Consider the following 50866-nt stretch of genomic DNA (forward strand, 5'->3'; position numbering starts at 1 on the left):
ACCACGTGCAGAACCAGATGGGCACGCTGGCCGGCACCCGGGACGGAGGGCAGGGCGCGGGCTCCCACTCGGTACGGGTCGAGCTGCAGGCGGACTGCTACGCCGGGGTCTGGGCGCGGCACGCGACGACCACCCCGGACGAGAAGACGGGGCGGCCGGTGCTGACCCGGCTGACGGACGAGGACATCCGGGACGGGCTCGACGCGGCGGCCGCAGTGGGCGACGACCGGATCCAGGAGCGGCTCCAGGGCCGGGTGACCCCGGAGAGCTGGACCCACGGTTCGGCGGCGCAGCGGCAGCAGTGGTTCTCCACCGGCTACCGGACCGGCGACATGGCGCGGTGCGACACCTTCCGCTGATTGTCGGCGACGGCTGGGAGACTGAGACCCAGGTCACATTCCGACGGACGATCGAGAAGGAGTGATCGGAATGGCTGAGGCACCCCATATTTGTCCGACCCTGGCGTACCAGGACGCCAAGGGCGCGATCAAGCTGCTCACGGAGGCGTTCGGCTTCACCGACACCGCGGTGTACGAGGGCGAGGACGGCAAGGTCATGCACGCCGAGCTGTCGTACGGCAACGGCATGGTGATGCTCGGCAGCAAGGGCACCGGGAGCGAGTTCGACAAGCTGATGGCCGACGCGGGGCCGGTCGGGGTGTTCGTCCACGTGGACGACGTGGACGAACACCACGCGAGGGCCGTGCGGCACGGGGTCGAGATCCTGATGCCGCCGACGGACCAGGACTACGGCTCGCGGGACTACATGGCCCGGGACGCGGAGGGCAACGTCTGGAGCTTCGGGACGTACACCCCGGGGGCGGCCGCCGCGGGCTAGGGACGGCGGCCGGTCGGACGTCGTACGTCGTACGTCGGGGTGACGGAGCGGAGCCGTGCGTCCGGGTCAGGAGCCGCCCGTGTGGACCTGGAAGGCCGCGCGGCGGACCGCCTTGGCCAGGGCCGGGTCGGGGTGGGCGGCGGCGAGAGCGACCAGGACCTGGACGGTGCGGGGGTGGCCGACGGCCCGGACCTCGTCGAGCAGGGCCGGCACGGTCCCCTGGACGGCGGAGTCGAGGTGGCGGACGAGCAGCGCGCTCTCGCCGTGGTCGGCGACGGCGGCGGCGGTGTCCACCCAGAGCCAGGTCGCCTCCTCGCGGGTGAGCACGTCCGGGGCGTCGTCGGGGTCGGCGCCGTCGTACTCCGCGAGCCAGAGCAGGGCGTACGGGCGGAGCGAGGCCTCCTGGACGGCGGCGCGGACCTCGGCCTCGGCGGGAGCCCCCACGACGCGGAGCGCCTCGAAGGCGAGACCGCGCAGCAGGGCGTCCTCGCCGCGGGCCACGGCCAGCAGTTCGGTGACGGCGCTGGAGAGGGTGCGGGCGGCGAGCCAGGCGCGGTATTCGTCGCGGGCCGGGCCGGGGGTGAGGCGGGCACAGCCGCGCAGCATGTCCTCGGCGGACTGCTCGATGTTGCCGGCCGGGCTCTGGGCGGCGACGCAGATCTGCTCCAGCTTGACCCAGACCGCCCAGTTGCCGAGGGGTGTCAGGGTCGCCTGGCCGGCGCCGAGGGTGAGGGCGCCGACGGCGGCGAGGCCGTCCAGGGCCCAGTCGAGCAGGGCGGAGAGGCCGTCGGCGCCGCACTCCGCGTCGTCGTCGGCCGCGCCGCCGGGCGCGTCGGTGAGGTCGGCCGCGCCGCCGACCGGGTCGGGGGCGCCCTGGGCGGGGACCTCGCAGCGCTCCTCGCGCAGCTCCTCGACGCGCTGCCGCAGCAGGTCGAGGAGGGCGGGCACGAGCACGGGTCCGGCCGAGAGCTGGAGGAGGGAGAGCACCTGGGGCAGGGCCTCGACGACCTCGGCGACGGCGCTGGGCGGCACGTCCTCGGGGGCGGGGTGGACCAGGGACCAGGCGTCGAAGAGGGCGACCCAGCCGCGGAGCACGGCGGAGTCGTCGCGGTCCCAGGCGTGCAGCCGCCAGCCGGGGCGGGCGGTGGCGCCGTGGAGTTCGACGAGTCCGGCGAGCCGGGCGCGGTCCCACCCGGCGCGCACCTGCCCGGGCGTCAGGTGGAGGGCCGCGGCCGCGCGTTCCTGCGCGGTGGGGGCTTCGAGGCCGGCCGGAGGGGTGCCGGTGCCGCGGTCGACGGCCGCCCAGCGGGCGATCCGTACGGCGTCGGCCAGGACGATCCGGGCCTGGCGGGCCAGTTCCGCGCGGGGCGGAGTGCCCTCGGGCGGCCGGGGCGCCGGTCGGGTGCGCCGCGTCGTCACGGCCCGTCGGGCGGTGGCCAGGGCCCGCGGACGGACGAGTCGGAGTCTGGAGTTGCGCGCCAATTGCTCATCAGGCTTTCGAGACGTCACGGGGGCAGTCTTCCCGCTGACGGCCCGAAAGCCCAATCGGACGGCCCATCACCGTCAAACACGGTGGTGCGGAGTGCCGGGGAGCGGCGATGCGGGGTGCCGGAGCGACCCCTGGGGGCTTCAGGGAGTGTCCGGAAAGCGCCGGTGCGCGGCGCGGGCCCGGCGGTGCGCGGCGGGGGTCAGAGCAGCGGGGTGAGGAACCGCCGCAGGGCCTCTTCGTAGCGGACCGGGTCGGCGTTCCACATGGCGGCGTGGGGGGCCTGGCGGACGGTCTGAAGGGAGACCAGTTCGGGGCGCCGGGCGGCCAGTTCGAGGGAGGGTTCCCAGGGCGCGAGGGTGTCGTCGGGCCCGTGGAAGATCAGGGTCGGCACGCGGAGGGAGGCCGGTTCCGGGGGTTCGGGCAGCCGGTCGACGCGGGTCCCGGACCTGCTCTGGGCGGCGTGGACGGCGAACGGCAGCAGCGGGCCGGGGATCCGGCGGGCCGCGGCGAGGTGGCGCAGCGTGGCCTGCGGGTCGAGGACCGGGGAGTCGAGGACGAGGCCGCGGACCCGGTCCCGCAGCCCCGAGTCGGCGGCGGCGCGCAGGGCCATGGTGGCGCCGGTCCCCCAGCCGTGCAGCACGACCTCGGCGGCGCCCCTGCGGACGGCGTAGCGGATGGCCGCGTCGACGTCCCGCCAGGCGGAGTGGCCGAGGTGGGCGAGGCCGTCGGGGGAGGCCGGCGCGCCCTCGTCGCCCCGGTGGGCGACGCACAGGACGGGGATCTGCCGGTGCGTGAGGAAGGGGACGAGGTTGAGGGGGTGCCGCCGGGTGGTGCCGAGGCCGTGCACGGCGATCACCCAGGTGGGGCGGGGGCCGGGGACGAGCCAGCCGGGCAGGCTGCCCAGTTCGCCGGGGATCTCGATGTCCTCGTAGCGGACGCCGAGGGCGGTGCGGGGGGTTCCGGCGTGCAGTTCGGGGGTGAGCCGGACGCGGGCGCCGGGTTCGAGGGTGCCGAGTTCGACGCGTTCGAGCCGGCGGACGACGGTGTCGGGGGTGTGCGGGACCCGGTCGAGGACGGGGCCGACGAAACCGTGGAAGTCGGTGCCCTCGATGCCGTACGTGCCGGGGCGCAGGGAGGCGAGGCTGCGGGTGAGGGTGACCCTGCCGGGTCCCGTGGCGTGCACGGTGAGGCGTGGATCGCCGGGCAGGGGCCGTCCGGACGCCGCCTTCAGGGCGGCGTCGCCCGCGTAGCGGCCGACCGCCACCGCGGCCGCGCCGACACCGATCAGAGTGGTGACGGCCGCTGCCGTCGCTGTAGCCGGGCGCACGGTCTCAGTGTCGGTACGGGGGCGACGGGCTGCCACCCGGGAGGTCCGCGGGCCGGCGAGGACCGGCGAGATCCGGCCGCGCCCGGGGCGCCCGCACGACCACGGACGAGTGACATGGATCACTTCGGGGGGTCCCTCGTACGGCTGACATCGCGCACCCGCGGTCCACGGGCTGACACGGGGCGTAGGGGACGGAAGGGAAGGAAGTCGCGTGTGCCCGGTAAGCGCCCGGATTACCCGGGGTTGCGGGGCGACCGCATCGTGGACCCGCGCTCCGCCCGAGCCGTAAGCGGAATCCCTTGACCCCGGATGGGGTCACCACAGCGCCCGACCCAGTTCATCTTCCGTTCACTCAGGTTGCTTACGTTCGACGCGCCACTGACGTCAAACGATTGCCTGGGTAAATGGAACACATCACGCTGCTGCTCGCCATTGTGGTCGTGACAGCTCTCGTGTTCGATTTCACGAACGGTTTCCACGACACCGCCAACGCGATGGCGACGACCATCTCGACCGGTGCCCTCAAACCCAAGACGGCGGTGGCCATGTCCGCCGTGCTCAACCTGATCGGCGCGTTCCTGTCCGTGGAGGTCGCCAAGACGATCTCCGGCGGGATCATCAATGAACAGGGCATTCGTACCGAAGTGATCTTCGCGGCGCTCGTCGGCGCCATCCTGTGGAACCTGCTGACCTGGCTGCTCGGCCTCCCGTCCAGCTCGTCCCACGCCCTCTTCGGCGGACTCATCGGCGCGGCCGTGATGTCGGCAGGCTGGTCGGCCGTGAACGGCTCGACCATCGTCACCAAGGTCCTCATCCCCGCGATCGCCGCGCCGCTCGTCGCCGGTCTCGCCGCGATGGTGGCGACCCGCCTGACGTACCGGATCGGCGCCAAGACCGACGAGAAGCACACGGCCAAGGGCTACCGCGCCGGCCAGATCGCCTCCGCCGGTCTCGTCTCCCTCGCCCACGGCACCAACGACGCGCAGAAGACGATGGGTGTCATCACCCTGGCGCTGGTCACCGGTGGCGTCCTCGTCCCCGGCTCCAACCCCCCGATGTGGGTCGTCGTCTCCGCCGGTGTCGCCATCGCCCTCGGCACCTACCTCGGCGGCTGGCGCATCATCCGCACCATGGGCAAGGGCCTCACCGACCTCCGGCCGCAGCAGGGCTTCGCCGCCCAGACCAGCGCCGCCACGGTCATCCTGGCCTCCTCGAACCTCGGCTTCTCCCTCTCGACCACCCAGTCCTGCTCGGGTGCCGTGATGGGCGCGGGCCTCGGCCGCAAGGGCGGTGTCGTCCGCTGGTCGACCGCGACCCGGATGTTCGTCGCCTGGGGTCTGACCCTTCCGGCGGCGGGCCTGGTCGCCGCCGGCGCCGAATTCCTCACCCAGCAGGGCACCTGGGGCATCGCCGTCGTCGCGCTCCTGCTGATCGCCGGCTCCGCCGTCATCTGGGCGCTCTCGCGCCGCAAGCCGGTCGACCACCACAACGTCACCGACGACGACCTGGCCGACGAGCCCGCGGGCGTCGTGACCACCGCCATCGCGGCCGTCACCCCGCCGCCGGCCGGCTCCGTCGCCGCCTTCGCGGACGAGGACCTCAAGACCACCATCCCCTCGCCGGCCCCCACGGACCCGGCAGCCCCCGCGGCCTCCGCCGCGGTGTAAGGACGAACGACATGAAGATCGACTGGGCAGCTCTCGGCTCCGTCTTCGGGGTCAGCCTCGTGGCGACCGTCGCCCTCGTGGGCCTGTTCACCCTCGGCATCATCGGCCTCTCCAAGCAGGAGCAGGCCGCCGCCCAGGGCGGCTCCGCCGCCCTCGCGCGCACCGGCGCGTACGCCTGCTTCGCACTCTGCGCGGCGGCCGTCACGTACGGCATCTATCTGATCGTCGTCTGACGCCTCACCACACCACCGCCGGGCGGGTCGCACCGAAGGGTGCGGCCCGCCCGGTCATCGTCGCTGTGGGGCTTCGCACACTCTCCTGTCGCAGGTCAAGGGTGAGTTGACGGCCGTTCGCGCCCCGTGGTGGACTCTCGGGGCCAATACGGCGGCAGAAGAGGAAGTCCGGTGCGAATCCGGCGCGGTCCCGCCACTGTGACCGGGGGTGAAACCCCGGGAGCCAGGAACTCTCACCGCCGGTCACGTCGAGCCAGGGCGCGGACCCTGAGTGAGGACACAGCGCCATGCCTGGCCGCAGAGCCACCGGTGTATCCGCGCCCCCGGGCGCCTTCGCGTACGGCGCCGCCGCCGGTCTGGCCGCGGACCTGCTCCTCGGCGACCCCCGCCGCGGCCACCCCGTCGCCGCCTTCGGCCGGGCCGCCGGCGCCGTCGAAAGCCTTCTGCGCCGCGACCACCGCGGCTGGGGCGCGTTGCACACCGCCGTCTGCGTGGGCGGTACGGCCGTGCTCGGCGCCCTCGCCGCCCGTACGGTCCGCGACCGGCCCGCCGCGTCCGCCGCCCTGACCGCCGCCTCCGTCTGGGCCGTCGTCGGCGGTACGACCCTGGGCCGGGAGGCCCGCGCCGTCGGCGGGGCGCTGGCCGCCGGGGACCTGGACGTGGCCCGCGAGCGGCTGCCGCATCTGTGCGGCCGCGATCCGCAGGCCCTGGACGGCCCCGCGATGGCCCGCGCGGTCGTGGAGTCCGTCGCCGAGAACACCTCCGACGCCGTCGTCGGCGCCCTGGTCTGGGGCGCGGTCGCGGGCGTGCCGGGGCTGGTCGGCTTCCGGGCCGTCAACACCCTGGACGCGATGGTGGGCCACAAGTCCCCGACGTACCGCCGCTTCGGCTGGGCCTCGGCCCGGCTCGACGACCTCGCCGGCTGGCCGGGGGCGCGGCTGACGGCCCTGCTCGCGACGGTCGCCGGCGGCGACCCCCGGGGCGCGGTGCGGGCCTGGCGCTCCGACGCGGCCGCCCACCCGAGCCCCAACGCGGGCCCGGTGGAGGCGGCGTTCGCCGGCGCGCTCGGCGTACGGCTGGGCGGGACGCTGTCGTACGGCGGGCGGGTGGAGCACCGGCCCGTGCTCAACGGCGAGGGCCGGGCGGTGGAGGTGGCGGACATCGAGCGTGCGGTACGGCTGTCGCGCCGGGTGACCTGGCTGACGCTGGCGGTCTGTGTGGCGGGACGGGCCCTGGCGGGCGCGCGGCAGAGGAAGCGGAGGCACGGATGACGGGCGGGGGGCTGCTGGTCGCCGGGACCACGTCCGACGCGGGCAAGAGCGTCGTCACGGCGGGGATATGCCGCTGGCTGGTGCGTCAGGGGGTGAAGGTCGCGCCGTTCAAGGGCCAGAACATGTCCCTGAACTCCTTCGTGACGAGGGAGGGCGCGGAGATCGGCCGCGCGCAGGCCATGCAGGCTCAGGCCGCCCGGGTGGAGCCCACCGCGCTGATGAACCCGGTACTGCTCAAGCCGGGCAGCGACCGCTCCAGCCAGGTCGTGCTCATGGGGAAGCCGGTCGGCGAGCTGAGCGCGCGCGGCTACCACGGGGGACGGCAGAAGGAGCTCTTCGAGCCGGTCCTCGCGTGCCTGGAGGAGCTGCGGGGCACATATGACGCCGTGATCTGCGAGGGGGCGGGCAGTCCGGCCGAGATCAACCTGCGGCGCACGGACATCGTGAACATGGGCATCGCGCGGGCCGCGCGGCTGCCGGTCCTGGTGGTCGGCGACATCGACCGGGGCGGAGTGTTCGCCCAGTTCTTCGGGACCACGGCGCTCCTCGCGCCCGAGGACCAGGAGCTGATCGCGGGCTTTCTCGTGAACAAGTTCCGCGGCGACGTCTCGCTCCTCGAACCCGGCCTCGACATGCTGCTCGGTCTCACCGGACGGCGGACCTTCGGCGTCCTGCCCTACGCCCACGGCCTCGGCATCGACGAGGAGGACGGGCTGCGGGTCTCGCTGCGCGGCGCGGTCAGGGAGTCGGTCGTGGCGCCGCCGGTCGGCGAGGACGTGCTGCGGGTGGCGGTGTGCGCCGTGCCGCTGATGTCCAACTTCACGGACGTGGACGCGCTGGCGGCCGAACCGGGCGTGGTCGTGCGGTTCGTGGACCGCGCCGAGGAACTGGCCGACGCCGATCTCGTCGTCGTGCCGGGCACGCGCGGGACCGTCCGGGCGCTGGCCTGGCTCCGGGAGCGCGGCCTGGCCGACGCGCTGGCGCGGCGCGCCGCCGAGGGCCGGCCGGTGCTCGGCATCTGTGGCGGCTTCCAGGCCCTCGGCGCCCGCATCGAGGACGAGGTCGAGTCGAGGGCGGGCGTCGTCGACGGGCTCGGACTGCTGCCCGTCCACGTCCGGTTCGCCCCGGAGAAGACCCTGGCCCGGCCGGTCGGCGAGGCGCTCGGCGAGCGGGTGGAGGGGTACGAGATCCACCACGGCGTCGCCCGGGTGGAGGGTGGCGAGCCGTTCCTGGACGGCTGCCGGGTCGGCTCCGTCTGGGGCACCCACTGGCACGGCTCGCTGGAGAGCGACGGCTTCCGCCGGGCGTTCCTGCGCGAGGTCGCGGCCGCGGCCGGCCGCCGCTTCGTCCCCGCCCCCGACACCTGCTTCCACGCCCTGCGCGAGGAGCAGCTCGACCGGCTCGGCGACCTGATCGAGGAACACGCGGACACGGACGCGCTGCTGCGGCTCATCGAGAACGGCCCGCCACCCGGCCTGCCGTTCATTCCGCCGGGCGCGCCGTGACCCCCCGGCCGCCCGCGGACGCCCGGCCCGCCGTGGCCACCCTTCCGTCCGCGACCGGAGGGCCGGTCCCGGACCCGTGGGCCGTCATGACCGCCTGGCCGTCCGCGACAGCCCGTTGGTCCGTGACCGCCCGGCCGTCCGCGACCGCCCGTTGGTCCGCGACCGCCCGGCCGTCCGTGACCGCCCCACCCGCCGTATCCCCACGAGTTGAAGGAGTGACCGCCCGATGAGCACCCGGTATCCGTTCACCGCCGTCGTCGGCATGGACGACCTGCGGCTGGCGTTGCTGCTGAACGCCGTCAGCCCGGCGGTGGGCGGTGTCCTCGTACGCGGCGAGAAGGGCACCGCCAAGAGCACGGCCGTCCGTGCGCTGGCGGACCTGCTGCCCGAGGTGCCGGTCGTCGCGGGCTGCCGCTTCAGCTGCGACCCGGCCTCCCCCGACCCGGGGTGCCCGGACGGGCCGCACGAGACCGCGCCCGCCGCGGCCAGGGCCGCCCGGATGGTCGAACTGCCCGTCGGCGCCTCCGAGGACCGGCTGGTGGGCGCGCTGGACATCGAACGGGCCCTCGCCGAGGGCGTGAAGGCCTTCGAGCCGGGGCTCCTCGCGGACGCCCACCGCGGGATCCTCTACGTCGACGAGGTCAACCTCCTCCACGACCACCTGATCGACCTGCTGCTCGACGCCGCCGCCATGGGCTCGTCGTACGTGGAGCGCGAAGGCGTCTCCGTGCGGCACGCGGCCCGTTTCCTCCTCGTCGGCACCATGAACCCCGAAGAGGGTGAGCTGCGGCCGCAGTTGCTGGACCGCTTCGGGCTGACCGTGGAGGTCGCCGCCTCCCGCGAGCCGGAGCAGCGGGTCGAGGTCGTGCGCCGCCGGCTCGCCTTCGACGACGACCCGGCCGCCTTCGCCGCCCGCTGGGACCACGAGGAGAGCGCGCTGCGGGACCGGATCACCGCCGCGCGGGCGCTCCTCCCCCAGGTACGGCTCGGCGACGGGGCGCTGCTGCGGATCGCCGCCACCTGCGCGGCGTTCGAGGTCGACGGCATGCGCGCCGACATCGTCATGGCCCGCACGGCGACCGCGCTCGCCGCGTGGGCGGGCCGGACCGACGTCACCTCCGACGACGTACGGCAGGCAGCGCTGCTCGCCCTCCCCCACCGCCGCCGGCGCAACCCCTTCGACGCGCCCGGCCTCGACGAGGACAAGCTGGACGAGACGCTGGAGCGGTTCGCGGACGAGGACGAGGACCCGGACCCGCAGGGCCCGGGCCCCGACGGCCAAGGCCCGGACGACGGGCCCGACGGGGGCGGTGGCGGGGTGCCGCCGCAGGCCGGAGGGCCCGAGGGCACGGGACCGGACGAGCGGACTCCGGCGAGCGAGCCCGAGCGGAGCCCCGAGCCCGGCACGTCCCCCGCACCCGAACCGGCGGCCGAGCACGAGCCGGCGGCGCAGCCCGCGCCCGCGCCCGGCGGGGGCGCCGGCGAGCGCGGCGCCGTCCGGGCCGCCGAGCCGTTCCGTACGAAGATGCTCAGCGTGCCCGGACTCGGCGAGGGCGCGGCCGGGCGCCGCTCCCGGGCCCGTACCGAACACGGCAGGACGACCGGCTCCGTACGCCCCCAGGGCGCGCTGACCAAGCTGCACCTGACCGCGACCGTGCACGCCGCCGCCCCGCACCAGAAGGCGCGCGGCCGCTCGGGCCCCGGTCTGGTGGTGCGGCGGGACGACCTGCGACAGGCCACCCGGGAGGGCCGCGAGGGCAATCTGGTGCTCTTCGCCGTGGACGCGTCCGGGTCGATGGCGGCCCGGCAGCGGATGAGCGCCGTCAAGGGGGCCGTGCTCTCCCTCCTCCTCGACGCCTACCAGCGCCGCGACAAGGTCGGCCTGGTCACCTTCCGGGGCCGGGACGCCGAGGTGGCACTACCGCCGACCTCGTCGGTCGACGCGGCCGCGGCCCGGCTCGAACTGCTTCCGACGGGGGGCCGTACGCCCCTTTCGGCCGGTCTGCTGAAGGCTCACGACGTGCTGCGCGTCGAGCGGCTGCGCGACCCCTCGCGCCGCCCCCTGCTCGTCGTGGTGACCGACGGCCGGGCGACCGGCGGCGGCCGGGACCCGGTGGCGCTGGCCGCCCGCGCCGCGCGTCTGCACGCCGCCGACGGCACCGCCTCCGTCGTCGTGGACTGCGAGAGCGGGCCGGTGCGGCTCGGGCTCGCCGGGGACCTCGCCCGCGCCCTGGGCGGAACCGCCGTGACCTTGGACGAGCTGCGGGCGGACGCGATCGCCGGTCTTGTCAGGGACGTACAAGTCAGCCGCTCTACGAGAAAGGCCGCCTAATGCCGCAGGGACAGCCGACCGTCGTTCCCGACGACGGTCTCACGACCCGTCAGCGCCGCAACCGCGCGCTGGTGATGGTGCACACCGGCGTCGGCAAGGGGAAGTCGACCGCCGCCTTCGGGATGGCGCTGCGCGCGTGGAACCAGGGCTGGCCGGTCGGGGTGTTCCAGTTCGTCAAGTCCGCCAAGTGGAAGGTCGGCGAGGAGAACGCCCTCAAGGCGCTCGGCGAGACCGGCAAGGGCGGCCCCGTCACCTGGAACAAGATGGGCGAGGGCTGGTCCTGGATCCAGCGCGAGGTCGCCGAGGGCGAGCAGTCGCACGAGGACAAGGCGCGCGAGGGCTGGGAGCAGGTCAAGCGGGACCTCGCCGAGGAGACGTACAAGTTCTACGTCCTCGACGAGTTCGCGTACCTGTTGCACTGGGGCTGGATCGACACCAAGGAGGTCGTCGAGGTGCTGCGCGACCGGCCGGGGCAGCAGCACGTCGTGATCACCGGGCGCAACGCGCCGCAGGAGCTGGTGGACTTCGCGGACCTCGTCACCGACATGTCGAAGGTGAAGCACCCGATGGACGCCGGTCAGAAGGGCCAGCGGGGCATCGAGTGGTAGCACGTCTCGTCATCGCCGCGCCGTCCTCCGGCGCGGGCAAGACCACGGTCGCGACCGGTCTGATGGCCGCCTTCGCCGGCCGTGGTCTGGCCGTCTCCCCGCACAAGGTCGGCCCCGACTACATCGACCCCGGCTACCACGCGCTGGCCACGGGCCGCCCGGGCCGCAACCTCGACGCGTACATGTGCGGTACGGGCCTCGTCGCGCCGCTCTTCGCGCAAGGGGCGCGCGGCTGCGACCTGGCGGTCGTCGAGGGAGTCATGGGCCTGTACGACGGGGCCGCCGACCAGGGTGAGCTGGCGTCGACCGCGCAGGTCGCGAAGTTGCTGAAGGCGCCGGTGGTGCTGGTCGTGGACGCCTCGTCGCAGTCCCGGTCGGTGGCGGCGCTGGTCCACGGGTTCGCGTCGTGGGACCCGGAGGTGCGGATCGGCGGGGTGATCCTGAACAAGGTCGCGACCGACCGGCACGAGCACCTCCTGCGCGAGGCGCTCGGGGAGTCGGGCGTGCCGGTGCTGGGCGTGCTGCGCCGGGCGCCCGCCGTCGCGACCCCCTCGCGCCACCTGGGCCTGGTGCCGGTGGCCGAGCGACAGGCGCAGGCCGTGGAGGCGGTCGCGGCGCAGGCGGAGCAGGTCCGCCTGGGGTGTGACCTGGAGGCGCTGCTGGCTCTCGCGCGCAGCGCCCCGGAGCTGCGGGCCGAGGTGTGGAGCCCCGAGGGGGCGGTGCGGTCGGCCGCCGCGGGGAGCGGAGAGGGCGCGGTGGGTCCGGCGTCCGCCGGGAGCGGTGGAGGCGCGCTCGGTCCGGCGGGCAGCGGCGGGGAGGCGGCACGGCCCTCCTTCGGGGCGGCGCGCCCGCGCGTCGCGGTGGCCGGGGGCGCCGCCTTCACGTTCTCGTACGCCGAGCACGCCGAACTCCTCCGGGCGGCCGGGGCGGAGGTCGTCACCTTCGACCCGCTCCGGGACGAAGCGCTGCCCGAGGGGACCTCGGGCCTGGTGATCGGGGGCGGATTCCCCGAGATGTACGGCGCCGAGCTGTCCGCCAACGAGCCGCTGCGCGCGGCCGTCGCCGAGCTGGCACGTTCCGGTGCGCCGGTCGCCGCCGAGTGCGCCGGGCTGCTGTACCTCGCGCGGTCGCTCGACGGGAAGCCGATGTGCGGGGTGCTCGACGCGGACGCGCGGATGTCGGAGCGGCTGACGCTCGGCTACCGCGACGCGGTCGCGATCAGCGACAGCCCGCTGGCGGCGAACGGGGCGCGGATGCGGGGGCACGAGTTCCACCGGACGGTGATCGAGCCGGGGGCGGGCGAGCGGCCCGCCTGGGGGCTGCGGCAGCCGGAGCGGCGGGTGGAGGGGTTCGTCCGGGGCGGCGTGCACGCGAGCTATGTGCACACCCACTGGGCGGGCGCTCCCGCGGCGGCCGTGCGGTTCGTGGAGCACTGCGCGAACGGCCCCGTGGCATGAGGTCAGCCGGAGACGCCCACCACGAGCCAGATGAAGGCCACGCCCCCGACCGTGCAGAGCAGGGTGGAGAGGGCGGGGTGGTCGTGGTGGGCCTCGGGAAGGATCTCGGCGGCCGCGAGGTAGAGCAGGGCGCCGCCGAAGAAGCCGAGGTAGCTGCCGAGAAGTTCCTCCGGAAGGGTGAACAGCAGGGTGGACGCGGCTCCCACGATCGGTGCGCACGCGTCGGCGACGAGCATCAGGACCGCCTTGCGGCGGGCGTTCCCGTACAGGCTGGTGATCGTGTACGTGTTGAACCCGTCGGCGAAGTCGTGGGTGATGACGGCGAGCGCGACGGTGGCACCCATGCCGCCTCCGACCTGGAAGGCGGCGCCGAGCGCGATGCCGTCCATGAGACTGTGGGCGACCATCGCGGCGGCCGCGGTGAGTCCCACCTGCGGGACGCGTTCCCCGGGGGCGACCCCGTGTGCCGCCTGGCGGACGGCGAGAAGACGTTCCACCACATGGGCGAAGAGGAAACCGCCGACGAAGAGGAGCAGGGCCTGCGGTACGCCGAAGACCTCGGTCCCGGCGGCGGCGAGGGCTTCGGGCAGGAGGTCGAGTCCGACCACGCCGAGCATCAGTCCGCCGGCGAGGCCGAGGACCAGGTGACGCCGGTCGGTGACGCGGCCGGCCGTCCATCCGCCGAACAGCGTCATCAGGAACGCGCCGAGCGCGACGAGAACGGCCATGGGCCCTTGCTATCGGATCGCGCGGCGTCCGCGCACCTCCGTACCGGCGCGGTCGTGGTGGGCGTGGGGGCCCGCTCGGGGGTCTCGGTGGACGAGGTGCTGGCCCTGCTGGACGCGGCCCTGCGGGAGGCCGGCCTGACGGTCGCCGACGTGGTGGCGCTGGCGACGCTGGACGCGCGGGCCGGGGAGCCGGGGATCGCGGGCGCGGCGGAGCGGTGGGGCGTGCCGGTGCGGGCGTTCGGGGCCGAGACGCTGGCGTCCGTACCGGTACCGCATCCGTCGTCGGTGGCGAGGGCGGCGACGGGGACGGCGTCCGTGGCGGAGGCGGCGGCTCTGGCGGGTGCCCGGGCCGAGGGAGCCCACGGGGTCCTTCGAGACGGCGGGGCCCGGGGAGGCGGCGGGGGCGCGGGAGACGGCGGGGGCCGGGGAGGCGGCGGGGTCGCGGCAGACGGCGGGGCCGCGGGAGACGGTGGGGTCGCGGGGGCCGAACTCGTGGTGCCGAAGCGGAAGTCGCGGGGCGTTACGTGTGCGATCGCCCGTTCCCTCCCGTTCGTGGCGAACGAAGAGTCCACCGCCGCACGGTTGTTGCCCCGGGGTCACGGGTACACCGCTGGGAAGGCGGCGTTCGACCCGGTCCCCGAGCTCCGCACTCCCCCCACTCACCCCCCCACGGTGGCCATGTATACGCATACGCACTCCGATGCCCACGATCTGCGTCATCACGGTGACGCGGAGGTACGCGACGAGAAGTTGATCGATCTCGCGGTCAATGTCCGGACGAACACGCCGCCGGAGTGGCTGCGGGAGCGGATCGCGGCCTCGCTGGCGGGTCTGGCGGTCTATCCGGACGGGCGGGCGGCGCGGGCGGCGGTCGCCGAGCGGCATGACGTGCCGGCCCGGCGGGTGTTGCTGACCTCGGGTGCGGCGGAGGCGTTCGTGCTGCTCGCACGGGCGTTGCCGGCGCGGCGGCCGGTGGTGGTGCATCCGCAGTTCACCGAGCCGGAGGCGGCGCTGCGCGACGCCGGGCACGAGGTGGGCCGGGTGCTGCTGCGGGAGGAGGACGGTTTCCGGCTGGATCCGGCGGCGGTGCCGAAGGACGCGGATCTGGTGGTGATCGGGAACCCGACGAATCCGACGTCGGTGCTGCATCCGGCGGAGACGATCGCGTCGTTGGCGCGGCCGGGGCGGACGCTGGTGGTGGACGAGGCGTTCATGGACGCGGTGCCGGGCGAGCGGGAGGCGCTGGCGGGGCGGACGGATGTGCCGGGTCTTGTCGTGTTGCGGAGCCTGACGAAGACGTGGGGGCTCGCGGGTCTGCGGGTCGGGTACGTCCTGGCGGATCCGGAGACGGTCTCGGTTCTGGAGCGGGCGCAGCCCTTGTGGCCGGTGTCGACTCCGGCGCTGGTGGCGGCGGAGGCGTGCATGTCGCGGCTGGCGCTGGCGGAGGCGGAGCACGCGGCGCACCGGGTGGGGGTGGAGCGGGCGCATCTGCTGGCCGGTCTCGCGGAGTTCGACGAGGTGCGGGCGGTGGCGGCGGCGGAGGGTCCGTTCGTGCTGGTCCGGATCGAGCGGGCGGACGCGGTGCGGGAGCGGCTGCGGGCGCTGGGGTTCGCGGTGCGCCGGGGCGACACGTTCCCGGGTCTGGACCGGAACTGGCTGCGGCTGGCGGTCCGGGACCGGACGACGACGAACCGTTTCCTGCAGGCGCTGGACCAGGCGCTGCTGGCGGCCGGCTAGAGCGCGAGCGGGCGGCCGGCTAGGGCGCGTGCGGGCGGGCGGCTAGGGCGCGTGCGGGCGGGGAGGGCGGTGTCGTCACCACCGCCCTCCCCGCCCGGTTCCGCCCCCGATGCTTCCCCTCTGCGCACGCCCCGGTGCGTCCCCCCTGCCCCCTCGCCCCCCTCGGGTGGGTCGGTCAGCCGCGGGCGCGGATCCGGGCCAGGACGAGCGCGCTGCCGCCGAGGCCGAGCAGGAGTGCGGCGCCGCCCGCCAGGTAGGGGGTGGTGGAGCTGCCGCCGGTCTCGGCGAGGTTCTGGTCGGCCGGGTTCGAGCCGCCGTTCTGGGTCTCGACGCCGCCGCCGTCGGTGGGCGGCGCGGCGGGCTCCTTCGTGGGCTGCTTCGTGGGGTCCTGGGTCGGCTTCTGGGTGGGCGGGGTCTTCTTCGGGGTCTCGCAGGTCGCCTCGGCGAGGGTCAGCACGCCGTTGACCTCGGCCACGTTGAGGTTGAGCGGGTTGACGGCGACCTTCAGTTCCAGGGCGGTGGCGGCCGCCGTGCGCGAGGTCGTGGACGTCTTCGACAGGTCGAGGGTCACCTCGCCGACGCCGGGCACGGTGACCTTCGTCCGGCCGCCGCTGGAGAGGGTGGTCTTCTTGCCGAGGACCGTCACGTGGCCGAGCACGTTGGATTCGGCGACCGGCTTGGCGCCCGCCTCGCAGACGGCCTTGGAGGTGACCTTCTGGACCTCGATCAAGGAGAGCGCCGGCAGGCCGGGGACGTGGACCCGCGCTTTGGCGATGTTGGCGTAGCCCTCGGCACGGTCGCCTTCCACGGTCGCCTTGGCGGTGGCCACGTCGGCGCGCAGGATGGAGACCGGCTTGCCCTTCTCGACGCCGTCGAGGGTGACCGTGAGCGCCGTCTTGTCGGCGCTGGCCGGGGCCTGGACCTCGTTGAGGGAGGCGCGCAGCGGCACGTTCACGGTCTTGTTGAGCAGGGAGACGTCGAGGCCGGTCCGCAGGACGACGGCGGTGGCGCGTCCTTCGCCGCCCGTGGCGTGCGCCGCGGGGGCCGCGAGGACCACGGGGCCGACGGCCAGGGCGACGGAGGTCGCGGCGGCCGCGGTACGGCGTACGGGCAGGCGGAAGGCGTTGCTGTTCAAGGTGGTGGAACCCCCACAGGAGACATGGCGTCGCCGGCCGCTCACCACGGGGACACGTGGCCGGCGCGGAGTCGACGACTCGAGACACCGGAATCTTTACGCACGGAGAGTGAACCGGCAGACACCTGGCGTCAGTTCACTCCAAAGGGGGGTTTCCGCTCCTGTTTTCGAATCTTTCGGCACACGCGTTCCCGCCTGCCCCGCGCGTCGCGTGGCAGGCGGGTGGGCGCGGCCCGGAAGAGTCGCCTTCAACGAGACGCGCCGAGCCGAGGTAACGGTCCGTCAACACCGCGCCCCAGCAGGGCGGTCAGTCGGCGCGCCAGTACCCCAGCGAGTGGACGCGCTCCTTGGGCAGCGCCAGCTCCTTGCGTACGTACGTGCCGAGCGCGCGGGTCGTCGCCGTGTCGCAGGCGATCCAGACGTAGGGGTCGTCCCCGGCCAGCGCGGGCAGTTCGGCCTTGACGCGCTCGACGAGCGCCGCTCCCCCGCGCTCGCGCGGCACCCGGCGCACCTCGTGCAGGTCGGGGTCGAGCCGGATCGGCAGGCTCGCGTCGGAGTCGTGGGTGGTCTCGAACCAGTAGGTGGCCGGGACTCCGGGCACCGCGTCGAGCAGGGAGTTGACGGCGGGCAGCGAGGCGGCGTCACCGACGACGAGGAGACGCCCGGGGCGCGGCTCGGGGGCGGCGAAGCCGGTGCCCTGCAGGGTGGCCTCGATGGTGTCGCCGGGGGCGCAGTCGCGGGCCCAGCGGCTGGCGGCGCCGTCGTGGAGGGCGAACTCCAGGCTGAACGTTCCTGCGTGGGGGTCGGGGTCGACGAGGGTGTAGGCGCGCTGGTGCGGCTTGCCCGCGTCCTCGAACCAGAGGCGCACCCACATCGTCGGGTGGACTCCGGCGGCGGCGAGCAGACCACCGTCCGTGAGATGCACCCGGCGGTAGTGCTCGGTCACCTGCTCGGCTCCGGTCACGGTGAACGTGAAGTCCTTGCCGCGCAGCAGTTTGAGGACGACGCCCTCCCAGCCATGCCCCACCGCGGTCTCCTCCCCTGGATCCCCTGAATTTAGGTCAGCCTAACCTAAGGGTCGGGGAGGGAATCGGTCGCGCGGCCTGACGGGCCCCCAGACCGGCCCGGGTCATGCGGACCGCCACCGCGCGCCGCGCCGTTCCACCGGTCGCACCATCCCGCCGGTCTCGCCGGTCGCGCCGTCGCACCACCCCGCCGGTCACGCCGGTCGTGTCTCAGCCGATGACCCGGCCGTTGACGATCACCCGGCGCGGTGCCGCCAGGACGCGGACGTCCGCGCGCGGGTCGTCGTCGAAGACCACCAGGTCGGCCGGGGCGCCCTCCTCCAGCGAGGGGCGGCCCAGCCAGGACCTGGCGCCCCAGGCGGTCGCCGAGAGGGCCTCGATCGGCGGGATGCCGGCCTTGACCAGCTCCTCGACCTCGGCCGCCACCAGGCCGTGGGCCAGCGAGCCGCCCGCGTCGGTGCCGACGAAGACCGGGATGCCCGCGTCGTAGGCCGAGCGGACGGTGTCGTACCGCCTCGCGTGCAGGCGTCGCATGTGCGCCGACCAGCGCGGGAACTTCTTCTCGCCGCCGTCCGCGAGGTGCGGGAAGGTGGCGATGTTGACGAGCGTGGGGACGATCGCGACGCCCCGCTCGGCGAAGAGCGGGATGGTCTCCTCGGTCAGCCCCGTGGCGTGCTCGATGCAGTCGATGCCCGCCTCGACCAGGTCGCGCAGCGAGTCCTCGGCGAAGCAGTGCGCCGTGACCCTCGCCCCGAGGCGGTGCGCCTCCGCGATCGCCGCCTCGACCTCGGCGCGCGGCCAGCAGGCGGCCAGGTCGCCCGCCTCGCGGTCGATCCAGTCGCCGACGAGCTTGACCCAGCCGTCACCGCGCCGGGCCTCCCGGCCGACGTACTCCACCAGGTCGGCGGGCTCGATCTCATGGGCGTAGTCACGGATGTAGCGGCGGGTCCTGGCGATGTGACGGCCCGCGCGGATGATCTTCGGGAGGTCGTCGCGGTCGTCGATCCAGCGTGTGTCGGACGGGGATCCGGCGTCACGGATCAGGAGGGTTCCCGCGTCACGGTCGGTGAGGGCCTGCTTCTCGCTGGTGGCCTCGTCCACCGGGCCGTGCCGGTCGAGCCCGACGTGGCAGTGCGCGTCGACGAGGCCGGGGAGGGCCCAGCCCGTCACGGTCAGCGTGTCGCCGGCCGGGAGCCCCGTGGGGCGCTCGAAGGTGATCCGCCCGTCGACCGCCCACAGCTCGTCCCGGACGTCCTCCGGGCCGACGAGCACCCGCCCCTTCACATGCAGCACCACGTGATCGCTCATGCCTGCACTGTACGAGGGGCGGGTGCCCCGCCGGGAGCCCCTCCCGAGACTCGTCGCCCGGCCCACCGGGCCCGGTCCCGAGGCTCCTCGCCTGACCCGGCCGGCCCCCTCCGCCGGCTCCTCGCCCGGCCCGCCGGGACCCCGGTGCGGCCCCGGGCCCCGGCCGCCCCCTCGGTACGCTGAGCCGAGCCCCACCTGCACCGATCCGAGTCGAAGAAGGCACCGCCGTGACCGTGACACACCCGTTTCTGGACCTGCCTCCGCTGACCGCCGCGCGCTTCGCGTCCATCGAGCGGCGGGTCGCCGCCCTGCTCTCCACCGAGCAGGACGTGGTGATCACCCAGGGCGAGGCGCTGCTGCCCCTGGAGGGCTGCATCCGCAGCGGGGCGCGGCCCGGTTCGACCGCCCTGAACATCGTCACCGGGCCGTACGGCCAGACCTTCGGCGACTGGCTGCGGGACTGCGGCGCCACCGTCGTGGACCTGTCCGTGCCCTTCCATACGGCCGTGACGGCCGCGCAGGTGGCCCGCGCCCTCGACGAGCACCCGGAGACCGATTTCGTGTCCCTGGTGCACGCGGAGGCGGCGACCGGCAACACCAACCCCGTCGCGGAGATCGGCGAGGTCGTGCGGGCGCACGGCGCACTGTTCTATCTGGACGCGGTGGCGTCGATCGGCGCCGAGCCGGTGCTGCCCGACGCCTGGGGCGTCGACCTGTGCATCATCGGCGCGCAGAAGGCGATGGGCGGCCCGGCCGGCGTGTCGGCCGTCTCGGTCAGCGAGCGGGCCTGGGAGCGGTTCGCCGCGAACCCGCGGGCGCCGCGCCGCTCGTACCTCTCCCTCCTCGACTGGAAGGAGCGCTGGATCGACGGCGGGCGCAAGGCCCTGCCGCACGCGCCGGCGCAGCTGGAGATGCTGGGCCTGGAGGCGTGCGTGGAGCGGATCGAGGCCGAGGGACTGGACACGCTGATGGCGCGCCACGCGGCGGCGGCGGCCGCGACCCGCGCGGGTGCGGCGGCGCTGGGCGGGGGCCTGGAGCCGTACGTGTACGAGGCGCGGGACGCGGCCCCGGTCGCCACCACGCTGCGCTCCCCCGAGGGGGTCGACGCCTCCGAGCTGGTGGCCCGGGCGCTGGCCGTCGATCCCTCGGTGCCGCTGATTGCGGGCGGAGGCGCGCTGGCGAAGGAGATGATCCGGGTCAACCACTACGGCGCGGACGCGACCCGGGACGCGGTGTCGGCCTCACTGGCGGCGCTGGGCACCGCGCTCGGCGGGACGGGCCGGGCGGTCGACCCGGAGGCGGCGCTGCGCGCGGCCGCGGCGGCGTGGGGGTAGGGGGAAGCCCCTAGGGCCCGCCGGGCCCGCCCCGCGGCGGGCCCCCGTCGTACACGAAATGCCGCGACCGGCTTCCCGGTCGCGGCATTTCGCATTTCCGAGGGAAATACCGGCGCGCCTTCCGCAAGCGAATTCCCTTTCCCGTCCAATTGAGGTCTCCGGCTTCTTCTGCCCCGAATCCGCGAGCGCAAACGCTAGAGTTTGCTCACCACTTCCGGACGTTGTTGATGTTGTGACGGACTCCACATCGCGTCCGTTTCGTACGGGTATTTACGGGCAAATCGGTCGCCTTTCGCGCTCGCGCGGATAACATGTTCCGGCCACTTTGCCCACCCCTTCCGGGGGTGCAATCGAGAATTCCGCTGGGTAAATTCCCTCAGCATGACCGCCGCACAAGCAGCCATGACCGTAGAAAGCCCACGAGTAGAGGACGGAGCCGCGATCTGGCGCATTGCCCGCGATTCCGAGGTACTGGACCTGAACTCCTCGTACAGCTATCTGCTGTGGTGCCGCGACTTCGCCGCCACGTCACTGGTCGCACGCGACGCCGACGGGGAGCCGATCGCCTTCGTCACCGGATACCTGCGGCCGGACCGTCCCGGCACCCTCGTCGTCTGGCAGATCGCCGTCGGTGACGGACACCAGGGCCGGGGCCTCGCCGGGGTGCTCCTCGACGCGCTGACCGCGCGGATCGCCCCCGACGCCGTGGAGACGACCGTCACGCCGGACAACACGGCATCCGACCGGCTCTTCACGTCCTACGCCCGGCGGCACGGGCTCCGTCTGGAGCGCGAGGTCCTCTTCGACGGGGGCCTGTTCCCCGACGGCGCCACCCACGAGCCCGAAGTCCTGTACCGCATCGGCCCCTTCCAGCCCACAGGAGAATCGCTGTGACCATCACCCCGCCCGCCCACCCGATCCCCACCGCCCTCGGCCGAGCGGCCTATGACGGCGCGCCCTCCGCACTCAGCGTCTTCGAAAGCCTGGAGTCGGAGGTGCGCAGCTACTGCCGTGGCTGGCCCACCGTGTTCGACCGGGCCCAGGGCGCCCACCTCGTCGACGAGGACGGGCACACCTACCTCGACTTCTTCGCGGGGGCCGGTTCGCTCAACTACGGCCACAACAATCCCGTGCTGAAACGGGCCCTCATCGACTATCTGGAACGCGACGGGATCACCCACGGTCTCGATATGGCGACCACCGCCAAGCGGAGCTTCCTCGAGACCTTCCAGAAGGTCGTGCTCGAGCCGCGTTCGCTGCCGTACAAGGTGATGTTCCCCGGCCCGACCGGCACCAACGCGGTGGAGTCGGCGCTGAAGCTGGCGCGCAAGGTGAAGGGCCGCGAATCCGTGGTCTCCTTCACCAACGCCTTCCACGGCATGTCGCTCGGCTCGCTCGCCGTCACCGGCAACGCCTTCAAGCGCGCCGGCGCCGGTGTTCCGCTGGTGCACGGCACCCCGATGCCGTTCGACAACTACCTCGACGGCCAGCTGCCGGACTTCCTCTGGTTCGAGCGGCTGCTGGAGGACCAGGGCTCCGGTCTGAACAAGCCCGCCGCCGTGATCGTGGAGACCGTGCAGGGCGAGGGCGGCATCAACGTCGCCCGCGCCGAGTGGCTGCGCGCCCTCGCCGACCTGTGCCGCCGCCAGGACATGCTGTTGATCGTCGACGACATCCAGATGGGCTGCGGGCGGACCGGCGCGTTCTTCTCCTTCGAGGAGGCCGGCATCACCCCCGACATCGTGACGCTGTCGAAGTCGATCAGCGGCTACGGCCTGCCGATGTCGCTCTGCCTGTTCCGCCCGGAGCTCGACGTGTGGGAGCCGGGCGAGCACAACGGCACCTTCCGCGGCAACAACCCGGCCTTCGTCACCGCCACGGCCGCGCTGGACGCCTACTGGGCCGACGGCCAGATGGAGAAGCAGACCATGGCCCGCGGCGAGCAGGTCGAGCAGGCGCTCCTCGCCCTCTGCGAGGAGAACTCCGCCGACGGCGCCCACTACCGCGGCCGCGGTCTGGTGTGGGGCCTGGAGTTCGCGGACCGCACGCGGGCCTCGAAGGTCTGCGCGCGCGCCTTCGAGCTGGGCCTGCTGCTGGAGACCTCGGGCCCGGACAGCCAGGTCGTCAAGCTGCTGCCGCCGCTGACCATCTCGCCCGAGGAGCTGGACGAGGGGCTGCGCACGCTGTCCCGCGCGGTCCACGAGACCGCCTGATCAACCCGTACATCCAAGGGAGTTGCACCTACCGTGATCGTCCGATCGTTCAAGGACATCGAGAACACCGACCGCCACGTCAGGTCCAAGTCCGGTACCTGGGAGAGCAAGCGGATCGTTCTCGCCAAGGAGAAGGTCGGCTTCTCGCTCCACGAGACCGTGCTGTACGCGGGCACCGAGACGTCCATGTGGTACGCCAACCACATCGAGGCCGTCCTGTGCGTCGAGGGCGAGGCCGAGCTGACGGACGACGAGACCGGCGAGAAGCACTGGATCGAGCCCGGCACCATGTACCTGCTGGACGGGCACGAGCGCCACACGCTGCGCCCGAAGACCGACTTCCGGTGCGTATGTGTCTTCAACCCGCCCGTCACCGGGCGGGAGGACCACGACGAGAACGGGGTGTACCCCCTGCTCACGGAGGAGGCCTGAGCATGACCGACGTACTGACCGACCACACGAAGTCGACCGACCTCTACCCGACGCGCGGCGCCTCGGAGGTGCTCACGCCCCGGCGCGACCCGGTGGTGTGGGGCCGTGGCGGCCCGGGCCTGGACTCGTACGAGCGGGACGGTTTCCTCGCCCAGCCCGACCTGCTGACCGACGACGAGGTAGCCGTCTACAAGTCCGAGCTCGACCGGCTGATCGCCGATCCGGCGGTACGGCAGGACGAGCGCTCGATCATCGAGCCGCAGTCCGGCTCCGTCCGCTCGGTCTTCGAGGTCCACCGGATCAGCGAGGTCTTCGCCCGGCTCGTCCGGGACGAGCGCGTGGTGGGCAGGGCCCGCGAGATCCTCGGCTCGGACGTGTACGTCCACCAGTCGCGGATCAACGTGAAGCCCGGCTTCGGCGCCTCCGGGTTCTACTGGCACTCGGACTTCGAGACCTGGCACGCCGAGGACGGCCTGCCGCGGATGCGGACCGTGTCGGTGTCGATCGCGCTGACCGAGAACCACGACACCAACGGCGGCCTGATGATCATGCCGGGCTCGCACCGGACGTTCCTCGGCTGCGAGGGCGCCACCCCGAAGGACAACTACAAGCGCTCGCTCCAGATGCAGGACGCGGGCACGCCGTCCGACGAGGCGCTGACGAGCCTGGCGGACGCGCACGGCATCCGGCTCTTCACCGGCCGGGCCGGGTCGGCGACCTGGTTCGACTGCAACGCCATGCACGGCTCCGGCGACAACATCACGCCGTACCCGCGCAGCAACGTCTTCATCGTCTTCAACAGCGTGGAGAACACGGCCGTGGAGCCGTTCGCCGCGCCGGTACGGCGACCGGAGTTCATCGGCGCGCGGGACTTCACACCCGTACGGTGACGGGCGCGGGCCCCGGCTCCCCCACCGCGGACGCCCCCGGACATCAGGCCACGGCCTGGCGTCCGGGGGCGTCCGCGCGTGCGGCTCCGGCAGGCCGGCGGGATCCCGGGAGGGTCAGCCGGCGATGACGTCCAGGGCGCGGTCCGCGTCCGCCGCGCCGTTGTACAGGTGGAAGGAGACGCGCAGGTTCCCCGCCCGGGCGGAGGTGAGCACGCCCGCCTCCCGCAGCGCCGCCTGCCGGTCGCCGAGGCCCGGGACCGCGACGATCCCGGAGACGTCCGGCACGGGCGCGTGCCCGAGCGCCGTGAGCCCGTCCCGGAAGCGGGCGCCGAGCGCCTTGTTGTGCGCCTCGATCCGCTCGATGCCGATCTCCTCGAGCAGCGCCAGCGAACGGGCGGCGCCATGGTACGAGAGGAAGGCCGCCGGCTCGTCGAACCGGCGGGCGGAACGGGCCAGTTCACGGACGGGACCGTAGCTGTTGGCCCACAGCTCCTCGCCGGTGACCCAGCCGGCGTGGATCGGCACGAGCGAGTCCTGCGCCTCCTCGGTGACCGTGAGGAAGGACGCCCCGCGCGGGCAGAGCAGGTACTTGTAGCCGCCCGACACGGTGTAGTCCCAGTCCCCGGCCCGCAGCGGCAGCCAGCCGGCCGACTGGGTGGCGTCGAGCAGCGTACGGGCGCCGTGGGCGGCGGCGGCCGCCCGGATCGCCGCCAGGTCGGCGGTCCGGCCGTCCGCCGACTGCACGCAGGAGAAGGCGACGAGCGCGGTCTCGGGCCGTACGGACTCCGCGAGCCGCTCCAGGGGCACGAACCGCGTCTTGAGGTCGCCGCGCACGGTGAAGGGGGTGATGACGGAGCTGAAGTCGCCCTCGGGGAAGAGGATCTCCGCGCCGGCCGGCATCGACTGGGCGATCATCCCGACGTGGACGGAGACCGAGCTGCCGACGGCGACCCGGTCGGGGCCGACCGCGGCGAGGCGCGCGAAGGCGGCGCGGGCCTCGTCGACGATGTCGAAGCTGCCGGCGCCGTCGGGGCGGCCGGCCGCGGTCTCCTCGGCGAGCAGGGTGATCGCCTCGATGGTCCTCCGGGGCAGCAGCGCGCAGGCGGAGGTGTTCAGATAGGTCTGCTTCGGCGCGAACTCGGCTCCGCCGAGGGGGTCCAGGGAATCCATGACCCCAGCCTGGATCCCCCTCGATCTCCCGTCAACGGCGAGCGATCAAGGGGAATCCCCAAGGGTCGCTTATACGTCGCAGGTCCCGTCGACGTCGCAGGCAGCCGCGTCGGCGGCGGGCCCGCCGGCCGGCTGCGGCACCCGGCCCTGCCAGGCCTGCTCCAGGGCCTGGGTGAAGACCTCGGCGGGCCGGCCGCCGGAGAGGCCGTAGCGGCGGTCGAGGACGAAGAACGGCACCCCGTTCGCCCCCAGCTCGGCCGCTTCCCGCTCGTCGGCCCGCACCTCGTCGGCGTACGCGCCCGGGTCGGCGAGCACCGCGCGGGCCTCGGCCTCGTCCAGACCGGCCTCCACGGCGAGGGTCACCAGCGTCCCGGCGTCGAAGACGGACCGCTCCTCGGCGAAGTTGGCGCGGTAGGCGAGGTCCAGCAGCTCGTTCTGCCGGCCGCGCGCCTTGGCCAGGTGCAGCAGACGGTGGATGTCGAAGGTGCTGCCGTGGTCCCGGCCCTCGGTGCGGTAGTCCAGGCCCTCGGCGTGCGCGTTGGAGGCGACGTGGGCCTCCATGGCACGGGCCTCCTCCCGCGTACGGCCGTACTTCGCGGCGAGCATGTCGATCACCGGCGCCGTGTCGCCCTGCGGACGGTTCGGGTCGAGCTCGAAGGAGCGGTGCACCACCTCGACCTCGTCGCGGTGGGCGAACTCCGCCAGCCCCTTCTCGAAGCGGGCCTTGCCGATGTAGCACCAGGGGCAGGCGATGTCGCTCCAGATCTCGACGCGCATGTTCTTGCTCTCTCCGGAGGTGGCGGGGATGGGGGGTGTTCCGAGGCGGGAACGCCCCGCCCCGCCGGATTCATTCCGCCCCGGGGACTGCTGTGAGCCGCGGCACGCGCGCCCCTCGCCGGCGCCGGCGAGGGGGCCGCGGCGCCGGCGATCGTCCCCGGCCGGGTCAGTGGCGCGGCAGGCCGAGCGGGTTGCCGTCGCGGAGCTCCGGGGGGAGCAGGTGCTGGGGGGTGGACTGGTAGGTGACCGGGCGCAGCCAGCGCTCGATCGCGGTGGCACCGACCGAGGTGGAGGTGGAGGTGGTGGCCGGGTACGGTCCGCCGTGGTGCTGGGCGTTCGCGACCGCCACGCCCGTCGGCCAGCCGTTGACGAGCACGCGGCCGGCCAGCGGGGTGAGCTCGGCGAGCAGGCCGGGGGCGTCCGGGTCGTCGTCGGTCGCGATCTGCAGGGTCGCCGTGAGGTTGCCGGGCAGCCGGGACAGGATCTCGCTGACCTCCTCGCGGGAGGAGTAGCGGGCGACGACGGTGACGGGGCCGAAGCACTCCTCCAGGAGCGGTTCGTGCCCGCCCTTCAGCAGGTCCGCCGCCTCGACGGTGAGGACGCCGGCGCTCACGGTGTGCTCCCCGCCGGCGCCCGGGGTGACCGGGGCGGCCACCCCCGGCAGCCCGGCCCGCTCCCGGACGCCGTCGACGAAGGCGTCCCGCATGCGGTGGTCGAGCATGACGCCGGGCTCGGTCTCGCTGACGGCGGCCGTGAGCGCTCCGACGATCCGGTCGCCCGCCTCGCCGGCGGGCGCCAGGACGAAGCCGGGCTTGGTGCAGAACTGGCCCTCGCCGAGGGTCATCGAGCCCGCGAGGCCGGTCCCGACCTCCTCGGCCCGCTCCCGGGCCGCCGCGTCGGTGACCACGACGGGGTTGAGGGAGCCGAGCTCGCCGTGGAAGGGGATGGGCACGGGCCGGGCCGCCGCCGCGTCGAAGAGCGCCCGCCCGCCCCGTACGGAACCGGTGAAGCCGGCCGCCGCGACCAGCGGGTGGCGGACCAGCTCCACGCCGGCGTCGAAGCCGTGCACCAGGACGACGACATCCTCCGGCAGCCCGGTGGCGGCCGCGGCGCGGCGCAGCAGGGACGCGCAGAGTTCGGAGGTGGCCGGGTGGTCGGGGTGGGCCTTGACCACCACGGGGCAGCCGGCCGCGAGCGCGCTGGCGGTGTCGCCCCCGGGGACGGAGAAGGCCAGCGGGAAGTTGCTCGCCGCGTACACGGCGACGACCCCGAGCGGGATCTTCCACCGCCGCAGGTCGGGCGTGGGCGGGGTGGTCGTCGGATCGGGCAGGTCGATGCGGACGTCGAGGAAGGCGCCCTCCTCGACGACGGCCGCGAAGGAGCGCAACTGGGCCGTGGTGCGGGCGAGTTCGCCGGTGAGCCGGACCGGTCCGAGCGCGGTCTCGGCGTCGGCCGCCTCGATGACGTGCGCGGCCGCCCCGTCGAGGAGGTCGGCGGCGGTACGGAGCAGGGCGGCCCGCGCCGTACGGTCGGCGAGCGCGCCCCGGGCGGCGTGGGCGGCCCGCACCGCCTCGTCGACCTCCGCCGCTGTGGCCTCCACCGCAACCTGTTCGCGCGGCTTCCCCGTCCGGGGGTCCACACTCCACACTGATTCAGCCGCCACCGAGATGCCCCTCTTCACGAGCTGTTCGCTATTCTGAACACGATTCCTGTAGCTGAATGGGACTCTATTGACGGGCGGGCCGTCTCCACAAGGGGCGGCGACGAGAGGGGCGAGGGCGATGTCGACGGCCGACACGGGTGGGTCACAGGTCAAGTCCGCTGTGCGGACGGTGGAGCTGCTGGAGTACTTCGCCGGGCGGCCCGGGATGCACTCGCTCGCCGCCGTCCAGGAGGCGGTCGGCTACCCCAAGTCCAGCCTGTACATGCTGCTGCGCACCCTGGTCGAGCTGGGCTGGGTGGAGACCGACGCGACCGGCACGCGGTACGGCATCGGCGTCCGCGCCCTGCTGGTCGGCACGTCGTACATCGACGGCGACGAGGTGGTGGCCGCCGCCCGGCCCACCCTGGACCGGCTCTCCGACGACACCACCGAGACCATCCACCTGGCGCGCCTCGACGGCACCAACGTCGTCTACCTGGCGACCCGTCAATCCCAGCACTACCTGCGGCCGTTCACCCGCGTCGGCCGTCGGCTGCCCGCCCACTCGACCTCGCTGGGCAAGGCGCTGCTGGCCACCCACAGCGACGAGCAGGTCCGCAAGATGCTGCCGGAGACGCTGCCGGCGCTGACCGAGCACACCGTCACCGAACGCGAGAAGCTCATCGAGGAGCTGCGCCTCATCCGCGAGCAGGGGTACGCGGTGGACCGCGAGGAGAACACCCTCGGGCTGCGCTGCTTCGGCATCGCGATCCCGTACCGGACCCCGGCGCGGGACGCGATCAGCTGCTCGGTGCCGGTGGCGCGGCTGACCCCGGGGCACGAGCAGATGATCAAGGACGCGCTGTTCGACGCCCGCGACCGGCTGACGCTGGCGACCCGCCGGCTCTGACGGGCGCCGGCCCCGAGGGTGCGGGGCGGGGCGCCGGAAGCGCCCCGCCCCGCCCGGCGGTCAGCGCTCGGCGAGCGCCCGCTGCCACACCGGGCTGTCGACGTAGTGGTTGTCGAAGCGCTCGGAGGACTCCTTGATCTCCTCGAAGCTCGCCTCGCCCCGCATCACCCGGCCGAGCAGCCGCAGGTAGTCGAAGCGGGCCATGCCCGGCGTGAAGACGAAGAGCACGTCGGCCTCGGCGCCCGGGGCGGCAGCGAAGGCGTGCGGAGTGTGGGGCGGCACGAGCAGGAAGTCGCCCTCCTCCAGCACGCTCAGCTCCTCGCCGACCAGCACCTGCAGCGAGCCGCCCAGGACGAAGAACATCTCCGACGCCTTGGTGTGGAAGTGCGCCGGGGCGCCGACGGCCCCCTTCGCGAAGGACGAGCGGTAACTGGTGAGCAGACCGCCGGTGGTGTCCGAGTCGGCGAGGAGGGTCATCACACTGCTCGGGTCGGCGGTGGTCTCGGCGTCGGCGGCGCGGGTCAGGAGCGGGGCGAAGGTCTGCGGCGTGTTCATGAAGATCACTTTAGTGCGCACAGTGACCGATGACAGGGTGCATTCGGCACCCGAGATCATGGGTCAATTCCCGGGCCGTGCGTGACGCCGCCTCCCCGGGGCGCGACGCCGTCTCCCCCGGATGCGGGGGGCTCTCCCCCGGGGTGCGAGGCCGTCTCCCCCGCCCGGCGGAGGCGGATCGTCGCCGGGCAGGAGGTGCGGCGGCCGCCGGCACGGAAGCGTGAGAGCCATGACACGGACCCTCCCTCCCGCGCCGCGGCCCGCCGCCGCACGCCCCGGCACCACCCGGGGGGCGCGCCCCGGCACCGCCCGCCGCGTCCTGCGGACCTTCGCCGCGGTGGCCGGCCTGCCCTACATCGCCCTCAAGATCGCTTGGGTGGCGGGCAGCGAGATCGGCATCCCGGCCGGGAGCCCGCTCCTCGACCACCGGACGCTGCTGATCGTCGCCAACACGGTCTCCGTGGTCGCCGACGCCCTGGTCGTGGTCCTCGCCCGGCTGCTCACCGAGCCGTGGGGCCTGCGCGTACGGGCCTGGCTGCTCGCCTTCCCCCTGTGGGTGGCGACCGGACTGCTCGCCCCGATCATGGTCGCCTTCCCCGCGCAGCTGGTCACCGCCCTGTTCACCGGCCCGGGGAACCGTACGGCCGACGGCGGTCCGGCCCGGCCGTTCCTCGACGAGTGGGTCTTCGGCGTCGTCTACGGAGGCTTCATCGTCCAGGGAGCGGCCCTGGGCGCCCTGTTCTTCCTCTACGCGCGCGACCGGTGGGGCCACCTCTGGCGCGGCACCCTCGGCGAGCTGCCCGCCCGGTCCACCGGCGCCCCGGTGCGGATCGCCGCCGTGACCGCCGCCGTGCTCGCCGTCGCCTCCGCCGCGCCGCACGTGCGGTGGGCGCTCGGCTCCACGGCCGGCCTCTCGGCGGCCCGCATGGCACAGCGCACCTCCGACGTCGCCGTCCTGGAGTGGACGCGGGTGCTCTTCGCCGCCGTCGCCGTCGGCGCCGTCCTGCTCCTCGTCTCCCGACGGCCCCGCGGGCTCCCGGTCCTCGCCGTCCTCGGTCCCGGCTGGGTCGCCACGGGCGGTCTCGGCTGCTGGGGCGCGTATCTGAGCCTGGTGTCGCTGATGCCCGAGACCGATCAGGAGAAAGCGCACTCGGTCCTGATGGAGGTGACCTACGCTGGCGAAATGATCACCGGGTTCCTGCTCGCCGGCTGTCTGGCCGTCTTCCTCCGCCGACGCGCCGCGTGAGAGCCCGCCGGGCCCGCGCCCTGCTCGGGCAGCGGACGCGACGACGGTGGATCCATCTCATCCTCGGCGGCGCCCTGTTCATGCCGTACTGGCTCGTCGGCACCGTGGTCGCGGGGCCGCTCGCCGGCGGGGCATCCGCGTTCACGGGCGGTCTGACGGCGCAGGCGGCGGCGTACGCCATCGGCGTGCCGATCGCCGCCGCCACCTCGTTCTTCCCCTTGGTCCGGCCGATGTCGGTGGCGGCGGTCCAGGCGCTGTGCGGGGTGCCGGCGCACCGGTTGGCCGACGGCCCGGCCCGGGGGCGCGCCGACCAGGCCCGGACGGCGGCCTGGTTCACGCTGCACCTCGGCGTCGGCGCGCTGGTCAGCGGGGCGTCCCTCGCCGTGCCGCCGTTCGCGCTCACGCTGATCGCCCTGCCGTTCTCGGCCTCGCTGCGGGCCTCGGCGGCGAGCCTCTACGGGAACGCGGACCACGCCTGGGCGGCCTGGGCCGGCGTCCCCCTGGGGCTGCTGATGCTCCTGGCGCTCTCCGCCGTCGCGGCGGGGGCCGGGGGGCTGCTCGCCCGGCTGGCCCCGCGGCTGCTCGGCCCGAGCCGGGTGGACCGTCTCGCGGCGGCCGAACGGCGCGCCGCCGAGCTGGCGGTGAGCAACCGGCTCGCCCGCGAACTGCACGACTCGGTCGGCCACGCGCTCAGCGCCGTCACGCTCCAGGCGGGCGCCGCCCGCAAGGTCCTCGACTCCGATGTGGAGTTCGTCCGGGAGGCGCTGGCGGCGATCGAGGAGACCACCCGGCGGACGGTCGGCGAACTGGACGCGGTCCTCGGCCTGCTGCGCCGGGGCGACGAGGAGGGCGAGCCGGCGGGGCCCGGGCTCGGCTCGCTCGACGCGCTGGTCGCGGGGGCGGGACGGCGGGTGGAGCTGACCGTGACCGGGACGCTGGACCGGATACCGGAGGCGGTGTCCAGGGAGGCGTACCGGATCGTCCAGGAGGGCCTGACCAACGCGGCCCGGCACGCGGAGGGGGCGCGCGTGACCGCGCGTCTCGCCCTGCACGAAGAGGAGCTGGAGATCACCGTGGAGAACCCCTTGCCCGGCCGCGCGCCGGTGGCCCGCCCGGACGGGGGCCGCGGCCTGCGGGGCATCGCCGAGCGGACCCGGCTGCTCGGCGGCACGGCCCAGGCAGGGCCGGCCGACGGGATGTGGCGGCTCGCCGTCCGGCTGCCCGTGGCGGGTGGACGATGATCCGGATCGTCCTCGCCGACGACGAGCGGATGGTCCGCACCGCCCTGCGGGTCATCCTGGACGCGGAGCCGGACCTCACGGTCGTCGGCGAGGCGCCGACCGGCGCCGAGGCGGTGTCGGTCGTCCGCGAGCTGCGGCCGGACGTGGTGCTGATGGACGTGCGGATGCCGGAGATCGACGGGATCCGGGCGACCGAGCAGATCCTCGCGGGGATGGCGGAGCCCCCGCGGGTCGTGGTGGTGACGACCTTCGAGAACGACTCCTACGTCTACGACGCGCTGCGGGTGGGCGCGGCGGGGTTCCTGTTGAAGCGGGCGGCGGTGGAGGAGCTGGTCGGGGCGGTACGCCTGGTGGCGCGCGGCGACTCGCTGCTCTATCCGGCGGCGGTACGGGGTCTGGCCGCCGAGCACGCCCGGCGCGGTCCCTCGGCGCCGCCGCCCTGGGCCGCCCGGCTCACCGACCGTGAGTCGGAGGTGCTGCGACTGATGGCGACGGGCCTGACGAACGCGGAGATCGCGGCCCGGATGGGGGTCGGCCCGGCGACGACGAAGACCCATGTGGCGGCGGTCCTGGCGAAGACCGGCGCCCGGGACCGGACGCAGGCGGTGATCCAGGCGTACGAATCGGGGTTCGTCAGAGCGGGGTGAGCCCGCACGCCGGATCCTGAATCGAACCTACGCCCGACGACCGCATGAAGGTTCCCTGAGAAACCGGACACATCCGGAACGTCCGGTCCCCCTTCGGTCGTCCCGCATATGGGATGAACAAGACGATCAGGCGCGCCTCGGTCTTCGCGCTGCTCCTGGTGCTCGCCCTACTGGGCCGGGCGACCTGGATACAGGCGTACGAAGGCAAGGCCCTCGCGGACGACAAGAGCAACCGGCGGAACATCATGGCGCAGTACGCGCAGCCGCTCGGGAACATCATCGTGGCCGGCTCGCCGGTCACCGGTTCGAAGAAGACGGAGGGCACCGACCTCGCGTACAAGCGGGACTACACCGACGGTGAGCTGTACGCGGCCGTCACCGGCTACAGCTCGCAGGCGTACGGCTCCACCCAGCTGGAAGGCATCTACTCCGACGTCCTGGACGGCACGGACACCCGGCTGAAGAACCCGCTGGACGCCCTCACGGGCTCGGCGCAGGAGCCGGGCGACGTCCTGACCACGATCGACCCGGCCGTGCAGAAGGCGGGGTACGAAGCGCTCGGGGACAACAAGGGCGCGGCGGTCGCCATCGACCCGAAGACCGGCCGGATCCTCGGCCTGGTCTCCACCCCGTCGTACGACCCCTCGAAGATCGCGGGCCTGAACGACGGCTCCGCCTGGCGGGAGCTGACCACCGACGAGGACAAGCCGCTGGTCAACCGGGCGCTGCGGCAGCCGCTGCCGCCCGGGTCGACGTTCAAGCTGGTCGTCGCGGCGGCCGCGCTGGAGGACGGGCTGTACGGCTCGGTCGACACGCCGACCGAGAGCCCCGATCCGTACACGCTGCCGAACACCCGGACCGTCCTGAAGAACGAGAACGCCTCCGCGCCCTGCGAGAACGCCACCCTGCGCACCGCCCTGCGGTACTCCTGCAACAACGTCTTCGCCAAGCTGGCCGTCGACCTCGGCCAGGACAAGGTGAAGGCGATGGCGGAGAAGTTCGGCTTCCGCGACACCGAGCAGGACGTGCCCGTGCGCGCCTATCCGAGTGTGTATCCGTCCGACATGGACAAGGCCCAGACGGCGTTGACCGGGATCGGCCAGTTCGATGTGACGGCCACCCCGCTGCAGATGGCCATGGTGTCCGCGGCGATCGCCAACGATGGACTCATGGCGTCGCCGCACATGGTCTCCGAGGTCTCCGACGCGGACGGGGACGCCCTGGAGTCCTTCGAGGACGGGAAGACCGAGCGGATCCTCTCCTCGTCGGTCGCGGAGCAGCTGCGGAGCGCCATGGTGACCGTGGTGGAGAAGGGCACGGGCGGCAACGCGGCGATCGACGGCGCGGAGGTCGGCGGCAAGACGGGCACCGCGCAGCACGGCGAGAACAACAGCAAGACGCCGTACGCCTGGTTCACGTCCTACGCCAAGGACGCGGGCACCGGCAAGGAGGTCGCGGTCGCCGTCCTGATCGAGGACTCGGGCGCGGCACGCTCGGAGGTCAGCGGCAACGGACTGGCGGCCCCGGTGGCGCAGAAGATGATGAAGGCGGCGCTGGGGTGACCTCCGTGTAGGCCAGAAGGAGGTGGCGGTCTCCTTCCTCTCGTCCGCGTGGATCTCGCTGCAGGCGAGGCGGGAGTGGTCGTCGACGGCGCGCGGGGGCGGCGGGCTGTCCGCTTGCCGGGAATCGGATCGCCGGCAACGGGGTTGGTGGGGGACGAGCCGTTTTTGGAGGGGTCATGCGAGCGATTCAGGTGTACGAAGTGGGCGGTCCCGAGGTGCTGCAGGAGGCCGAGGTGGACCAGCCGCGGCCGGGTCCGGGCGAGGCGATCGTGGAGGTCGCCGCATCCGGGGTCAACTTCCTCGACGTCTACTACCGCGAAGGCCGGTACAGCCTCCCGCTGCCCTTCACCCCGGGCGCTGAGGGCGCCGGCACGGTCGTCGAAGTCGGACCCGGCGTCGCTGACGTCGCCGTCGGGGACCGGGTCGGTTGGGTGGAGATTCCCGGCACGTATGCCGAGCGGGCCGTCGTGGACTCCTCCCGGCTGGTGCCGCTGCCCGACGATATCGGCTTCGAGACAGCCGCCGCCGTGCTCCTCCAAGGCATGACCGCGCACTATCTCGTCAAGGACGCCTACCCGGTTCAGGGGGGCGACACGGTGCTCGTGCATGCGGCTGCTGGTGGGATGGGGCTGCTTTTGACCCAACTCATCACCCATCTCGGCGGCAGGGTGATCGGCACGACGTCGACCACGGCGAAGGCCGAGCTGGCGAAGCGTGCCGGGGCCGCTGAGGTGATCCTTTCCTCCGCGGTCGACGATCTCGCAGCCGAGGTGAGGCGGCTCAACGGCGGTCAGGGACTGCCGGTCGTCTTCGACGGCGTCGGCGCGCACACCTTCGATGCGAGCCTCGCCAGCCTGCGAACCCGCGGCCATCTCGTGCTCTTCGGCGCGGCCAGTGGTGCCGTGCCTCCGTTTGATCCGATGCGGCTCGCCGACGGTTCGCTGACCCTGATCCGGCCGAGCGTCGGGCACTTCATCGCCGATCGGTCCGAACTGCTCCGACGGGCCGCCGACGTGTTCGAGTGGGTGCGCTCCAAGGCGCTTGAGGTCACCGTGACGGGCCGCTACGCCTTGTCGGAGGCCGCCCAGGCCCACAGCGATCTGGAGGCTCGGCGTACCACCGGCAAGCTGCTCGTCGTACCCGATGCGGCCGCTGTGGGAGGCCGCGGGGAGACGCAGAGCTGATCCCCCCTTCAAGCTCCCTCAGCCGAGACCTGGCTCACCCGTCCACAACCTCCCGGGACAGAACAGCTAGGGCCCCGCTCCCGGATCCGGCCTGATCCAAACGAAAGGCCCTAAGGCCTTTCGAGGGGCCTGGCCATGAAGAGGGCCGTCTCGCCCTCGGACGGCGTGCCGGTGTAGAGCGTGGTGTCGAGGCCGCAGAGCCGGAATCCCATGCGCCGGTAGGCCCGTACCGCCGGGACGTTGACGCTGGTGACCTCCAGCCAGGCGGTACGGGCCCCCCGGTCACGGCCGTACGCGAGGGCGCGGCGCATCAGTTCGCCGCCGATGCCGCGGCCGCGATGCGCGGGTTCGACGGTGATCCGGCGGATGACGAGCCGGTGGTTCCACTCCTCGACGGCGACGGCGACGACGCCCAGGACCGTGCCGTCCGCGTCGACGGCCACGATCTCGTGCGCGTCGTCGTCGGTGTCCGGGGCGTCGGGTTCGTCCTCGGGGAAGACCTTCGCCAGGGGCGGGTCGACGGCGACCATGCGGAGTCCGAACCCGACGGCGCCCGCGGCGACTTCGTAGACGTGTTCCGTCGTGAACGAGTCGTCGAGCGCGGCGATCGCCGATTGGTCCGCGGGGCCCGCGACGCGATATGCAAGGTCACTCATGACCCGAGCATAGATTCGACTCCGCGGAGGACCGCCGTGCGTCTGCCCCGTTCCCTGTCCGGCTGGACCATGGCCGTCTTCGGGCTGCTCGCCGCGGCCCTGGGGGTGGTGGGTCTCGTCTCCCCGGACACATTGCTCACGGTCATGGGCTTCGACCCCATACCCGGCACGGGACGCGCGGACGGAGACCACACCCTGGTCTTCCTGACCGCCTCCTCGATGGCGGCGCTGAACATGGGCGTCTACTACGTCCTGGCCGCCTGCGCCGACTGGAAGCCCTTCTTCCGCTGGACGGTCCCTTTCCGCCTCCTCACCTGCGCCGTCTTCACCCTGGCCGTCCTCACGGGCCGCGCGCCGGCGGGTTTCCTCGGCGTGGGCCTGTGGGAGGGCCTGGGAGCGGTGCTGACGGGGGCGGCGCTGCGGTACGAGAACCGCGGCGGGAGGAAGGCGGTGGCCTGACGCCGACGCCCCCCCGCCCCGGCCGTGGTTCAGGCCGGCGTCCGCAGGGCCGCCCGTACCGCCGTGAGGTCCGCGTCCGAGGCAAGGCCCGCGTGGTAGAGGCGGAGTTCGGTCGCTCCGGCGGCGGCCGCGCGCCGCGCGTCGGCGGCCAGGGTGGCCGGGGAGCCTCCCATGCCCCTGACGATCGGGAGGTTGGCCGCGAGGACGGAGCCCGGGGCCGCGTGGGCGGCGAAGAGGGCGACCGAGGCGGCCGGGGTGACCACTCCGTCCGCGAGGCCGAGGACATGGGCCGGGTCGGTGCCGGCGTTGGCGCCGCAGCGGTCGGGGCGCGGGTCCGCGTGGAGCAGGACGCGGAAGCCGGGCGGGGCGGCCGCCCGGACCGCCTCCACCGCGGCCTCCTGGAAGGCGCGCGCGGTACGGATCCGCCAGGACAGGGCCGCGTCGGCGTCGGCGGTCCCGAGCCGTCCCGCGGGCCGCCCGGCCCAGACCGGTTCCAGGGCGGCCCGTACGGCCGCCGCAAGCCCGTCCGGGTCCACGCCCTCCGCCCCGTACCCCTGCCGGCAGGACGGGCAGAAGCACAGCGACATCAGGTACTGCTCCGCGTCCCCCAGCGGCACGCCCGCCGTCTTGTCGTGGGCGTGGAGGTGGGCCAGCCCGTACCAGCCGCAGGACTCCAGCTCGGTGCCGGCCGCCCCCGGCCGTACCGCCGCCTCGGCGGCGAGGTCGACCAGGAACGCGCGGACGGCGGGCATGGCGATGCACGGCGCCCAGGGGTAGCGGTCGCCGTACGCGTTGACGACCGAGGTGTCCGGACGCTCGGCGCCCAGCCGGGAGTTGTGGGCGAGGACGACCCAGCTGTGCACCTCCAGGCCCGCCTCGGCCAGCGCCCGCGCCGCGTCGCCGAACGCGTCGCCCGGCGCCCACTCCCCCGCCGGGTACGGCCGCGGGGCCCGTCCCGACCAGCGGGCCGGGTCCGGGGGGTAGAGCACGGCGGCGTGCTCGGCGGTGACGACCCGGTGCGCCGGGTGGCGGGGGGTGAGCGCGCGCGTGGAGTGGTAGGCGGAGGCGAGGGTGACCTGTGTGACGCCAAGGTCCGCGAGGAGGGCCGGCGCGGCCGGGTCGCCGACCACGTCCCAGGGGTAGACGAAGGTCCCGGCCCTCACGACGCGGCCCCGGCGCCCGCGCCGCCGTCCCGGCCCTCGCCATGGGCGTCGGACCCGTCGGCGCCACCGGCTCCACCGTCCCCGGTCGCCAGCAGCGCGCGCCCGCGCTCGATGATCGTGGCCAGCTCCTTCAGGTGCTCGGGCGCCGGCTCGCTCAGCGGGGGCCGTACCTCCCCCACGTCCAGACCCGCCATCCTCACCGCCGCCTTGACGAGGGAGACGGCGTATCCCCGCCCCTTGGCGCGGAGTTCGACCAGCGGCCGGTAGAAGCCGTCGATGAGCCGCTCCACGGTCGCGTCGTCCCCGGACGCGAAGGCGCGGTGGAAGGCGAGGGCGATGTCGGGGGCGAAGCAGAAGACGGCGGAGGAGTACAGCGTGACGCCGATGCCGCGGTAGGCGAGGCCGGTGAGTTCGGCGGTGGGCAGGCCGTTGAAGTAGAGCAGCCCGAGGCCTTCGGCCCGTACGGCGCTGACGATCCGCTGCATGAGGTCGAGGTCCCCGAGGCCGTCCTTGAGGCCGATGACGCCCTCGACGCGGGCCAGGGCGACGGCGGTCTCGGGGGTCAGGACCGCGTTGTCGCGCTGGTAGACGATGACGTCGAGCGGGGTGGCGGCGGCGAGCGCGGTGTAGTGCCGCAGCAGCCCCGCCTGGTCGGCGACGACGAGGTACGGGGGCATGGCGAGGAGCCCGTCGGCGCCCGCCTCCTCGGCGAGGCGGGCGTACCGGATCGCGAGCGCCGTGCCGTAGCCGGCGCCGGCCACGACGGGGACGCGGCCCGCGGTCTCCTCGACGGCGGCGGCGACGCAGTCGCGGAACTCCTCCGGGGTGAGGGCGTGGAACTCGCCGGTCCCGCAGCAGGCGAAGACCGCGGCCGCGCCCGCCTCGACGCCGGCGCGCACATGGGCGCGGAAGAGGTCGAGGTCGACGGTGCCGTCCGGACCGAAGGCGGTGACGGGGAAGAACAGCAGGCCGTCGAGCCGGTCGGCGAGCGGGGCTGAGGTCACGGGCGCTCCCAGAGAAGTCCGTCGTGCACAATTCTGATTGTAGTCCATATTTATGAACGCTTTCACGCTAGAGCAGCCAGGGAGCGCGGGTCAAGGCACTCACCCTCCCCCGAATGGACTCTTGACGGCCCGTCCAGGGACTCTTGACGACCTTGGAGCCACTCCTTAGCGTGTCCATGGTTGTGAATTCGATCTACGGACGGAGATCTCTTGCATGCCCGCACCCCGCACCGTCCTGCTCACCGGCGCCGCCGGTGGGGTCGGCACCCTCATGCGGGAGCTGCTGCCCGCCCATGGATACGACCTGCGGCTGCTCGACGTGGCGCCCGTCGACGGCGCACCGGACGCGATCGTCGCCGACCTCGCCGACCGCAAGGCGCTGCGGGAGGCCGTCCGCGGCGTCGACGCCGTCGTCCATCTCGCCGGGATCTCGCTGGAGTCCACCTTCGAGAAGGTCATGGCCGCCAACGTCACCGGCCTGCACCACCTCTACGAGGCCGCGCGCGAGGAGGGCGTGCGCCGGATCGTCTTCGCGTCGAGCAACCACGCGGTGGGCTTCACCCCGCGCCCGCGCGGCGACGATCCGCTCGTCCCGGTCGACACCCCGCACCGCCCGGACACGTTCTACGGCCTCTCCAAGGCCTTCGGCGAGGACATGGCGCAGTTCTACTGGGACGCGCACGGGATCGAGACCGTCTCGGTGCGGATCGGCTCCTGCTTCCCCGAGCCGACCTCGGTACGGATGCTGTCGATATGGCTGAGCCCGCCCGACTGCGCCCGGCTCCTGCACGCGGCGCTCACCGCGGAGGACGTGGGTCACACGGTGGTCTACGGCTCCTCCGCCAACACCCGCCTGTGGTGGGACCTCTCCTCCGCCCGGGCGCTCGGGTACGCACCGCGGGACGACTCGGAGCCGTTCGCGGAGCGGATCATCGCCGAACGGGGGCTGCCGGCCGACGACGACCCGGCGGAGGCGCACCTGGGCGGCCACTTCTGCACCGACCCGCCGCGCTGGCCGCACTGAACCCGCCCGCCCGGCACGGCGCCGGGCGGCACGGAGCAGACGGATACACGGGCCCGGCCGGACTATGCGGGGGAGCGCCGGCCGGGGCCCGGGTCACGGCATGCGTGGCACACCCGACCTCCGCACTGTAGGACCACCGCCCGGGCGGCACGATCCGCGCAGCGCGGCGGCTGTCCGGATAACGCGACGGACCTGTGGGGCGGGCCGCGCCCGCCGCCGGCGACGGCGCGGGAGGCGACGGCCCCGGGGCGACGGGTCGGACGAGACCGCGGGCCTACCGGCCCGCGGGTCCGGCGGGCGACGAGCCCGGGTCGGGTCCGGACGCGCTCCAGGAGGCCGACCCGCGCAGTGTCTGCGAGGGCGTCTCGCCGAACCGGGCCCGGTACCGCGCCGCGAACCGCCCCTGGTGCGCGAACCCCCAGCGCCAGGCCACCTCGCCCACTCCCCGCTCGCCCGGGTCCGCCTTCCTGAGCTCCTCGTGGACCCGGTCCAGGCGGACCTCCCGGACGTACGCCATCGGTGACATCCCCACGTACTCCCGGAAGGACTCCTGGAGCCTGCGGACGCTCACCTTGGCCAGGGCGGCCAGTTCGGTGGTGGTGAAGGGGTGTTCGGGGCGCGCCCGTACGGCGTCCATCGCGCGCTTGACGGGGGCGGGCCGCAGCCGTTCGCCGGGGCGGTCCAGCTCCTCGCGCCACGGGTGCTCGGCCGCCAGCAGCAGCCCGTTGAGCAGCGCCTCCTGCAAGGGCAGGGCGACGAGTTCGTGGTGGGCCAGGCTGTCCCCGCGCAGGGCCTCCCGGGCGGCCTGCCGGGCGAAGCGCACCCACGCCAGGCCGGGGCCGCGCGAGGTGTCCAGGCGGGGCGCGAAGGAGAGCCGGCCGCGGGGCGGGCGGCCGGTCAGGCGCTCCAGGTGGTCCCGCAGCGCGGCCGCGTCGATCTTCACGGAGAGCGCCCGGCAGTCACCGCTCCACCGGTCGAGGACGGTGTCGCCCAGCGGGTCCAGCACCACCGCCTCGGCCGCCGTCGCGAGCAGCGGAGCCCGGCCGCCGCCCTGCCGCAGCTCCATGATGCCGCCGCCCATCGGAGCGTTGACGTGGAACGCCCCCAGCTCGCCGAAGCGCATCCGCACGTCCGCCCCGCAGGCGAGGTCGCCGATGACCAGGGGACCCAGCTCGACGGTGTCGAAACGGGCCGCGAAGGGGCGGTCCCACCGCTCGATGACGTCCATGACGTTGGCGTAGTACCGCGCGCCGATCTCCACCCGCGCCTGGTCGACGTCCCGCGTACGAAAAGAGCTCCCACCCACGAGTCGCAAGAATATTCGCATGACGGACCGGTCCCCGACCGGCAGGATGCCCGTCATGCCTCAGCCTTTCGGATTCAGCTACGCGCGGCGCGCGGACGGCACGGTCGTGCTCACCCACCGCGGCCGTGCCGCCGGGACCCTGCGGGGCGATCGGGCGGAGAAGTTCCTCGCCGAGGTGGGGTCGGGCGACGCCCAGCTGGTGATGGCCCGCTGGACCGGCGCGTACAAGTTCGGCAACGAACGCACCGCCCGGAACCACCCCCGTCATCAGAGTGGCCGAAGGGGGCGAAGGTAAGGGAACGGCAAAGCGGTCTCGCTCGTTAGCCCTGGCATGACCGCTATGACCCCCGGCTCGAACATCCCTCTCTCCGCCGCGCGCGTGGCGGTGGACGTCGCCGCACCGGTGCGGCTCGACGTCTCGGGCCTGCTGCTCACTCCCGAGGGCAAGGTGCGCTCGGACGACGACTTCATCTTCTACAACCAGCCGGCCGGCCCGGGCGTGACGTACCGCTCCGGCGGCGGCGCGGCGCCGGACGCGATCGTCGTCGACACCGGAGCGGTACCGGCCGGCATCGAGAAGATCGTGGTTACCGCCAGCCCGGACGCGGCGGGCCAGTCCTTCCAGGGCATCGAGCCCACCGCGACGATCCGCGACGCCGACGACGGCAGCGTCCTCGCCACGTTCACCCCGCCGCGGCTCGGCACGGAGACGGCGCTGGTGGTCGTGGAGATCTATCTGCGCAACGGCGCCTGGAAGGCGCGGGCCGTGGGACAGGGCTATGCGGACGGGCTCGCCGGCATCGCCACCGACTTCGGCGTCTCCGTCGACGAGGAGCCGGCCGCGCCCGCCGCCGCGGCCCTCGCCCCGGCCGCTCCGGTGGCCGCCCCCGTGGCGGCCGCGCCCGCCGCCCCCGCCGACCCCCGCGTGGCCGCCTCGACGCCTCCCCCACCCGCCGCGGCCCCCGCGCCCGCCGCCGCCACGGGAAAGATCAACCTGGACAAGGGCCGGGTCAACCTCCAGAAGAACCAGACCGTGTCCCTGGTCAAGGGCGGCCGGCCGCTGCTCTCCCAGGTGAAGATGGGCCTCGGCTGGGAGCCGGCGTACCGCGGCAAGGACATCGACCTCGACGCCTCGGTGATCGCGTACGGCCCCCAGCGCAACCACCTCGACAGCTGCTACTTCGGCAAGCTGTCCATCCTCAACGGCTCCATCAAGCACTCCGGTGACAATCTGACCGGCGAGGGAGCGGGGGACGACGAGGTCATCGTCGTCGACCTCGGCCGCCTCCCGGCCGACGCGACCGGCCTGGTCTTCACAGTGAACTCCTTCTCGGGACAGAAGTTCACCGAGGTCGCCAAGGCCTACTGCCGGCTGATGGACGCGGCGACCGGCGAGGAGCTGGTCCGCTTCGACCTCACCACCGCCGAGCCGCAGACCGGCGTGATGATGGCGAAGCTCATCAAGCAGTTCTCGGGCGAGTGGGAGATGACGGCGCTGGGCGACTTCGTGAAGTCGCGGACCGTCCGCGGCATGGTGAAGCCCGCCGCCCAGGCGCTCTGATCCGGTCCGCGCGCCGGTGTCCTGTGCGGACGGCCCACCGTCCGCACGGGACGCCGGTGGCGGGAGCGGCGCGTCCGGAGGGGAGTCAGTGCGGCTGAGGGACGCGGTTCCGTACGGCCGTCAGGTCGGCGGCGTCGTCGGCGAACTCCTCGAGGGCGCGCCAGATCTCCGTCGTGACCCGGACCGCCTCCTCCGTGTCCCCCGCCGCGCAGGCCTCGATCAGCCGGTCGTGGAGGGCGGCCGAGCCGCAGGCTCCCGTGTCGCCGAAGAGCCGTCGTTCGACCCGGCGCAGGAGCGGGGTGAAGCGGTCGATGGTGGCGGCGACGGCGTGGTTGCCGCTGGCGCTCACGAGGACCTGGTGCAGCTCGTCGTCGGCGCGCAGGGCGGCCTCGACGTCGGCGGAGCGGACCGCGGCGGCGAAGCGGACGTTGGCCTCGCGCATGGCGCGGATGCCTTCGGGGCCGAGCAGGGGCACACCGGTGCGGGTGGCGAGTTCGTGCATGACCCGGACGACGGCGGCGGCGTCCCGGACGACGCGGCTGACCAGTCGGGTGACCCGGGTGTAGCTCTGGGGCTTGGTCTCCACGAGGCCTTCGTCGGCGAGCCGGGCCAGGGCCTCGCGCACGGGGGCGCGCGAGAAGCCCAGCCGCTCGGCGAGCTCGGCGTCCTTGATCACGGAGCCGGGCGCCAGGTCCCCGCGCACGATGGCATCGCGCAGGGCCTCGTAGGCCTGGTCACGCAGCAGTGTCCGGCCCACGGGCCGCAGTCCGTCCATGAGTTGACATGTTAGGTGTCAGTCCGTGGGACTGACCAGGTCGGCGGCCCGGCGGACGGGTGCGGCGGAGCGCTCGGCGGACTCTCTACGGTGGAGGGACGGCGTACGTCTCCCCGAGGTCACCGGATCTCGGGGCGCACGGTCCCGTGCGCGTACGCACGCCGGCCGAACCAGAGTCGAACAGAGAGGCCACCTTCCATGAACCTGCCCGCGTCCGGTCGACGGGTCCTGGTCAGCGGGGCGTCGCGGGGGCTCGGCCGCGCCGTGGCCCAGGCGTTCGCCGCCCAGGGCGACCGGGTCGCCGTCCACTACGGCACCCGCGCCGACGAGGCCCGCGAGACCCTCGGCTCGCTGGACGGCACGGGGCACGCGCTGGTCGGCGGCGATCTGGCGGATCCGGCGGGGGCGGCGGCGGTGGAGGCCGCCGCGGCGGAGGCGCTGGGCGGGATCGACGTGCTGGTGAACAACGCGGCGGTGAACCTGCCGCATCCGCCGGTGGAGACGCCGTACGAGGAGTGGGCGGAGATCTGGCAGCGGCACGTCTCCGTGAACCTGCTCGCCACGGCGAACCTGAGCCATCTGGCGGCGCGGCGGATGATCGGGCAGGGCGGTGGCGGGCGGATCGTCAACATCGGTTCCCGCGGGGCGTTCCGGGGCGAGCCGGATCACCCGGCGTACGGCGCGACGAAGGCGGCGGTCCACGCGCTGGGCCAGTCGCTGGCGGTCGCCCTGGCCCCGCACGGCATCGGCGTCGCCTCGGTGGCCCCTGGCTTCTTCACGACGGAACGCGTCGCCCCGCGCCTCACGGGCCCGGAGGGCCCCTCCATCCTGGCCCAGAGCCCCTTCGGCCGGGTGGCCACGGCGCCCGAGATCGCCGCCGCGGTCCTCTGGCTCGCCTCCCCGGAGGCGGAGTGGTCCTCGGGCACGATCCTCGACCTCAACGGCGCCTCCTACCTGCGCACCTGACCGGCCGGCACCGGCGCGGCGCCGGTACGGCACCCCCGGGCGGGGTCGGCGGCCCGGACGGAGCCCGGGCAGCGCCTCGCGGCCGAGCCGGGCGCGCGGCAAGGGCGGCACCCCGGGGCGCCGGCCCCGGCCCCCGCTCGGGCCCGAAGGCCAAGCGGCCGTGAGGCCCCGCCCCTGGTGCGGCCCCCTTACGCCCCCTGGCGGGACCGGGCCTTGAAGGCGGCCTTGCGGGCCTCCTTCGCCGAGGGCTTGTCGCGGTGGAGGCGGCCCATAGCCTCCAGGACCTCCGCCGTCGCCGGGTGTTCCACCCGCCAGGCCGCCTCGAAGAAGCCGCTGTGGCGGCCCGTCAGGCTCTCCACCAGCTCCTGGAGTTCCTCCAGGTCGCCGTCCGAGTCCAGCTGCGCCGCGATCGTGTCGATCGCCAGCCAGAAGATCATCGACTCCGGCGGCGCCGGAATGTCCGCCGCGCCCCGCTCCGCCAGCCAGACCCGCGCCAGGCCGCCCAGCTCCGCGTCGTCCAGGACCTCGCGGACCGCCGGTTCCGCCTCCGCGCCGACCAGGGCCAGCGTCTGCTGGCAGTGCAGGCGCCGCAGCGGAGAGCCCGCGTCCGCGCCCCGCGCCGCCGCGAGCAGTTCGCGCGCCGCCGTCACCGCGTCCCGCCCGGCCAGCCAGCCGGCCGTCTCGGCACGGGCCGCCGTCAGGGGGTAGTGCGCGATCCCGTCGAGCAGCGCGTCCGCGCCCTTGCCGGCCAGGTCGCCGACCGCCGGGGCGTCCACGCCCGCCTCCAGCATCCGCGCCCGGACGCCGTACAGGCCGAGCGGCGTCAGCCGCACCATCCCGTACCGCGTGACGTCCTCCTCGTCGACCGGCGGGGCCGGCTCCTCGCCCTCCTCCGCCATCAGCGCCTCGTCGACCGGCTGGTATTCGACGAGCCCGATCGGTTCGAGCAGCCGGAACTGGTCGTCGAGCCGCATCATCGCCTCGGACACCTGCTCCAGGACGTCGTCGGTCGGCTCGCCCATGTCGTCCGGGACGATCATCGACGCCGCGAGCGCGGGCAGCGGTACGGGTCCGTCGCCCGCCCCGGCCTCGCTGACGGTCAGCAGGTAGAGGTTGCCGAGCACGCCTTCGAGGAACTCCGCCTCTTCCTCGGGGTTCCAGTCGAGCAGCTCGAAGTCGATCTCGCCGTCCTCGTCGATGGCCTCCGCGAGGTCGTCGATCACGGGCGCGGTAGCGTCGGCGAAGACCACGTCCAGGCCGTCGAGCCAGACGCCGAGCACGTCCCGCGGCGCACCGCCTCCGGTGAGGAGCGCGAGGTTCTCGCCGGCCGTGACCGTGCCGACGGCCTCCGACTCCTCGTCTCCGTCGCCCTCCCGCGCCGCGTCGCGCGCACCGTCGGAGGCGTCGAAGTCCGTGTCCTCGACCTCCACGAGGCCCGTGTCGACCGCGACCCGCCACGCCTCGCTCGCGTACGCGGCGCCGTCCTCGTCCGCCGCCAGGCCCAACGCCTCGGCGGCCGCGGCCAGCTGCCCGTCGATCAGCTCGCCTCCCGCGCCGACCCGGGTCTCCGGCCCCGCCCAGCGGGCGAGCCGCACGGCACGGGCGAGGAGGGGGGTGGCCAGGGCGTCCCGCGCCAGCTCCGCGTCCGTGTGCAGCTGAACGGGGGGCAGGGTGGGGCGGTCCGATGCCATGAAGGGTCTTCTCCTCGAAGCTAGGCGGGGGGTGGGGGCCCGGGTCGGTCAGAGACGGCCTTCAGGGTAGACGCAATTCCGACGAGGTCATCCGGTTCACGGATCCGTCAGCCTTCGTACACCCGTCGACCCTTGACAAGGGGGGCGCCCAGACAAGAGATTGACGCGCGTAGATCTATTGACCGATTCTCCAAGCAGCTCCGGAGTTCCTTGATGCCTTCCTCCATACCGAGATCCGCGGCCGTCGCCGCCGTCGTGTCCGCCGCGCTCGCCGCCGGGCTCCTCGCGGGCTCCTCCGCCTCGGCGGAGACCACTCCGACGACGGCCGCCGGCGTCCGCGTCCACGACGTCCAGGGCACCACGCGCGTCTCGCCGCTCGTCGGCAAGCAGGTCACCGGTGTCACGGGCGTCGTCACCGGCGTGCGCACCTACGGTTCGCGCGGGTTCTGGATCCAGGACCCGCAGGGTGACGGCAACCCGGCCACCAGTGAGGGCCTCTTCGTCTTCACCAGCTCCGTGCCCACCGTCGCGGTCGGCGACGCGGTCAGCGTGGACGGCACCGTCGGCGAGTACGTCCCCGGTGGCCTGAACTCGGGCAACCAGTCGATCACCCAGCTCTCCCGGCCGACGGTCACCGTGGTCTCCTCCGGCAACCCCGTCCCGGCCCCCGTGACGATCTCCGGCCGGTCCGTGCCGGACGCGTACGCCCCCGAGGGCGACCCGGCCGCCGGCGGCTCCGTCAACGGCCTCCCACTGCAGCCGAAGGCGTACGCCCTGGACTACTACGAGTCCCTGGAGGGCACCAACGTCCGCGTCGGCACCTCGCGGGTGGTCGGTGCCACCGACCCGTACTCCGAGCTGTGGATCACGGTGAAGCCCTGGGAGAACGACAACCGCCGCGGCGGCGCCGTCTACGGCTCGTACACCGCGCAGAACACCGGCCGGCTCCAGATCCAGTCGCTGACCCCGATCGCGGAGAAGCCCTTCCCGAAGGCGAACGTCGGCGACGTCCTCGCCGGATGGACCGAGGGCCCGCTGGACTTCAACCAGTTCGGCGGCTACACCCTGACCGCGCGCACCCTGGGCACGGTCGTGGACCGCCGGCTGCAGCGCGAGACCACGGACCGCCAGCACCGGAACGAGCTGGCCGTGGCGACGTACAACGTCGAGAACCTCGACCCGTCCGACCCGCAGGAGAAGTTCGACGCGCTGGCCGCGGCCGTGGTGGACAACCTGGCCTCGCCCGACATCCTCGCCCTGGAGGAGATCCAGGACGACAACGGCGCCACGAACGACGGCACGGTCACCGCCGGACAGACGCTGAAGAAGTTCACGGACGCGATCGCGGCGGCCGGTGGCCCGGCGTACGAGTGGCGCTCCGTCGACCCGGAGAACAACAAGGACGGCGGCGAGCCCGGCGGCAACATCCGTCAGGTCTTCCTCTTCAACCCGGAGCGGGTCTCCTTCACCGACCGCTCGGGCGGCGACGCGACGGCCGCGACCGGTGTCGTCCGCGGCGAGCGCGGCCGCGCCGCGCTGACCCTGTCCCCCGGGCGGATCGACCCGGCGAACACCGCGTGGGAGAACAGCCGCAAGCCGCTGGCGGGCGAGTTCACCTTCCGCGGCCGGACCGTCTTCGTGATCGCCAACCACTTCGGTTCGAAGGGCGGCGACGAGGGCCTGACCTCGCACCACCAGCCGCCGAACCGTTCCTCCGAGGCGAAGCGCCTGCTCCAGGCGCAGTCCGTGAACGCCTTCGTCAAGGACGTGCTCGCCATCGAGAAGCAGGCCGACGTGCTCGTGGTCGGCGACATCAACGACTTCGAGTTCTCCGAGACCACGAAGGCGCTGACGCACGGCGGGGCGCTCTACCCGGCCGTGAAGTCGCTGCCGCGCGGCGAGCGCTACTCGTACGTCTACCAGGGCAACAGCCAGGTCCTCGACCAGATCCTGACCAGCCCGGGGATCCGTCGCTTCGAGTACGACAGCGTGCACATCAACGCCGAGTTCGCCGACCAGAACAGCGACCACGACCCGCAGGTGCTGCGCTTCCGCCCGTAGCCGCACCGCAGCGCTCCGGACGCGCCGCGGCCCGCCGACCGTCTTCCGGTCGGCGGGCCGCGGCCGTGCGCGTGGCGCCGGGTGGCGTCAGTCCTTGACGTACGTGCTGCCGAGGATCGCGGCGTGTTCCAGGACGTCCTCCAGCGGGTCGTCGACCTGCCCGACGGAGATCAGGGAGACGTGCGGCCCGTTGTGCGAGTGGTGGTGCGTCTCGTCCGCCGTGGCGGACGTGGCGGGCACCAGCACCGCCGTGGCGGCCAGTACCCCGATCAGTCCGCCGACGGTGGGCCTCGTCCTCATGTCGACTCCTCGCCTTTTCTGCTCGTGTGACGCTGTGATCAGCGCCACCGTGCTAACGCAGAGTCACCCGCATCGGTCACGTCGGGTCAGTTGTGGCTGTGGAGCACGTCGTTCAGTCCGCCCCAGACCGCGTTGTTCGGGCGGGCCTCGACGGCGCCGGTCACCGAGTTGCGGCGGAAGAGGATGTTCGAGGCGCCGGACAGGTCGCGGGCCTTGACGACCTCGCCGTCGGGCATCGTGACGCGCGTGCCGGCGGTGACGTACAGACCGGCCTCGACCACGCACTCGTCGCCGAGGGCGATGCCGACGCCCGCCTCGGCGCCGATCAGGCATCGCTCGCCGATGGAGATGACGACGTTGCCGCCGCCGGAGAGCGTGCCCATGGTGGAGGCGCCACCGCCGATGTCGGAACCGTCGCCGACGACGACACCGGCGGAGATCCGGCCCTCGACCATCGAGGTGCCGAGGGTGCCGGCGTTGAAGTTGACGAAGCCCTCGTGCATGACGGTGGTGCCGGCGGCGAGGTGCGCGCCGAGCCGAACACGGTCGGCGTCGGCGATGCGGACACCGGCGGGGGCGACGTAGTCGGTCATCCGGGGGAACTTGTCGATCGAGGTCACCTGGAGGTGGAGGCCCTCGGCGCGCGCGTTGAGGCGGACCTTCTCGACGTCGTCGACGGCGACCGGGCCGAGCGAGGTCCAGGCGACGTTGGCGAGGACGCCGAAGACGCCGTCGAGGTTCTGGCCGTGCGGCTTGACCAGCCGGTGGCTGAGCAGGTGCAGGCGCAGGTACGCGTCGTGGGCGTCGAGCGGCTTGTCGTCGAGGGAGGCGATGACGGTGCGGACGGCGACCACCTCGACGCCCCGGCGGGCGTCCACGCCGATGGCCTTGGCGGCGCCTTCGCCGAGGGCGTCGACCGCGGCGTCGGGGGTGAGCCGCTCCGTGCCGGCGGGGCCGGGGGCCTCGGTCAGCTCGGGGGCGGGAAACCAGGTGTCGAGAACGGTGCCGTCACCGGCGAGGGTGGCGAGGCCGGCGGCGACGGCGCCGGTGGTGCGAGGAGCAGTGGTCATGCGGAAAACCTAACGGGCGGGCCCCCGCGCGGGCCAACCGGTCTCAGGTGTCGGTCGAGCCGTCCGGCGGATCCGACGAGGCCGCGACCGCCCGATTCGGCGGTTCCACCGGCACGGCCGCCGGCGCCGAGCGCGTCCCTTCCGCCCGGCCGCGCCCCGACGTCCGCCCCGGCGCCGGGGCGAGCACCCGTGCCAGCACCTCGCTCGCGTACGCCTCGTCGTACGCCCCGTCGGTCAGGAGCACCTGCAGACAGATGCCGTCCATGAGGGCGACCAGGGCGCGCGCCGTGACGGGGTCCGTGCGCCGGGACAGGGCGTCGGTGACGGCCTCGGTCCACTCGGCGGCGACCGGGCGGAGGACGGGGCGGCGGAGGGCGGCCAGGTACAGCTCGTACTCCAGCTCCACGCCCGTCCGTTCGCCGCCGAGCCAGCGGCCCATCAGCGCGGCCAGTTCGCGCGCGAGGTCGGCCTCGGGGTCGGCGAGCCCGGGGCTCTCGCGGACCGCCCGCCCGAAGCCTTCGTTGGCCTGGCGCAGGGCGGCGACGAGGAGTTCGTCGAGGGAGGAGAAGTGGTAGGTGGTGGAGCCGAGCGGTACGTCCGCCTCGGCGGCGACCGTGCGGTGGCTGAGTCCGGCGATGCCGCGCCGCCCGACGACGCGCAGGGCCGCGTCGACGATGCGCCGGCGCCGTTCGGGGTCGTGACGGCGGGCGCGGGCCATCAGTGCGCTCCGCCGAGGTTGAGGACGACCACGCCGACGACGATCAGCACGATGCCGGCGAGCTTGGCGAGGCTCAGCGACTCGTTCATGAAGAGGACGCCGATGGCGGCGACGGCCGCGGTGCCCACACCCGACCAGATCGCGTACGCCGTGCCGATCTCCAGCGTCTTGAGCGTCTGCGCGAGGAGGGCGAAGGCGAGGAGGTAGCCGCCGACGGTGAGGAGGGAGGGCCAGAGGCGGGAGAAACCCTCGCTGTACTTCATGGCCGTCGTTCCGACGATCTCCGCCGCGATCGCTCCGGCCAGCAGTCCGTATCCCATGTGTACGAGCGTACACATGGATAGGGACACCCGTACACATATATCCGTACGTCTGTACGCACGGCCTCCCGCTACGGTGTCCCGCATGACGCATCACTCGGGACCGTACGGCTACGGCTACCCTCCCCCACCGCCTCCGCCGAAGCCCGGCGTGATACCCCTCGTGCCGCTCAAGCTGAGCGAGATACTGACCGGCGCCTTCGCGACCCTCGGCCGCTACTGGAAGCAACTGCTCGGGGTGACGCTGGCGGCCTACGGCGCGGCGACGCTGGTCCTGGCCGCGGCGGTCGGGATCGCCTACGGGGTGGTCGGCGACCACCTGTCCGCCGTCCTCGACCTCTCGGGCGCCCGCGAACCGTCCTGGGACGACGTACGGCCCCTGCTGATCGCGGCCGTCTGCGTCTGGCTCGTCGCCATGATCGTGATGGTCGCCGCGAGCGGTCTGGTGTACGCGGCCTGCCCCGCCGTCCTCCAGGAGGCGGTGCTCGGGCGCCCCACCACCTTCGGCGCGGTCTGGCGACGCTCCTGGGCGAGCCTGCCGGCGGTCCTCGGCACGGTCTTCCTCACCATGCTGCTCATGCTGCTGCCCATGGCGCTCTTCGGCGCCGCCCTCGTCGGTCTGATCGTGGCGGCCGTCGCGACGGCGAACGAGTCCGGCTCGGCCTCCTGGGTGCTGCCGGTCCTCGGCCTGCTCGGCGCGCTGCTGCTGTTCCCGCTGACGGCCTGGCTCTGGGTGAAGCTGAGCCTGGCCCCGTCGGCGGCGGTCTTCGAGAAGCAGCGCGCGGTGGAGGCGATGCGCCGCTCTTGGCGCCTGGTGCACGGCTCCTGGTGGCGGATCTTCGGCGCCCTGCTGGTGGCGGGCCTCATCTCGGGGATGGCCGGCTCCTTCTTCCAGCTGTTCGCCCAGCTCTTCTCCAGCCCCATGACCTTCACCGCCGAGACGGCCCCGGAGTCGCCGGGCGAGGTCCTGGCGGAGATGGCTCCCTTCCTCGCGGCCTCACTGATCCTCTCGACGCTCGGCCAGATCGTCGTCTCGGTCTTCCCGCCGCTGGTCACCAGCCTCGTCTACGTCGACCAGCGCATCCGCAAGGAGAACCTGGCGCCGGTCCTCCTCCAGGCGGCGGGAAGCCCCGCGCCCGGCAGCTGAAAGCGCGGTCCGCGGCCCGGCCGGAGGCGGCTCCTCCGCCGCCGGCCGCCGACCGGACGCGTATGCGAGAACGGCCGTGGCCCCCCCGGCCCGGGCGGGGCCCGCCCGGGCACCGGTGTGCGGGGGGCGCGGCCCTCGTTGTAGCCCCGCCCGCGGCGCTGCGCCCCGCCCGCGGGCGGGATC

47 protein-coding genes, 1 pseudogene and 1 riboswitch (1 of these 49 only partly in view) are annotated in these 50866 nt (G+C 73.7%); of the genes and pseudogenes, 28 read left to right on the plus strand and 20 right to left on the minus strand.

The features are described from left to right. On the plus strand, nt 1-359 hold the final stretch of the coding sequence (locus ACFZBD_RS17845; RefSeq protein ID WP_391140526.1) for a neutral zinc metallopeptidase. 532 nt of this gene lie to the left of the window's left edge; only the last 359 of its 891 coding nucleotides appear in the window; its start codon lies off the left edge, out of view; the stop codon is at nt 357-359. A 70-nt stretch (nt 360-429) separates the two neighbouring features. Continuing rightward, nucleotides 430-837 (plus strand): VOC family protein, encoded by a 408-nt coding sequence (locus ACFZBD_RS17850; RefSeq protein ID WP_391140527.1) that lies wholly within the window; start codon nt 430-432, stop codon nt 835-837. A gap of 66 nt (nt 838-903) precedes the next feature. On the opposite strand, the gene ACFZBD_RS17855 is transcribed toward ACFZBD_RS17850, so the two are convergent. Both ACFZBD_RS17855 and ACFZBD_RS17860 read right to left on the minus strand, forming a co-directional pair. Beyond that, the gene (locus ACFZBD_RS17855) at nt 904-2346 is read right to left on the minus strand and encodes a hypothetical protein (protein ID WP_391140528.1); all 1443 of its coding nucleotides are present in this window, start codon (nt 2344-2346) and stop codon (nt 904-906) included. 179 nt (nt 2347-2525) lie between these two features. Continuing rightward, nucleotides 2526-3653 (minus strand): alpha/beta hydrolase, encoded by a 1128-nt coding sequence (locus ACFZBD_RS17860; protein WP_391140529.1) that lies wholly within the window; start codon nt 3651-3653, stop codon nt 2526-2528. 404 nt (nt 3654-4057) lie between these two features. Here ACFZBD_RS17860 and ACFZBD_RS17865 point away from each other — a divergent pair, with 404 nt between their 5' ends. The 7 genes from ACFZBD_RS17865 to ACFZBD_RS17895 all read left to right on the plus strand — a co-directional run bounded on the left by ACFZBD_RS17865 (nt 4058) and on the right by ACFZBD_RS17895 (nt 12726). Further along, nucleotides 4058-5320, plus strand: coding sequence for an inorganic phosphate transporter (locus ACFZBD_RS17865; protein ID WP_391140530.1), 1263 nt, complete (start codon nt 4058-4060; stop codon nt 5318-5320). Between the two features lie 11 nt (nt 5321-5331). Beyond that, complete coding sequence (locus tag ACFZBD_RS17870; protein ID WP_391140531.1) at nt 5332-5553, plus strand: hypothetical protein; 222 nt, start codon at nt 5332-5334, stop codon at nt 5551-5553. A gap of 111 nt (nt 5554-5664) precedes the next feature. Further along, nucleotides 5665-5808, plus strand: a riboswitch (cobalamin riboswitch). 32 nt (nt 5809-5840) lie between these two features. Continuing rightward, nucleotides 5841-6824, plus strand: a complete 984-nt coding sequence (locus tag ACFZBD_RS17875) for a cobalamin biosynthesis protein (protein ID WP_391140532.1) — start codon at nt 5841-5843, stop codon at nt 6822-6824. Next, nucleotides 6821-8329: a cobyric acid synthase gene (locus tag ACFZBD_RS17880; protein WP_391140533.1), complete on the plus strand. Its 1509-nt coding sequence runs from the start codon at nt 6821-6823 to the stop codon at nt 8327-8329. Before ACFZBD_RS17875 ends, ACFZBD_RS17880 begins: the two co-directional genes overlap by 4 nt. A 226-nt stretch (nt 8330-8555) precedes the next feature. After that, nucleotides 8556-10661, plus strand: a complete 2106-nt coding sequence (locus tag ACFZBD_RS17885) for a putative cobaltochelatase (RefSeq protein WP_391140534.1) — start codon at nt 8556-8558, stop codon at nt 10659-10661. After that, nucleotides 10661-11269 carry a cob(I)yrinic acid a,c-diamide adenosyltransferase gene (cobO, locus tag ACFZBD_RS17890; RefSeq protein WP_391140535.1) on the plus strand — a complete coding sequence of 203 codons (609 nt, stop codon included), beginning with the start codon at nt 10661-10663 and terminating at the stop codon, nt 11267-11269. Before ACFZBD_RS17885 ends, cobO begins: the two co-directional genes overlap by 1 nt. Continuing rightward, entirely contained in the window at nt 11263-12726 is a 1464-nt protein-coding gene (locus ACFZBD_RS17895; RefSeq protein ID WP_391140536.1) for a cobyrinate a,c-diamide synthase, read from the plus strand. Before cobO ends, ACFZBD_RS17895 begins: the two co-directional genes overlap by 7 nt. Before the next feature lie 2 nt (nt 12727-12728). Here ACFZBD_RS17895 and ACFZBD_RS17900 read toward each other — a convergent pair whose 3' ends face one another. Beyond that, nucleotides 12729-13454, minus strand: a complete 726-nt coding sequence (locus tag ACFZBD_RS17900) for a ZIP family metal transporter (protein ID WP_391140537.1) — start codon at nt 13452-13454, stop codon at nt 12729-12731. Between the two features lie 6 nt (nt 13455-13460). Between ACFZBD_RS17900 and cobC the strand changes: the two genes are divergently transcribed. Beyond that, nucleotides 13461-15191, plus strand: a complete 1731-nt coding sequence (cobC, locus tag ACFZBD_RS17905; protein ID WP_391140538.1) for an Rv2231c family pyridoxal phosphate-dependent protein CobC — start codon at nt 13461-13463, stop codon at nt 15189-15191. A gap of 175 nt (nt 15192-15366) precedes the next feature. Here cobC and ACFZBD_RS17910 read toward each other — a convergent pair whose 3' ends face one another. The 3 genes from ACFZBD_RS17910 to ACFZBD_RS17920 all read right to left on the minus strand — a co-directional run bounded on the left by ACFZBD_RS17910 (nt 15367) and on the right by ACFZBD_RS17920 (nt 18659). After that, nucleotides 15367-16326 carry an SCO1860 family LAETG-anchored protein gene (locus ACFZBD_RS17910; protein WP_391140539.1) on the minus strand — a complete coding sequence of 320 codons (960 nt, stop codon included), beginning with the start codon at nt 16324-16326 and terminating at the stop codon, nt 15367-15369. 307 nt (nt 16327-16633) lie between these two features. Beyond that, nucleotides 16634-17353, minus strand: coding sequence for an SIP domain-containing protein (locus ACFZBD_RS17915; RefSeq protein WP_391140540.1), 720 nt, complete (start codon nt 17351-17353; stop codon nt 16634-16636). A gap of 208 nt (nt 17354-17561) precedes the next feature. Beyond that, a complete protein-coding gene (locus tag ACFZBD_RS17920) occupies nt 17562-18659 on the minus strand; it encodes an amidohydrolase family protein (RefSeq protein ID WP_391140541.1) in 1098 nt (365 codons plus the stop codon). Nucleotides 18660-18892: 233 nt separating this feature from the next. Here ACFZBD_RS17920 and ACFZBD_RS17925 point away from each other — a divergent pair, with 233 nt between their 5' ends. The 5 genes from ACFZBD_RS17925 (at nt 18893) to thpD (ending at nt 23528) form a co-directional block, all read left to right on the plus strand. After that, the gene (locus tag ACFZBD_RS17925; RefSeq protein WP_391141182.1) at nt 18893-19993 is read left to right on the plus strand and encodes an aminotransferase class V-fold PLP-dependent enzyme; all 1101 of its coding nucleotides are present in this window, start codon (nt 18893-18895) and stop codon (nt 19991-19993) included. A 381-nt stretch (nt 19994-20374) separates the two neighbouring features. Continuing rightward, nucleotides 20375-20887: a diaminobutyrate acetyltransferase gene (gene ectA, locus ACFZBD_RS17930; protein ID WP_391140542.1), complete on the plus strand. Its 513-nt coding sequence runs from the start codon at nt 20375-20377 to the stop codon at nt 20885-20887. A gap of 23 nt (nt 20888-20910) precedes the next feature. Then, nucleotides 20911-22206, plus strand: a complete 1296-nt coding sequence (gene ectB, locus ACFZBD_RS17935) for a diaminobutyrate--2-oxoglutarate transaminase (protein WP_391141184.1) — start codon at nt 20911-20913, stop codon at nt 22204-22206. 33 nt (nt 22207-22239) lie between these two features. Further along, nucleotides 22240-22638, plus strand: a complete 399-nt coding sequence (locus ACFZBD_RS17940; protein WP_391140543.1) for an ectoine synthase — start codon at nt 22240-22242, stop codon at nt 22636-22638. 2 nt (nt 22639-22640) lie between these two features. Then, the gene (gene thpD, locus ACFZBD_RS17945) at nt 22641-23528 is read left to right on the plus strand and encodes an ectoine hydroxylase (protein ID WP_391140544.1); all 888 of its coding nucleotides are present in this window, start codon (nt 22641-22643) and stop codon (nt 23526-23528) included. A gap of 114 nt (nt 23529-23642) precedes the next feature. On the opposite strand, the gene ACFZBD_RS17950 is transcribed toward thpD, so the two are convergent. The 3 genes from ACFZBD_RS17950 to ACFZBD_RS17960 all read right to left on the minus strand — a co-directional run bounded on the left by ACFZBD_RS17950 (nt 23643) and on the right by ACFZBD_RS17960 (nt 27138). Next, nucleotides 23643-24698, minus strand: a complete 1056-nt coding sequence (locus ACFZBD_RS17950; protein ID WP_391140545.1) for an aminotransferase class V-fold PLP-dependent enzyme — start codon at nt 24696-24698, stop codon at nt 23643-23645. A 69-nt stretch (nt 24699-24767) separates the two neighbouring features. Next, the gene (locus ACFZBD_RS17955) at nt 24768-25475 is read right to left on the minus strand and encodes a DsbA family protein (RefSeq protein WP_391140546.1); all 708 of its coding nucleotides are present in this window, start codon (nt 25473-25475) and stop codon (nt 24768-24770) included. A gap of 166 nt (nt 25476-25641) precedes the next feature. Next, nucleotides 25642-27138: an aldehyde dehydrogenase family protein gene (locus tag ACFZBD_RS17960; protein WP_391140547.1), complete on the minus strand. Its 1497-nt coding sequence runs from the start codon at nt 27136-27138 to the stop codon at nt 25642-25644. A 118-nt stretch (nt 27139-27256) separates the two neighbouring features. On the opposite strand from ACFZBD_RS17960, the gene ACFZBD_RS17965 reads away from it, so the two are divergent. Further along, nucleotides 27257-28027 carry an IclR family transcriptional regulator C-terminal domain-containing protein gene (locus tag ACFZBD_RS17965; RefSeq protein WP_391140548.1) on the plus strand — a complete coding sequence of 257 codons (771 nt, stop codon included), beginning with the start codon at nt 27257-27259 and terminating at the stop codon, nt 28025-28027. Between the two features lie 60 nt (nt 28028-28087). Here the strand turns inward: ACFZBD_RS17965 and ACFZBD_RS17970 are convergent, their stop codons facing one another. Continuing rightward, entirely contained in the window at nt 28088-28582 is a 495-nt protein-coding gene (locus tag ACFZBD_RS17970; RefSeq protein WP_391140549.1) for a cupin domain-containing protein, read from the minus strand. 229 nt (nt 28583-28811) lie between these two features. Between ACFZBD_RS17970 and ACFZBD_RS17975 the strand changes: the two genes are divergently transcribed. The 5 genes from ACFZBD_RS17975 to ACFZBD_RS17995 all read left to right on the plus strand — a co-directional run bounded on the left by ACFZBD_RS17975 (nt 28812) and on the right by ACFZBD_RS17995 (nt 34462). Further along, the gene (locus ACFZBD_RS17975; RefSeq protein WP_391140550.1) at nt 28812-29828 is read left to right on the plus strand and encodes a hypothetical protein; all 1017 of its coding nucleotides are present in this window, start codon (nt 28812-28814) and stop codon (nt 29826-29828) included. After that, nucleotides 29825-31069 (plus strand): histidine kinase, encoded by a 1245-nt coding sequence (locus ACFZBD_RS17980; protein WP_391140551.1) that lies wholly within the window; start codon nt 29825-29827, stop codon nt 31067-31069. The genes ACFZBD_RS17975 and ACFZBD_RS17980 overlap by 4 nt, the downstream gene beginning before the upstream one ends. Then, nucleotides 31066-31716: a response regulator gene (locus ACFZBD_RS17985; protein WP_391140552.1), complete on the plus strand. Its 651-nt coding sequence runs from the start codon at nt 31066-31068 to the stop codon at nt 31714-31716. The genes ACFZBD_RS17980 and ACFZBD_RS17985 overlap by 4 nt, the downstream gene beginning before the upstream one ends. 113 nt (nt 31717-31829) lie before the next feature. Then, the gene (locus ACFZBD_RS17990; RefSeq protein ID WP_391140553.1) at nt 31830-33278 is read left to right on the plus strand and encodes a penicillin-binding transpeptidase domain-containing protein; all 1449 of its coding nucleotides are present in this window, start codon (nt 31830-31832) and stop codon (nt 33276-33278) included. Nucleotides 33279-33454: 176 nt separating this feature from the next. Next, entirely contained in the window at nt 33455-34462 is a 1008-nt protein-coding gene (locus ACFZBD_RS17995) for a zinc-binding dehydrogenase (protein WP_391140554.1), read from the plus strand. 110 nt (nt 34463-34572) lie between these two features. Here ACFZBD_RS17995 and ACFZBD_RS18000 read toward each other — a convergent pair whose 3' ends face one another. Continuing rightward, the gene (locus ACFZBD_RS18000) at nt 34573-35118 is read right to left on the minus strand and encodes a GNAT family N-acetyltransferase (RefSeq protein WP_391140555.1); all 546 of its coding nucleotides are present in this window, start codon (nt 35116-35118) and stop codon (nt 34573-34575) included. Between the two features lie 69 nt (nt 35119-35187). On the opposite strand from ACFZBD_RS18000, the gene ACFZBD_RS18005 reads away from it, so the two are divergent. Next, nucleotides 35188-35577: a hypothetical protein gene (locus ACFZBD_RS18005; RefSeq protein ID WP_391141186.1), complete on the plus strand. Its 390-nt coding sequence runs from the start codon at nt 35188-35190 to the stop codon at nt 35575-35577. Nucleotides 35578-35606: 29 nt separating this feature from the next. Here ACFZBD_RS18005 and ACFZBD_RS18010 read toward each other — a convergent pair whose 3' ends face one another. After that, a complete protein-coding gene (locus ACFZBD_RS18010) occupies nt 35607-36740 on the minus strand; it encodes a hypothetical protein (RefSeq protein WP_391140556.1) in 1134 nt (377 codons plus the stop codon). After that, nucleotides 36737-37744: a 5-dehydro-4-deoxyglucarate dehydratase gene (locus ACFZBD_RS18015; RefSeq protein ID WP_391140557.1), complete on the minus strand. Its 1008-nt coding sequence runs from the start codon at nt 37742-37744 to the stop codon at nt 36737-36739. The genes ACFZBD_RS18010 and ACFZBD_RS18015 overlap by 4 nt, the downstream gene beginning before the upstream one ends. A gap of 214 nt (nt 37745-37958) precedes the next feature. Between ACFZBD_RS18015 and ACFZBD_RS18020 the strand changes: the two genes are divergently transcribed. Then, nucleotides 37959-38768: an NAD-dependent epimerase/dehydratase family protein gene (locus ACFZBD_RS18020; protein WP_391140558.1), complete on the plus strand. Its 810-nt coding sequence runs from the start codon at nt 37959-37961 to the stop codon at nt 38766-38768. 274 nt (nt 38769-39042) lie between these two features. On the opposite strand, the gene ACFZBD_RS18025 is transcribed toward ACFZBD_RS18020, so the two are convergent. After that, nucleotides 39043-40074, minus strand: a complete 1032-nt coding sequence (locus ACFZBD_RS18025) for a helix-turn-helix domain-containing protein (protein ID WP_391140559.1) — start codon at nt 40072-40074, stop codon at nt 39043-39045. A gap of 55 nt (nt 40075-40129) precedes the next feature. On the opposite strand from ACFZBD_RS18025, the gene ACFZBD_RS18030 reads away from it, so the two are divergent. Both ACFZBD_RS18030 and ACFZBD_RS18035 read left to right on the plus strand, forming a co-directional pair. Continuing rightward, nucleotides 40130-40369: a hypothetical protein gene (locus tag ACFZBD_RS18030; protein WP_391140560.1), complete on the plus strand. Its 240-nt coding sequence runs from the start codon at nt 40130-40132 to the stop codon at nt 40367-40369. A gap of 36 nt (nt 40370-40405) precedes the next feature. Then, complete coding sequence (locus ACFZBD_RS18035; protein WP_391140561.1) at nt 40406-41635, plus strand: TerD family protein; 1230 nt, start codon at nt 40406-40408, stop codon at nt 41633-41635. An 85-nt stretch (nt 41636-41720) separates the two neighbouring features. Here the strand turns inward: ACFZBD_RS18035 and ACFZBD_RS18040 are convergent, their stop codons facing one another. Continuing rightward, nucleotides 41721-42410 (minus strand): GntR family transcriptional regulator, encoded by a 690-nt coding sequence (locus ACFZBD_RS18040; protein WP_391140562.1) that lies wholly within the window; start codon nt 42408-42410, stop codon nt 41721-41723. A 198-nt stretch (nt 42411-42608) separates the two neighbouring features. Between ACFZBD_RS18040 and ACFZBD_RS18045 the strand changes: the two genes are divergently transcribed. Further along, the gene (locus tag ACFZBD_RS18045) at nt 42609-43376 is read left to right on the plus strand and encodes an SDR family oxidoreductase (protein ID WP_391140563.1); all 768 of its coding nucleotides are present in this window, start codon (nt 42609-42611) and stop codon (nt 43374-43376) included. Nucleotides 43377-43564: 188 nt separating this feature from the next. On the opposite strand, the gene ACFZBD_RS18050 is transcribed toward ACFZBD_RS18045, so the two are convergent. Next, nucleotides 43565-45067: a hypothetical protein gene (locus tag ACFZBD_RS18050; RefSeq protein ID WP_391140564.1), complete on the minus strand. Its 1503-nt coding sequence runs from the start codon at nt 45065-45067 to the stop codon at nt 43565-43567. Nucleotides 45068-45280: 213 nt separating this feature from the next. On the opposite strand from ACFZBD_RS18050, the gene ACFZBD_RS18055 reads away from it, so the two are divergent. After that, complete coding sequence (locus ACFZBD_RS18055; protein WP_391140565.1) at nt 45281-47128, plus strand: endonuclease/exonuclease/phosphatase family protein; 1848 nt, start codon at nt 45281-45283, stop codon at nt 47126-47128. A gap of 87 nt (nt 47129-47215) precedes the next feature. Here ACFZBD_RS18055 and ACFZBD_RS18060 read toward each other — a convergent pair whose 3' ends face one another. From ACFZBD_RS18060 to ACFZBD_RS18075, 4 genes and pseudogenes are all read right to left on the minus strand, one after another. Next, nucleotides 47216-47428: a hypothetical protein gene (locus ACFZBD_RS18060; RefSeq protein WP_391140566.1), complete on the minus strand. Its 213-nt coding sequence runs from the start codon at nt 47426-47428 to the stop codon at nt 47216-47218. Between the two features lie 86 nt (nt 47429-47514). Next, nucleotides 47515-48498 carry a 2,3,4,5-tetrahydropyridine-2,6-dicarboxylate N-succinyltransferase gene (gene dapD, locus ACFZBD_RS18065; protein ID WP_391140567.1) on the minus strand — a complete coding sequence of 328 codons (984 nt, stop codon included), beginning with the start codon at nt 48496-48498 and terminating at the stop codon, nt 47515-47517. Between the two features lie 154 nt (nt 48499-48652). Then, nucleotides 48653-49216, minus strand: a pseudogene (locus tag ACFZBD_RS18070) (TetR/AcrR family transcriptional regulator); the annotation flags it as partial. Then, nucleotides 49216-49536, minus strand: a complete 321-nt coding sequence (locus ACFZBD_RS18075) for an SMR family transporter (protein WP_391140568.1) — start codon at nt 49534-49536, stop codon at nt 49216-49218. The gene ACFZBD_RS18075 and the pseudogene ACFZBD_RS18070, both read right to left, overlap by 1 nt. An 85-nt stretch (nt 49537-49621) precedes the next feature. Between ACFZBD_RS18075 and ACFZBD_RS18080 the strand changes: the two genes are divergently transcribed. Beyond that, nucleotides 49622-50683 carry an oxidoreductase gene (locus tag ACFZBD_RS18080; protein ID WP_391140569.1) on the plus strand — a complete coding sequence of 354 codons (1062 nt, stop codon included), beginning with the start codon at nt 49622-49624 and terminating at the stop codon, nt 50681-50683. The last annotated feature ends 183 nt before the right edge of the window (nt 50684-50866 follow it).

This window comes from Streptomyces sp. NPDC008121, from assembly GCF_042957155.1.
Classification (GTDB): Bacteria; Actinomycetota; Actinomycetes; order Streptomycetales; family Streptomycetaceae; genus Streptomyces.

Excerpts from the sequence above, each read along its gene's own strand:
- ACFZBD_RS17850 (WP_391140527.1), top strand. The coding sequence starts at position 430 with ATGGCTGAGGCACCCCATATTTGTCCGACCCTGGCGTACCAGGACGCC.
- ACFZBD_RS17865 (WP_391140530.1), top strand. The coding sequence starts at position 4,058 with ATGGAACACATCACGCTGCTGCTCGCCATTGTGGTCGTGACAGCTCTC.
- ACFZBD_RS17870 (WP_391140531.1), top strand. The coding sequence starts at position 5,332 with ATGAAGATCGACTGGGCAGCTCTCGGCTCCGTCTTCGGGGTCAGCCTC.
- ACFZBD_RS17875 (WP_391140532.1), top strand. The coding sequence starts at position 5,841 with ATGCCTGGCCGCAGAGCCACCGGTGTATCCGCGCCCCCGGGCGCCTTC.
- ACFZBD_RS17880 (WP_391140533.1), top strand. The coding sequence starts at position 6,821 with ATGACGGGCGGGGGGCTGCTGGTCGCCGGGACCACGTCCGACGCGGGC.
- ACFZBD_RS17885 (WP_391140534.1), top strand. The coding sequence starts at position 8,556 with ATGAGCACCCGGTATCCGTTCACCGCCGTCGTCGGCATGGACGACCTG.
- cobO (WP_391140535.1), top strand. The coding sequence starts at position 10,661 with ATGCCGCAGGGACAGCCGACCGTCGTTCCCGACGACGGTCTCACGACC.
- ACFZBD_RS17900 (WP_391140537.1), bottom strand. The coding sequence starts at position 13,454 with ATGGCCGTTCTCGTCGCGCTCGGCGCGTTCCTGATGACGCTGTTCGGC.
- ACFZBD_RS17920 (WP_391140541.1), bottom strand. The coding sequence starts at position 18,659 with ATGAGCGATCACGTGGTGCTGCATGTGAAGGGGCGGGTGCTCGTCGGC.
- ectA (WP_391140542.1), top strand. The coding sequence starts at position 20,375 with ATGACCGCCGCACAAGCAGCCATGACCGTAGAAAGCCCACGAGTAGAG.
- thpD (WP_391140544.1), top strand. The coding sequence starts at position 22,641 with ATGACCGACGTACTGACCGACCACACGAAGTCGACCGACCTCTACCCG.
- ACFZBD_RS17950 (WP_391140545.1), bottom strand. The coding sequence starts at position 24,698 with ATGGATTCCCTGGACCCCCTCGGCGGAGCCGAGTTCGCGCCGAAGCAG.
- ACFZBD_RS17955 (WP_391140546.1), bottom strand. The coding sequence starts at position 25,475 with ATGCGCGTCGAGATCTGGAGCGACATCGCCTGCCCCTGGTGCTACATC.
- ACFZBD_RS17965 (WP_391140548.1), top strand. The coding sequence starts at position 27,257 with ATGTCGACGGCCGACACGGGTGGGTCACAGGTCAAGTCCGCTGTGCGG.
- ACFZBD_RS17970 (WP_391140549.1), bottom strand. The coding sequence starts at position 28,582 with ATGAACACGCCGCAGACCTTCGCCCCGCTCCTGACCCGCGCCGCCGAC.
- ACFZBD_RS17975 (WP_391140550.1), top strand. The coding sequence starts at position 28,812 with ATGACACGGACCCTCCCTCCCGCGCCGCGGCCCGCCGCCGCACGCCCC.
- ACFZBD_RS17985 (WP_391140552.1), top strand. The coding sequence starts at position 31,066 with ATGATCCGGATCGTCCTCGCCGACGACGAGCGGATGGTCCGCACCGCC.
- ACFZBD_RS17990 (WP_391140553.1), top strand. The coding sequence starts at position 31,830 with ATGAACAAGACGATCAGGCGCGCCTCGGTCTTCGCGCTGCTCCTGGTG.
- ACFZBD_RS17995 (WP_391140554.1), top strand. The coding sequence starts at position 33,455 with ATGCGAGCGATTCAGGTGTACGAAGTGGGCGGTCCCGAGGTGCTGCAG.
- ACFZBD_RS18000 (WP_391140555.1), bottom strand. The coding sequence starts at position 35,118 with ATGAGTGACCTTGCATATCGCGTCGCGGGCCCCGCGGACCAATCGGCG.
- ACFZBD_RS18005 (WP_391141186.1), top strand. The coding sequence starts at position 35,188 with ATGGCCGTCTTCGGGCTGCTCGCCGCGGCCCTGGGGGTGGTGGGTCTC.
- ACFZBD_RS18020 (WP_391140558.1), top strand. The coding sequence starts at position 37,959 with ATGCCCGCACCCCGCACCGTCCTGCTCACCGGCGCCGCCGGTGGGGTC.
- ACFZBD_RS18030 (WP_391140560.1), top strand. The coding sequence starts at position 40,130 with ATGCCTCAGCCTTTCGGATTCAGCTACGCGCGGCGCGCGGACGGCACG.
- ACFZBD_RS18035 (WP_391140561.1), top strand. The coding sequence starts at position 40,406 with ATGACCGCTATGACCCCCGGCTCGAACATCCCTCTCTCCGCCGCGCGC.
- ACFZBD_RS18040 (WP_391140562.1), bottom strand. The coding sequence starts at position 42,410 with ATGGACGGACTGCGGCCCGTGGGCCGGACACTGCTGCGTGACCAGGCC.
- ACFZBD_RS18045 (WP_391140563.1), top strand. The coding sequence starts at position 42,609 with ATGAACCTGCCCGCGTCCGGTCGACGGGTCCTGGTCAGCGGGGCGTCG.
- ACFZBD_RS18050 (WP_391140564.1), bottom strand. The coding sequence starts at position 45,067 with ATGGCATCGGACCGCCCCACCCTGCCCCCCGTTCAGCTGCACACGGAC.
- ACFZBD_RS18055 (WP_391140565.1), top strand. The coding sequence starts at position 45,281 with ATGCCTTCCTCCATACCGAGATCCGCGGCCGTCGCCGCCGTCGTGTCC.
- ACFZBD_RS18060 (WP_391140566.1), bottom strand. The coding sequence starts at position 47,428 with ATGAGGACGAGGCCCACCGTCGGCGGACTGATCGGGGTACTGGCCGCC.
- dapD (WP_391140567.1), bottom strand. The coding sequence starts at position 48,498 with ATGACCACTGCTCCTCGCACCACCGGCGCCGTCGCCGCCGGCCTCGCC.
- ACFZBD_RS18075 (WP_391140568.1), bottom strand. The coding sequence starts at position 49,536 with ATGGGATACGGACTGCTGGCCGGAGCGATCGCGGCGGAGATCGTCGGA.
- ACFZBD_RS18080 (WP_391140569.1), top strand. The coding sequence starts at position 49,622 with ATGACGCATCACTCGGGACCGTACGGCTACGGCTACCCTCCCCCACCG.